This is a genomic window from Qipengyuania sp. S6317L1, from assembly GCF_023015615.1.
Lineage (GTDB): Bacteria > Pseudomonadota > Alphaproteobacteria > Sphingomonadales > Sphingomonadaceae > Erythrobacter.
Genome location: NZ_JALKAJ010000003.1, coordinates 57,672 through 112,691, shown reverse-complemented (window position 1 = coordinate 112,691; position 55,020 = coordinate 57,672). Strand labels below are relative to the sequence as shown.

Sequence of the window (55,020 nt, the reverse complement as noted above, 5' to 3'; positions counted from 1 at the left end):
CCCACGTCCCCCACGGCGCGGTGCGCGCCTATGTGCTGGGCGAGCGGGAGCAACCCGGCGCCGTTCCAACGGATGAAGATATCAAGGCGATGTCCGATATTGTCGAGGAAGGGGTTCGCGCCGGGGCACTCGGCTTTTCCACCTCGCGCACGGTTCTTCACAAGTCCATTGAAGGCGAGCTTGTCCCCGGCACCACCGCAACGCCGGAAGAACTGGTCGCCATCGGTCACGCCATGGGCCGCGGACAGGATGCTGGCGGTCATGCCGTGTTCGAAATGGCGAGCGATTTGAAGCGCGACTGGAACGAATTTGAATGGATGGGCAAATTGAGCCGCGAAGCCGGCGTTCCCGTCACCTTCGCCGCGCTCCAGTCCATCGCCAAGGAACTGCCGCTTGACGAGCAGATCGACAAGATGCGCGCGGAAAACGACAACGGCGCCAACATCGTTGCGCAAATTGCGCTGCGCGGAAACGGCGTCATCATGGGCTGGCAAGGGACGATCCACCCCTTCGTCTATCGCCCGAGCTGGATGGCCATCGCAGACCTTCCTTGGGAGGAGCAGAAGGCCAAGCTGTTCGATCCGGAATTCAAGGCGCAATTGCTATCAGAGACGAGCGATTATTCCGACGCGCCGCAAGACATCATCGAGGTTGTCATGGTCGTCACCATGGGCTGGGCGATGCAATACGAGATGGACGAGGATTTCGATTACGAGCCCGAAGCCTCTGCCTCAATCAATGAGCGCGGGCGTGCTGCCGGTGTCTCGCCGCAGGAATACGCCTATGACCTGATGTGCCGCGATGAGGGCAAAGGGTTCATTTACCTGCCGATCCTGAACTATGCCGATGGCAATCTCGATTTCCTCCACCCGCTGCAACATGCCGACGACACGGTGAACTCGCTTTCTGATGGCGGCGCGCACTGCGGCACGATCTGCGATGCGGCATCGCCTACGTTCATGCTCGAACACTGGGTGAAGAACCGCAAGCGCGGCGAGCGGATCACGCTGGAGAACGCAATTCGGCGCCAGTGCCGCGACACCGCGGTGCTCTATGGCCTTGAAGATCGCGGAGTGATTGCGCCGGGATATCTCGCCGATCTCAATGTGATCGATCTGGAACGGCTTAAGCTTGGTAAACCGTGGCTCGCCTTCGACCTGCCCGCTGGCGGCAAGCGCCTCCTGCAAAAGGCGCAAGGCTATGATTACACGATCAAAAACGGCGAAGTGACGTTTGAAGGGGGCAAGTGGACAGGCCAAACTCCCGGCGGGCTTATCCGCGGACCAAAGCGCGCCGAACTTGCCGAAGCGGCGGAGTAGAGGGAAGGATCAACCGCTTGCGGGAGGGGCGAAAGCTCCCCCGCTTGCCTGCGCAATCTTGCGCGCGGTCCCACCGCCAATGGTCATCCAATAATCGCCCTGCGGCCCCAGTTTCATCCTTGCGCCCGAAAGGCCAAAAACCCTCGCTTCTTCCACGACCAGCCTGTCCCAGCGAATGAAAATCGGGCGGCTCAATGGCGCAAATACTTTCCAGACACGCACCCGAAGGCCGTTCTGGCATACCTCAAAGGTGACACACCCCCGATAGGATGCGCCCAGCTTTTGCTTGCCGAGGTAGAACCCGTGAAAGCGAAAGGTTTGAATTGCGGCTTCATCGACGTCGGGGTGGTGTTTTTCAAGCTCCGCCCAGCCGGTCAGCTTGGGCAGTAAAGCGGTAGTGACAAACCACATGGCGACGAACAGGAACACCATGCCAAAAGCATAGATCCCGGCGTCGCCTGATGAAGCGGTTGTCACGGTTGGATTACTACCCCCCTCGCAGGATCAATATCACCATTCAGCATCGCAAGATAGGTTTCGCGCGCAGCTTCGAGCCCGCTGTGCGTTTCGATTTCGACCGTCCCTTCAACCGCGCTCAGGAATGCGTGCCAATTTGCCGCGATCATCTTGCCGCCTTCTTGCGGGCCATGCTCCTTGAAGAAGGAGACGAAATGGTCGGGCGCAAAGAACAGCGTGGGCTTTGGCCCGGGAAGATCGCCCGCGTCACCGCCTATCGAGCTCCTCGCCTCGACATGGGTTGCGCCCACAAGGCACGAATATTTGAGCGTGTCGCTGAAGTGGTGGTGGAGTTTGCCCAGCACTTCCGCATTGCCAGCAAAATCGACCGTGACCGTATCCGCGATTGGAAGGGTTCCGATCGTTTCATAGGTCGCAACCTCGTCATAAAGCCCTGTCTTCTCGACGAAATCCACATTGCCGGCAGAGGTGAGGCCGATGCGTTTCACATTCGGCGAATTCTGCTTGGCAACGCTGGCAAGACCCATCGCCGTCTTGGATGATGCGCTGGTGAGGATCACCTGGCTCGCGCCAAACCAGTCTTCTGACCGCAGAAAATAGTCGATTACAAAACCCGTCTTGAACAGCGGGCCGTAGATCATGCGCTCGTTCTCGCGCGAAGGATCATGTTCGGGATCGCCAGCAAGGCGGTTGTAGCTGTTGTAAACCGGGCTCATCGGCTGGCGATAATCGGTTGTGTCCATGAAGCTTGCAGCACTCACATTGCCGGGCACCACGTCAAGCTCGGTCCCCATCGGGAGATAGCCATACACACGCTCGCCAACGGCAAATTCGTCGTGCTTGCTTTGGGTGACCACCGCATGGCCCCACATCGGCACGATGCCCATACCGTCTTCCTCGGTCTTGGGCGGGAAGAAGTTCCAATAGCCAAAGCCATCGCCCACCACCGCATAGGTGATGTTGTTCGCGGTGACCGAGAAGCTCTCGACCTTCAAGCGGATCGCTCCTTCGGCAAGTTCGCCCGAAGGCACTTCTACGAGGGCGGTTTCGCTCAATTTGTCTTTACGAACGTGGACTTGGGCAACGGTCATGCAAAATCTCCTCTTTGAGGCGGTGGCGTAGCCTATCCCTGTTCGATTTCCCAGAGTGTTGCGGTGATCGAGGCGCGATTTTTCAGGGTCGCCAGCCACGCGCTCAGATGGTCGCATTGGCCAATCCCCACTTCGCCTTGCGGAGTGAGTTGGAGCGAGCGGACAATGGGATAAAGGAACACATCGGCAAGCGTCACACCCGCATCGCCCGCGACGACCGTCCAGGCGCCGTCTTTCTGCAATTCCATTTCCAGAAAGCCCAGTGCGCGGCTGATATTGGGAAGCGCGTTGTTGATCTTTTCCGGATCAGGTTCAATGCCAGCCATCCGCTGCATCAGCCACGGCATCACGAGCCCGTGCTCGAACAGCGGGAAGAGATAGGTGTTCGCGACCGACACCCATTTGTCCATGACCGCGCGTTTCGCGGGGTCGCTCGGTTGAAGCGCGCCGCCCCCGTGCCGGTTGTCGAGATATTGCGTGATCGCCACGCTCTCTATCAGCTCAAGGCCGTCGACCTCCACCACCGGCACCTTGCCAAAAGGGTGGCGGTTGTGCGGGCTTTGCGCAGAAGTCGCGATTGTTTCGTGGCTTAACCCTGCCTCTTCACACGTGATCTGAATAATGCGGGTGTAGGTCGATGTGACCGTGCCGAAAATGCGCACTGCTGCGCCATCTGTCTCACTCATCGTCCGGCTGTTCGCGCTGCGCCTCTGCAAGGACACGGCGTATGCTTTCCATACGCGAGGCAAATCCACGGGTGCGAAGCCCGCAAATCTGCTCCAGCGCCCTCGTATCGCGCTTCTGGAATTCGGGATAACGCTCTGCCAAGGCGACATTTATCGGCGTGCCGCGCTGCGCTTCGTATCGGCCGATGTAATAGGTCATGGACGCAAGATAGGCCGAGGCAACATCGGGCGTCATCACCCCTTCCGCTTCTCCGATGAGCGAACCGACATAAAGCGCGCAGTCGAGGTCATCCTCGGGTGAGAAACCCTGTGCGTTACCCGCGCCCGCATTGTCCTGTGCGCCAGCAGTGCTCGCGCCCGAAAGTGCCAATGAGCAGGCAACGCCAGCGATGATCCCCCCGAAACCGCGCATTACACGCGCATCGGCATCAGCACATAGAGCGCAGGCGAGGCATCATCTTCGCGGATCAACGTCGGAGCGCCCGCGTCAGCGAGGTGCAATTCGACCTCGTCGGAATCGAACTGGCCAAGGATGTCCTTGAGATAATTGGCGTTAAAGCCGATCTCGAAACTCTCGCTCGAATAGCTGGCGGCGAGTTCTTCCGATGCGTTGCCGTTGTCAGGCGAAGTCACGCTGAGCGTCACTTTGTCGGCTTCCAGACCCATCTTCACCGCGCGGGTTTTTTCGGTCGCGATGGTCGCAACGCGGTCAACGCCCTGGTGGAAGAGTTTGGGGTCCACTTTAAGAAGCTTGTCATTGCCGGTCGGAATGACGCGGCTGTAATCGGGGAAGGTCCCGTCGATCAGCTTGCTGGTCAGCACAACGCCGCCCTCACCCGACAGGGTAAAGCGGATTTTGGAGGCCGAAAGGTCAACCACAACCGCGCCGTCCAATGCCTCTTCGAGCAGCTTGCGCAGTTCGGCCACGGCTTTGCGCGGGACGATCACATCGGGCATTCCATTCGCGCCATCAGGCTGCGCAATGGTAAAGCGTGCAAGGCGGTGGCCGTCGGTGGCCGCTGCTTTCAGAACGGGCCCGTCATCATCCGACACGTGCAGGAAAATGCCGTTGAGATAATACCGCGTTTCCTCGGTCGAAATCGCAAATCGCGTTGCGTCGATCATCTGCGCCAGAGTGCGAGCCGGAACCTCGAACGAGGTCGGCAGATCGCCCTCGACAATGACAGGAAAGTCATCGCGCGGCAGCGTCGGCAGTTTGAAGCGCGAACGGCCCGCCTTGACTACCATCTGGTTGTCCGCCGCTTCAAGGCTGACCTGGCTGCCGTCGGGAAGCTTGCGGGCAATGTCGAACAGAAGGTGCGCGGACACGGTGATCGCGCCGGGCGTATCGACCGAAGCGGCGCTCATCGTCTCGACCACTTGCAGGTCGAGGTCGGTCGCCATGACCTTTACGCTGCCGTCTTCCGATGCCTCGATCAATACATTGGAGAGGATCGGAATGGTGTTGCGGCGTTCCACCACCGATTGAACATGGGACAGACAACGCAGGAGCGTCGCGCGTTCGATCGTAGCCTTCATCGGACTTACCCTATCGCTTTTGTGTTCACGGGGGCCCTTGCAGGCATGGAATCGCTGGCAAATGCCCCTTGTTTCGCAAAAAACCTTAGCGGCCTTACGAAGCGGGGCAAGATTGTTGGTTACCTAGCGGCGATTCCCTTGGGGATAAGGGCTCGAAGGACACCCGGAACGCGCCTTTGAGCCCCATCCAAGGGGTTACAGCATCGCCATCCCGCCGTTTACGTGGATTGTCTCGCCGGTGATATATCCTGCCTCGCGGCTTGCGAGGAATGCGACGGCGGCGCCAATGTCTTCGCCCTCGCCCATTTTGCCGGCCGGGATTTTGGCGTTGATCGCATCGGTCTGCTTTTCATCCAGTGCGCTGGTCATGTCGGTGCGGATGAAGCCGGGGGCAACGCAGTTTGCGGTGATGCCGCGGCTTGCGACTTCCTGCGCGAAGCTCTTGGTCATGCCGGTGAGCCCTGCCTTGGCCGCGCAATAATTCATCTGGCCCGGATTGCCGGTGTGGCCGACGACCGAGGTGATGTTGATGATGCGGCCAAACCGGCCCTTCATCATCGGGCGGGCGCTGGCGCGCATCAGGCGAAATGCAGCTTCGAGATTGACGCCGATGACGGCCTGCCAATCCTCATCCTTCATCCGCATCGCAAGGCCATCGCGGGTGATGCCGGCGTTGTTCACCAGAATGTCCACACCGCCAAGCGTATCGACGGCTGCTGGAATGAGATTATCGACTTCCGCGCTGTCCGAAAGGTTGCAGGTGATCGCGACATGATCGCCTGTTTCGGGCGATCCGACATCGCTGATAAGCTGCTCGCGAAAGACGCGCAGTTTCTCCGCATTCGATCCCGACAGCGCCAGACGCGCGCCCTGTTTTGCAAGCGCATAGGCAATCGCTGAACCGATCCCGCCGCTTGCGCCGGTTACCAGCGCGTTCATTCCTTGAAGCGAAAACATCAGCCATTCTCCTTTGCGAAGGTTTCCAGGTCTTCCATTGTGATCAGGCTGCTTGTCTCAGCCTCTCCGGCAATTTTGCGGATCATGGGGGCAAGCACCTTGCCGCCCAGTTCGACGAAGTGGGTGACGCCATCGGCGTGCATCGCGCCCACGCTTTCGCGCCAGCGCACGCGCCCTGTGACTTGCTGGACCAGCAGCTCTTGCTCCTCTGCCGGATCGGTCACTTTGGCAGCGGTTACATTGGCGAAGAGCGGCAAGCCAAGCGCGCCGGGAGGGGTTTCTTGGAGCGCCTCGGCCATGCGGTCGGCGGCGGGCTTCATCAAGGAACAGTGAAAGGGCGCCGATACCGGCAGAAGGACACCGCGTTTGATGCCGTGCTCTTTGACGAGGCCGACCGCGCGTTCGATCGCGGCCTTGTGGCCTGAAATCACGACTTGGCCGGGATCATTGTCATTGGCGACTTCGCACACGTCACCTTCGGCAGCCGCCTCGGCAAGCGCCTTGGCCTTGTCGATGTCCGCGCCCAGCAGAGCCGCCATCGCGCCCTCGCCCACCGGAACCGCCGATTGCATAGCAGAGCCGCGCAGCTTCAACAGGCGGGCCGTCGTCGCAAGGTCGAAAGCACCCACGGCGCACAGCGCGGTGTATTCGCCCAGCGAGTGCCCGGCGACACACGATGCGGTGTCTGCAAGCTTCACCCCGAACTCCCGCTCCAGAACGCGCAAGGTGGCGATGGCGTTCGCCATGATCGCAGGCTGCGCATTTTCGGTGAGGGTCAATTGATCCTCAGGCCCGTCGGCCATGATGGTGAAGAGCTTGAGGCCGAGCGCCTCGTCCACCTCTTCGAACACTTCGCGCGCGGCAGGGCTTGCAGCGGCAAGCTCGGTGCCCATGCCGACTTTCTGGCTGCCCTGGCCGGGAAAAACGAATGCTTTCATGTCTAAGATCCCTCTTGTTGAGGCGGCCCGTTAAGAGGCCCGCGCCGGTCCTGCAAGCCCGAAAGGCACAACCCTGTTGGCAGAGGTGTGCCCGATTTCAGCGCGGCCAAGGTAGGGAATGCCCGCCCGTGCGCACCAGAATTTGGCGATCTCTTCCTCGGTAGAACCGAAGGGAATGTCGTTTTCGGGAACATCGCTGACCGCGCCGAGCCTTAGCCCGGCGAGCCGCGGCAAGCTGCCGGCGAGCGCGAAGAAACAGCGGTCGATGGCGTAAAGCTGCTCGCTCACTTCCTCGACCATCACCACATGGCCGGTAAGGTCAGGCATCAGCGGCGTCTTTGCCAGCATGGCAAGCGTGATGAGGTTGAAGGCGGCGGTGGGTGCCCGCCCGTCAACGCTTGGCTCCATCCCCGAATTGTCCCCGCCAAACCAGCGCAGCACGCGGCGCGCGGATTCGGGACCGCTTGAAGAGCTCGCGCTGATCGGCATGGAGCCGTGCGCGCATTGCCCGATGCCCGCACGATACAGCGCGCCCAGCAGATATCCGCAATCGGAATAACCCACGTAAGTCTTTTCACGCGCAGCCGCATTCATGCGCGCAATCGCCGCCTCGGCAATCCGGTTGGAGCCATAACCACCGCGCGCAAACCACACCGCATCGAACGCCGGGTCATTGGCGCAGTCGAGCAATCCGGTAAGCCGCGTCAGGTCATCCCCTGCAAAGTGGCCCGACCGCTCAAAGCACTGATCGTGAAACGTGACCGAATGTTCGGGAAACTCGGCGGCAACCAATGCCTCCAATGCGGCGGCGTGGTCCTTTGTTATTGCCCTTGCAGGCGCGCAGATTGCGATATTTGTCATTAACTCTAGGGTGCGCGCTTGTATCTCGACTTGCAAGCCCATAACCATGCGCGCCATGACGGATACCAAGGGTGAGGACGAGAACCCACGTCCATTCTTTTTCTGCGGCATCGGCGGGTCGGGCATGCTCCCGCTTGCACAGCTTGCCCACGGCTTTGGCCATGAGGTTGGCGGTTCCGACCGCAGCTTTGACCAGGGCCGCACCCCTGAAAAATTCGCATGGCTGGAACGCAACGGCTTTGCCCTTTTTCCACAGGATGGAAGCGGCCTGACAAGCGCCGGGCAGACCCTGATCGCATCCGCCGCGGTCGAGGACACCGTGCCCGAAGTCGCCCGCGCAAAGGAACTGGACTGCGAGCGGTTGACGCGCGCCGAACTGCTTTCAGAGCTTTTCAACGAGGCGGGCTATTCCGTCGCCATCGGCGGCACATCAGGCAAAAGCACCGTCACCGGCATGATCGCATGGATCCTTGCTGACATCGGCCATGATCCGACCGTGATGAACGGCGCGGTGATGAAGAACTTCGTCGATGAGGCGAACCCTTTTGCCAGCGCGCGGGTCGGTAGCCCGCGTGTCTTCGTCAGCGAAGTCGACGAAAGCGACGGCTCCATCGCTCTGTTCAAACCCACCGTTGGCGTTCTCTTGAATGTCAGCCTCGACCACAAATCAATCGAGGAATTGCGCAAACTCTTTGGCGATTACATTGCGACCTCGGGCTGCGCTGTCATAAATCTGGATGACGAGGAAACACGCTTCCTCGCTGAACGCGCAAGGCAGACGGTAACCTTCGGCATTGAGCACCAGGACGCCGATTTCACGGTCGAGCCCGGCAGCATCGAACAACTGCCCTTGAGCATCCGAGCGATCCTGATCGACAATCGCAGCAAGGAGGTATTCCCGCTGGAACTCCCCATGCCCGGATTGCACAATCTGTCGAACGCGCTCGCCGCGATTGCGGCATTGAGCGCCACCGGGGTGGAAACCAGCCGCAGCGTTTATGCCCTCACAAGGTTCCAGGGCCTCGCACGCCGCTTCGATGTGGTGGGCACTTCGCCGTCTGGCATCAGCGTGATCGACGATTTCGGCCACAATCCGGAGAAATGCGCGGCCACCTTGCGCACATTGAAAGCCACCGAAGGCCGCGTAATCGCGTTCTTCCAACCGCATGGCTACGGGCCGCTTCGCCAGATGGGCGATGAGCTCGCCGAAACCTTCGCGCGCGAGCTTGGCGAGGACGACATCACCATCATGTGCGACCCTGTTTACTTCGGCGGAACGGTGGACCGAACCGAGGGGACCGAGCGGATTATCAGCCTGATCGAGAGCCATGGCGGCTCTGCCGAGCATATCGCTGCCCGCGAGGATTGCGGCGACCGCATTGTCGAAATCGCGCGGGCCGGCGACCGCGTGGTGATCATGGGAGCGCGCGACGACACTTTGAGCGCTTTTGCGAAAGATGTGCTAGACCGCCTCCAATGACGATCTACCGCCTTGCCGTTCGCCATGCCCAGCTGATGCTGTTCGCCACGCTGGCGGCGTTCATGTTCGTAATTACCGTCGACAAATGGATGGGGCACTCGACCTGGGCTTTTGCCGTGGCGGTGCTGCTCTTGATCCTCGTGAATGTGCGCATCCGCTATTTCAATTGCCCGCATTGCGGCAAGAACCTGTTCTTTCGCGGCGCGTTCATGGTGCCTTGGCCCAACAAGACCTGCGGCAATTGCGGAGCAGATTTGGATGCAGAGGCTCGATAGAGTGACGGTCTACAAAAGAGGCGTAAAACTTGTTTGGGTAGGATTGGTCTGGTTTGTCGCTTTCTTACCGGTCACGATGATCGCAGAGTCCTTTGGAATTGAAGTTGAGTGGGCCTTTGTGCCGTTCGCATTGGCAGCACTATTTTTGAGTGCCAAAAACCTCACGCTCGCTTGCCCCAATTGCGGAAAGAACCCTTTTCGGCGCGGAATTTTTTTCTGGTACTGGCCCGAGAAGACTTGCGGCAATTGCGGAGCAGATTTGGACGCGTCTTAAGGCGCGCCTGCTTTTTCCTTGGCAACGGCTGCTTGGTAAGCCTCGCGCGAAGTTAGGCGCTCGCGGTATGCTTTGAGCGGGTCAGGCACCCGCTCATCCAGGCCCACAGCCTTCGCCAATACCAGCGCATAGCCCACGCAGATATCCGCAACGGTAAAGCGATCCGCGCACAAATATTCGCGCCGCTCCAACCGCTGCTCGATCTTCACAAGTCGCTTTTCAAACCAGTCGGCATAGGCGTGGCCCGCATCCTCCCAGCCCTTGTGCTTTTCGAACAGGGCAAAGCGCATATAGACCGTTTGGGGGAAGGTGATCGTGGCATCGGCGTGATAGGTGTAGTCGAGATACTCGCCATAATCCGCCTCACCCGGCGCCACGAAGAGGTGGTGCGCCCCGCCCTTAACGCTGAGATAATGCGCAATCGCGCAGCTTTCGGTCATCTGCGTGTCGCCATCAATCAGCATCGGGATCGTGCCCAGCGGATTGGTTTCCAGATACTCCGGCGCTTTATGACGCGGCGGGAACGGAAGCATGCGAAGATCCAGCTCTACGCCCGCCTCTTGCGCTGCCCAGGTGCAGCGTTGTCCGCGCGAACCTGCGCAAGTGTAGAGGATAGGCCTTGTCTGGCTTTTCCCGGCCATCAATGCGCGCCCTCATAGCCGATGACCTTGTGCAGCACGAAAGCGATCACCACGCCAAGCGCCAGCCCGAGGACGGCAGAAATCGCCGCATAGGTAAACCAGCCAGCGACAGCCGACAGCGCACCTGTGGCAGCGGCGACTGCATATTCGGCCCCGTGGGCAATGTCATAGAAAAGGTCGAAGCCGATCTCGTGCGTCCCGTGGACGATGATGCCGCCGCCCACCCATAGCATCGCGATGGTTCCGACCACCGAAAGCGTCTTGAGAAGCTTGGGCACGAAAGCGACCAGTCCCTGGCCAAACCTGCGCGCACCTGTGCTTTCACGTTTGGTCATGGCGAGCCCGATATCGTCGAGCTTCACGATGATCGCGACCGTGCCGTAAACAACCAAAGTCACCGCCACAGCGACAATCGCGAGCGCTGCGCCTTTTTGCCACAGGCTTTCGCGGATCAGATCGTTCTGGGTGAGTTCGTTGAGGACGATGGCCATGATCTCTGCCGACAGGATGAAGTCGGTCCGGACCGCGCCGGAAATCCGCTGTTTCTCGAAAGCAACGGGGTCTTCGATCACATCGTCCACCGTCTTGCCGTGCTTTGCCCCGCCAAGCCATTCCATGACCTTTTCCGCGCCTTCATAGCACAGGAATGAGCCGCCGATCATGAGCAGATAGATCACCAGCCACGGAGCGAAATAGTCGAGCAGCATGGCAATCGGCAAAAGGATGACGAGTTTGTTGAACAGGCTTCCCTTGGTGATGGCCCAGATGATGGGAAGCTCGCGCGCCGGGCTTAGCCCTGTCACATAGCTTGGCGTGACGGCTGCATCGTCGATCACAACGCCCGCCGTCTTGGAGCCCGCCCTGCCCGCAGCGGCCGCCACATCATCAATCGATGCCGCCGCAGTGCGCGCGATCACTGCCACATCGTCGAGCAGCGCAACCAAACCTGATGGCATTGAGAAACTTTCCTGTTATTCGTCGTATGCGGGAAAGACCTGCCGCCCTGCGCGCCGTTGCGCAAGGTGGGGAATGAACGCTTACCCCGCTTTCTGGCGCTTGTTGATGGCCACACGGGCAGCAGCCGCTTATTTTATCGCTTTATATCAATAGCTTGCTGTCTAGCCAGGCCTAAGTTGACGGATTCAACCTTTCCCCCTTGCCGCATGTACTTGCTGAAGAAGCCTCCCGCTCCTTCGCATTGGCTCTTGCCTTTTGGGCTGCAACCGTTATGTGCGCGCATCCCTTTCTTACCGAGAGGGGCGACAAGAAAGCCGGAGGGGCCCTGCAATCCCGCAGACAAGCCAGCGATCGGCATTACAGTGTAAGGACAAGAAGCATGGCTCTTTATGAGCACATCTTCCTTGCGCGTCAGGACCTGAGCCAGTCTCAGGTGGACGCGCTGGCGGCCACGGCGACCGAAATCGTCGAAGCGAACGAAGGTAAAGTCACTAAGACCGAAACCTGGGGCCTTAAATCCCTCGCTTACAAAATCGAGCGCAACCGCAAAGCGCACTTCGTGATGCTCAACATTGATGGCCCCGGTGCGGTGGTCGCAGAACTCGAGCGTCAGACCCGTATCAATGAAGACGTCATCCGTTACATGACCATCCGTGTCGACGAGCACGAAGAAGGTCCTTCCGTGATGATGCGCAAGAACGAGCGCGACCGTAAGCGCCGTTCAGACCGTGAGGAGCGCGACTGATGGCCCGTCCTTTCTTCCGCCGCCGCAAGTCTTGCCCGTTCTCTGGCAAAGACGCCCCCACAATCGACTACAAAGATGTGCGTTTGCTCCAGGGCTTTATGTCCGAGCGTGGCAAGATCGTGCCTTCGCGCATCACCGCAGTCTCAGCCAAGAAGCAGCGTGAACTGGCCAAGGCCATCAAGCGCGCACGCCACATCGGCCTGCTTCCTTACATCGTGAAGTAGGAGGAGAAACCACATGGATATCATTCTTCTCGAACGTGTCGAAAAACTCGGCACGATCGGCGATGTCGTCACCGTAAAGGATGGCTACGCCCGCAACTTCCTTCTCCCGCAAAAGAAGGCCCTTCGCGCCAACGCAGCCAACAAGGCTGTTTTTGAAGCGAACCGTGAGCGTCTCGAAAAAGAGAACGCTGAAAAGCGGACCGAAGCTGAAAAATCTGGTGAGAAGGTTGCTGGCGCCGAGGTTGTCCTCATCCGTGCCGCTTCGAACACCGGTCAGCTTTACGGCTCGGTTAACGTTCGCGACATGGTTGCCGGCCTGACCGCTCAAGGTCATGAGATCGACAAGAAGCAGGTCATTATGGGCGCGCCGATCAAAACCATCGGCATGCACGATGTGACCGTCGCCCTGCACCCAGAGGTGCACGTAACCGTGAAGGCGAACGTTGCCCGCTCTGATGACGAAGCCGAGCTTCAGTCACAAGGCGTCGACGTTCTTGCGCAAATGTTCGAAGACGAGCAGCGCGAGATCGAAGAAGCAGCTGCTTCCAATACCCGTGACCCAAGCCTTGAGCCTGGCGAAATCCCCGAAGAGCTCTTCGAAGATGGCGCTGCGCCTGAAGCTGATGAAGCTACCGAGGATGCCGCAGAGGCAAATGAAGAGAACGAAGGCTAAGAGCTTCACTCTTCAATCAAGCCTTTCAAAAGGGCGCGGGAGTCACAAGACTTTCGCGCCCTTTTTGTAAAGGGAGCCTCGGGTTCCTAAATGGGTAACAACAACGAGAACGAGAAAACCTGTATGACACCAATCCCCACTATCCTTGAACAATTGCAACAGCACTATTTCGATGCCGTCCAGACCCTCCGCGACGATGTCATCGCCTTTGGCAAAGGCGGGGTCATTCCCCCCGAGCGCAAGCGCCACGATGGCTCTTACGCCTACCCTCAGCTGACTTTGCATTATTCAGGAGTGGGCGATCCCAAAGACCGCAGCCGCGCCTTTGGCCGATTGGAAATCCAGGGCACATATTCGACCACCATTACCCGGCCCGATCTGTTCAATGACTATCTGGCTGAGCAATTGGAGCTTATCGCACAAGAGTATGAGATCGACGTCTCGGTAAGCCGGTCGCGTCAGGAAATCCCCTTTCCTTACGTGCTCGACGGAGAAGCAGGCGCGGCCATGCAAGGCATTGCGCCGCAAGACATCGCCCAACACTTCCCTTCGACCGACCTCTCGCTGATCGGTGATGAGCTTGCCGACGGGATTGAATTTGATGACGATGCCAACATGCCATTGTCCCTTTTCGATGGTCTTCGCACCGACTATTCGCTCGCGCGGCTTGCTCATTATACCGGCACCAAGGTCGAGGACTTTCAGGACTTCATCCTGTTCACCAACTATCACCGCTATGTCGATGAGTTCGTAAACTGGGGCGCCCAGCAGATCGGGGACGGCGGATACACCTCTTTGAAGGGCGCTGCCGGCCTTAACATCGAGCAGTCGACCGACAACGCGCAAGCGCAGTTGAACGATACGGCGTGGCGCCGGCACCAGATGCCTGCCTACCACCTTATCCGCGAAGATGGACAGGGCATCACCCTCGTCAACATCGGCGTTGGTCCGTCGAACGCAAAGACCATTTGCGACCACCTCGCGGTCCTTCGCCCGCACGCATGGATGATGATCGGCCACTGCGGCGGGGTTCGTTCAAGCCAGAAGATTGGCGATTTCGTGCTTGCTCACGCCTATTTGCGCGATGACCATGTGCTTGACGGCGTGCTACCGCCGGAGGTTCCAATCCCCCCGATTGCCGAGGTTCAACTGGCGCTTGCCAGCGCCGCGGAAGCGGTCTCAGGCGTGCAAGGTGCGAACATCAAACAACGCATGCGCACCGGCACCGTCGTGACCACAGACGACCGCAATTGGGAGCTTCTCTACGCAACTTCGGCCAGGCGTTTCTCGCAAAGCCGCGCGATTGCGGTGGAGATGGAGAGCGCGACGATTGCCGCGCAAGGGTATCGCTTCCGCGTGCCTTACGGAACGCTCCTGTGTGTCTCGGACAAGCCGCTGCACGGTGAAATCAAGCTGCCGGGGCAGGCCAACAAGTTCTATGAAGAGGCCATTGCTGCCCACCTTCAGATTGGCCTTGAGGCGGTCAAACGCCTGCGCGATGAGGGCGACAGCCTGCACTCGCGCAAGCTGCGCGCATTTAACGAGCCTCCGTTCCGCTAAAAAGTCTTGCGAGGCGGATTATTCGCTGAAGAAACCGACAAGTGTATCTCCAAAAGCTGGCTCGGCAACGCTCGACATATGGGTTCCGGGAATCTCCCGATACTGTCCGTCGGGCAGTGCTGCCGCCAGCTCTTTGGCTGAACCGTTGTCCTGATCCTTGTCGCCGCAGATGAGTGCGGTCGGCATAGTGATTTTTGCAAGATCCTCGCTTGCAACATCATCCACCGCGCCAAGTAACAGTCTCGCTGCCTCGCGGTCTATGCCCATCGTTTTCATGAAAGACTTGGCCATAAAGGCGGGATCGCCGCGCTTGATCTCGTCAAAGCGGTCGATCGCATCGATGAAGAAAGCAGAACGGTTCTTCCAGCCAGAAAGCCCTTCCAGGCCCATCCCGCACAGGGCGAGACGCCGGGGTTGAAGCCCGTCAATAACACCCTTTGCCGACGTTCGGGCCCCCAGCGAGAACCCGGCAAGGTCATAATCGGTGAGGTCAAAATGGTCGACCAGCGCGGTCAGATCCTTGGTCAGGATACCGTGGGGATATTTGCGCGCATCGTGCGATTTGGCGCTCGCTCCATGTGCGCGAAGGTCAGGCATAATGCATTTGAAGCCTGCTTCGGCGAGCTTTGCTGCATGACCAAACTTGATCCAGTTCATCTCGGCGGTCGAGAAAAGCCCGTGAACCAACACCAGTGGCCGGCCCTCACCCATAACAGTGACCGCAAGCGACGCGCCGTCGAAACTTTCAAAGCTGTTCGTGTTCACCTTTTTGCGAGCCCCTTTTGCTCGAGCCGCCATTTGGCCATGTCGATGCGGTCTTGCCCGAAGAACGGCTCCCCATCCACCACCAGCGTTGGCACACCCCAATGGCCCGCTTGTTCAAGCGCTTTGGTATTACCTGCAATCTCCGCATCAAGCGCGTCTGCATCGGATGCAGCCTCTCCTTCGAGTTCGGCGAAATCGAGCCCGGCACGCCCGGCTGCGTGAGCGAGGTGGTCGCCCTCATGCCAGTTTTCGGTTGAACCATCCCAAATGATCGGCGCGACTTCTGTCGCAAACTCAAGTCCCTTGCCCCGACGTGTCGCTGCCTGTCCCAAGCGGGAGATACGATAGATATAGGGCTGCTCCTCAGCGATCTTGCGCGTCGCCAAGTCCTGCACAATCGGGTCAGGGCGCGGCCAGCTAAGAGGGATGCCGAGGAACTGCGCAGTCCGCATACAGTCCATCACGATGTAGCGCGGTACGGCGGGATTGCCGGTGAAAAGGATGTCAGGGTCACGCACCGCGATCGGCAAAACCGTGCGCAACGTAATGTCGAGATCATGGTCACGCGCCATGTCGCGATAGCGCCCCACCGCGAGATAGGAATAGGGCGAACGAAAGCTGAAATAGAGGTCTGCTGTCAGTGTCATTCCGGCAGCTTAGCGGCCTTCACCGAAAAATCACAGCTATCTGAAAAAGCACTGGGTTCCGGCATATAGCGCGGCGACTTTGCCGTCCTCAACAAAACCGCCCATCGTATTGCTGAGCGCGAATTCATTACCCAGGGTGCTGCCCTCAATCGGCGCGTACCCGTTGGCCTTTGTCAACTGATCAAGCGGTGTGCCGACACTGACGTCAGCGTCGATCTGAATCTTGTCGCCTTCACCTTCGGCCGATGCACCGACATTCCAACCCACGAGCGAGCCCGATTGAAAATTGACGCTAAGCTCGCCTGCGAAACTGGTGATTGTCATGGCACCTGCACCACATTCGGCGATTTCGCTGCGACCGGTCGGTTCGCCGAGGATTTTGGCGACGGCGCCTTCCACCTCGTTCTGTCCGGCAGCGAAGAAGAAGCTCTCCGGTCCGGCAACAAGCCCCTCACCGTGGAGCGCGACGAGCCCTGCGTCGGCGATATCGACCGGCACATCACCCGACATACGGTCGGCAGGGGACGGGACCTGACCGCTATCGCAGGCGGCAAGGAAGAGGACGGCCAATCCGATCGAGGCAAGGCGCATGATCGTTATCCCTTCTTGAGGTGGCGCCGCCCGAGAAGCTCTGCGATTTGCACCGCGTTCAAAGCAGCGCCTTTGCGCAGATTGTCCGAGACACACCACAGCGCAAGGCCGTTCTCAACCGTCGGGTCCTCGCGAACGCGGCTGATGTAGGTGGCGCTGTCCCCGGCGCTTTCAACCGGCGTTACGTAGCCTTCATCCTCGCGCTTATCGATCAGCATGATGCCGGGCGCCTCGCGCAGGATATCTTGCGCCTGTTCGGCAGAAATTTCCTTCTCGAACTCGATATTTACGGCTTCCGAGTGACCAACGAACACCGGCACGCGCACACAGGTTGCGGTGAGTTTGATTTTCGGATCGAGGATCTTCTTCGTCTCGACCGTCATCTTCCACTCTTCCTTGGTGAAACCATCGTCGAGGAAGACATCGATGTGAGGGATGACGTTGAAGGCAATCTGCTTGGTGAACTTCGCAGGTTCTACCGGATCGCCGACAAAGATGGCGCGGGATTGTTCGAACAGCTCATCCATGCCCGCTTTGCCTGCGCCAGAAACCGACTGATAGGTCGATACCACAACACGCTTGATCGTCGCTGCATCGTGCAATGGCTTAAGAGCGACCACCAGCTGCGCGGTCGAGCAATTGGGGTTCGCGATGATGTTCTTCTTGGTGTAGCCGTCGATGGCATCCGGGTTCACTTCCGGCACGATTAGCGGCACGTCCGGATCCATACGATAGAGCGACGAGTTGTCGATCACTACGCAGCCAGCGGCCGCCGCTTTGGGCGCGTATTCCTTCGCAGGGCCAGAGCCAGCTGCAAAAAGGGCAATATCCCATCCAGACCAATCAAAATGCTCGATATTCTTGCATTTGAGCATCTTGCCCGTGTCGCCATACTCGACCTCGGTTCCCTGACTGCGAGAAGACGCGACTGCCGCGATTTCGTCTGCTGGAAACTCGCGTTCGGCCATGATCTGCATCACTTCGCGGCCTACATTTCCGGTCGCTCCGACAACTGCTACACGGTAGCCCATTCTCGTATTCCTTCACATCAATTTGGGTTGCGCCGCCGCCACCGGCAGCTAGCATCGCTCCGCAAGGGAGTTTTCATGGCAGCCGATACACACATTTGGCGCGAAAAGGCACAATATTTCGACTTTCAAGGGGACCAGATTGCCTATTGGACGAGCGAGAATACGTCTGCACACCCATTGTTGCTTGTGCATGGCTACCCGACCTGCGCCTTCGATTTTGCAAAAGTATGGGAACAGCTTGGTGCAAGGCACCATCTCATCGCATGCGATATGCTGGGGTTCGGGCTCTCGGATAAGCCCAGATCGGGCTATTCGATCCACAAACAGGCCGACATTCAAGAAGCTTTGCTGGCGCACCTTGCCGTGGGCGCTTTCGCCGCGCTCGTGCACGATTACGGCGTATCGGTCGGGCAGGAACTGCTCGCCCGCCAGCAGGACTGCTCCGGTGCGTTTGGCCTAGGCAAAATGGTGTTCCTCAATGGCGGAATTTTTCCGGATCAGCATCGCCCTGTTCTCATGCAGAAGATCGGCGTATCGCCCTTCGGCTTTCTGCTCGGCCTGCTCATCAATCGGGAAAGTTTTGGCAAAAGCTTCTCGCAAGTGTTCGGCCCGAACACGCAGCCCTCACCGGAAGAACTGGACGACTTCTGGAGCTTCATCAGCCACAACTCCGGCAACCGCATAATGCACAAGCTGCTGCATTATATCGCGGACCGTCGCACTCATAAGACGCGTTGGGAGGCGGCTCTTCGCGGGGCACAAAGCAAGATTGGCCTGATTAACGGCGCGCTCGACCCGGTGTCAGGCCGGCACGCCTATGACAAGTGGCGCAAGGTTGTGCCGGATGCGCGGCATCATCTGCTGCCAACCATTGGCCACTACCCGCAGGTTGAGGCGCCCGACGAAGTGGCGGCCAAAGCCCTGGAATGGCTCGCCTAGAACACGCGGCCCCGTTTATTCGGGCGGCGTCACTCCGTGCGCCTCCAAGAAGCGGAAGATCGAGTTCCACATATGCGGTGAAATCTGCTCACCCGACACACGGTGCGTATAACCGGGATAGAGCATCATCTCGAAGGGCACATTGTTCTCTTGCAGAACACTGATGAGTTCAGACGAGTTTTCGAACACCACATTGTCATCGGCCATGCCGTGGATGAGGAGCAACGGGTCGCTGATCTTGGTCGCATCGGGAATGGCGCTGGCGGTCTCGTAAGCCTCGGGCACCTCGCGCGGATCGCCCATGAAGCGCTCGGTATAATGGGTGTCGTAAAGCTCCCACTTGGTCACTGGAGCGCCTGATACGCCCGCTGCGTACAGCCCCGGATCGGCCTGCAATTGTTTCAGCGTCATATAACCGCCATAAGACCAGCCATAGAGCGCGATCTTGTCTCCATCGACGTAGTCGAGGGTCTTCAGGAACTCAGCACCAGTCTTTTGGTCGAGGACTTCAACCCCGCCCATCGCGCGGTAGATCGGTTGTTCAAAGTCCACGCCGCGATTGGCTGTGCCGCGGTTGTCGAGCGCGAAGTAGATGTAGCCCTTGTCGACAATCGCTTGAGCAAGCGCCCCGCCCCAGCCTTTGTCGACGATCTGCGGCCCCGGCCCTGAATAATGGTAGTAGAACACCGGATATGTCTTGCCCGCTTCCATATCGGGCTTGAGCATCATGTAATGCAGCGGCGTTCCGTCTTCTGCCGGGATAGTGCCATATTCCGGCATCGTGTGGCCCATGAGGAAAGGCGTATAGGGATGCTCTTCGGAAAGCGCGTTTTCTTCGACCCAAGTAAGCTGCTGACCCAGGTCGCCCGCGATATAGCTTTGCGGCGGTTGATCGGGAGCCGAGCGCGTCACGTACAAGCGGTTGCCGGTAGGGTCCATGCTGGCGGTGTTGGTGTAGTCTGCGTCTGTCAGGCGCGTAAGCTCTGAGGGCTCGGATAGGCTTGCGGAGTAAACCTGCTCGGTTAGCACGCCTTCGACGGCGGTGAAAAACAGCTGATCTTTGTCTTCATTGATGCCGACGAGCTTGGTCACAGGCTCTTTGAGGCTCGTGAGCTGCGTCCATTCGCTGCCGTCGAACCGGTAGAAATTGCCAAAGCCATCTCGCTCGGACCACCACAATAGCGAGCCGTCTTTCAGGAAGCGGTAATTGTCCGAAAGGTTGATCCAGTAGTCTTCGCGCGCGGCCTCTTCGGTGAACCAGATTTCGCTCTCACCCGTTGCAGGATCGACCTTGAGCATATCGAGCACGGTCTGTTCGCGGTTCTGGCGCTGGACGTAGAGCATCCCGTCCGGCCCCCAATTGACACGGGCGATATAGATGTCGGTGTTCTCGCCAAGATCGACTTTCACCCGGTTCCCGCCATCGGGATCCATCACGAAAAGATCAACAAGCGCATTATCTGACCCCGCCACGGGATAGCGTTGGTCGAACACCTGCGTGCCGGTTGCGCCAATCGCGGCCCTTGTGACGATGCCGACCGGACTTTCATCCGTGCGCTGAACGGCGAGGCGCGTGTCATCGCCCTTCCACCAATATCCGGTGAGGCGGCTCATCTCTTCTTGCGCGACAAACTCCGCCTCGCCCCATCGGATGGTGTCATCCTCCTTGGGAGTGACCGGCGCCGCTTCCCCGCCCACTTCGCCGACCCACAACTGGCGATCACGGATGAAGGAGACGTAGCCTGCCTTTGGCGAGAGCTTGGGATTCAGTTCGCTTTCTTCGGTATCGGTCAAACGCTGCACTTCGCCGTCGAGTTTTGCGAAATACAGATCGCCATCAATCGGCACCAGCACGCCAGACGCATCGCTCGCCCACTGATAAGTGATGATGCCCTTGAGGCTTCCCACCCGCGCTCGCTCGCGCTGCATCTTTTCGTCTTCGGAAAGCTCGCGGCCAGAACCTACAGCCTCAGAATCGACCAACATCCGCCATTCGCTGGTTTCAAGGTCAAAGCCCCACAGATCATAACGCGCAGCGTCTTCCTCCCGATTTCTCAGCAGCGTCAAATAGCGCCCGTCGGGCGAAAACTGCACAGCGCGCGGGGACGGGCCATTCAATGAAGGCGAGGCAAAAACGCGTTCAATCGTAAGCTCGGGAGTTTGGGTCATATGATCATCCGCAAGGGCAGTGGTCGAAAGAAGGGCAGCACTGGCGGCAGCGAGAAGAAGGCGCATTCTGGTGTAAACCTCGTCATTGCGAGCGGCCGATAGGTCGCGTGGCAATCCAGGGTTGAGAGCTGGATTGCTTCGTTGTTTCACTCCTCGCAATGACGGGGTTCAAACGCAAGTGCCACAAACGAAAAAGGGCGGCCCGCAATGGACCGCCCTTTCAAAAACTCTTTGAGTTCGCGCTCAGCTCTTAGGAGCGTTCTCGCGGCGCTCAGCGATACGCGCACGCTTACCGGTGCGGCCACGCAGATAGTAGAGCTTCGCACGGCGCACGACGCCGCGGCGCACCACGGTGATGCTGTCAACGATTGGCGCATAGAGTGGGAACACACGCTCCACACCTTCGCCAAAGCTCATTTTGCGCACGGTGAAGTTGGAGCCCATGCCGCGATTTGAACGTGCGATTACGACGCCTTCAAAGTTCTGGATACGCTCGCGTTGGCCTTCGACCACCTTCACGCCGACACGAACAGTGTCGCCTGCGCGAAAGTTTGGAATCTCTTTTGTAACCTTGCTGATTTCTTCAGCTTCGATTTGCTGGATCAGGTTCACTGGTCCGTTTCCTTCTTTTTTCGCCGCGCGCCAGAGGCAGACTGGACCCGAGCGCCACTATAACGCTCCCACAAGTCCGGCCTGCGTAACCGAGTGATTTCTTGCGCTTTGGCTTCACGCCAAGCCGCAATCTTCGCATGATCCCCCGATCGCAGCACTTCAGGGATCGTGCGCCCTTCCCATTCCTGAGGTCGGGTATAGTGCGGATACTCAAGAAGGCCGTCCTCGAACGACTCTTCAGTCCCGCTAGAAGCCGCGCCCATTACGCCGGGAAGCAGCCGAATGCAAGCATCAAGTATGGTGATCGCGGCTGTTTCGCCGCCGGAGAGGACGATGTCGGCCAGGCAAACCTCTTCGATTTGCGGCCGAGCCTCGAAAAGGCGCTCGTCGAACCCCTCAAAGCGGCCGCAAAGGATGGTGACGCCGGGGCCTTCTGCGAGTTCGCGGATGCGGTCTTGCGTGATGGGTTTGCCGCGAGGCGTCATGGCGAGGACGGGAATATCCTCCCCAGCATGGGGAGGGGGACCAGACGCAGTCTGGTGGAGGGGCAGGCCGCGCCCATCCAAAGGTTCCCCTCCACCATCTTCGACGGTCCCCCTCCCCGATCCGGGGAGGATTGAGTCAAGCGCCCGCGCCATCACATCGGCCTTGAGCACCATCCCCGCCCCGCCCCCTGCGGGCGTGCCATCAACGGTGCGGTGTTTGTCCGTGGCAAAGTCGCGCGGATTGGCCGTCTCGAGTGACCAATCGCCACGCTCAAGCGCCTTGCCTGCAAGGCTAGCACCCAGTGGTCCAGGGAACATCTCCGGGTAGAGCGTGAGGATGGTGGCAGCGAAGGTCATGGGTCGATCCATTCGCCGCGTTCGAGCACATTTGCAACATGCGCCAAGGTCAAGCGCTCAAGTTCGGGTTTGCGAGGAATTGCGGTATCGCCCCAAGGAAGACGAAGAAAGTCCCATATGGCCGCCATTGGAGCCAGAATTAGCACGCCCTCGTCGAGACAGACGAATCTTTCCCAAGGCCAGTCGGCCACCCATTCCCCGTACCGTTCAGCTAAGACTTCGGCAAAATCATCAACATCATCGCCGATGATCTTCAAATCTTGATCCAGCGCACTGTCAAGCGTCGCATCGCGAATACCAAAATCCTCCCTCGCCACCCAAAGGACAAAATCTTCGGTCGACAACGGAGTGGGAGGCGACTTTCTACGAGTTGAAAAGAACCCCATCCTTCGCCCTCGTATCCACATTAAGCTCAAACACATCAGGCCGAGAGTAATGGCCATCGGTATCAAGGCTAGTGAGCCCCTGCCCGCGCTCTGACAGGTCGAGCTCAGCGTGCAAAATCTCCTCGCCCTCACCCGCCTTCGCCAACACCCGCGCATCGGGCGCGATAATCATCGAACCACCGCGATTAAGCGCCTCGCCCTCGATCGCCTCGAACAGTTCTTTCGCTTCCGCCGAACCACCAACCCGCTCCAACCCCTCAAACAGGTCATTGCGGTGTTGCACCAGCCCTGCGGCAAGGACAAAGCACCGCCCCTCCATCGCATAATGCCGCGAGGAAATCGCATATTCCGCGCGCACGGTCGGCCATGCGGCAACGTGCACCGCCTCGCCCAGATTGTGCATCGCCGCGCGCGCAAGCGGCATCCAGTGCTCCCAGCAGATGAGATTGCCCACATTGCCCCACTCCGCCTCATGCACACCCAAAGTCGAACCATCGCCGCGCATCCAGATCAAGCGCTCGCCATGGGTTGGCACAAGCTTGCGGTGATCCAATGGAGGCAGGCCCGGGCGAAACAGCAATTGATTGTTGTAAAGGCTCGAGCGAAGCCGCTCATGCGCGCCGATAGAGATGCAGGCCCCGCTCTCATCGCAAAGCTCCTGCAACGGCAGCAGCCGCTCATCACCCGGCACAATCGCCTGATCGAGCATGATCTGGTGGAGCGCCCGCGTCCCCGGATGGTCCCAAAGCGCCGCTCCCGGAGCCTCATCCAGCCACAGCGGATAGCCACCCAGAAACGTCTCGCCAAAGGCGATCATTTGCGCGCCTGCCTCAATCGCTTCGCGCGCAAGGCGGGTGGCTTTCTCAATCCCTCCGGTAAAATCCAGCGGGATGGGCGCCGCTTGGCAAATGGCAACGTTGAGTTTGGTCACAAGAGCCCCTTAAGCGAGCCGCTCACCCCCCGCAACCGCCGCATCCTCCGCCGCCGCAGCCGCCGCCGTCTGAACCATCACCGCCAAAGCCGCTTTCACCACCCGAACCCGCTTGCCGCGCGGCATGGACGGGTTCCCACGGCGTTCCAACAAGGACCCCCGTTCCAAACAGGGCAACAGCAAAACCCGCCTCGTCGGCCTGCGGCGCGCGCTTCAATCGGCTGCCCTCTTCTTCGAGTGACTTGACCACCTCTTGCCCCGCGATGGTGCGGTTTGTGCCAGTGAAGAAGCGAAAAATGCCAAACAGAAATGTCACCACCAACAAGGCGATCAGGAAGCCGGTCGGCTCCCCTTGCGTGGCGCCCGCTTGTTGGCGGTAAAGCCCGATCAGGAAAAGCAGTGCATAGGGGAGCGCGGATAGGAACCGTAGGCGGATGCGCTCTGAGCTATTCATCAAGAGCCCGCGCCGGATCAGACGCGCCTCGACCCGCTCGGCTTGCACTTTGAGCGACGTTCGAGCCTCTGCTGGCGAAAAGTCGCTCACCTTTGCGAGCACTGCCCGCTCAGCGTCGCCCTCGCCTGCATCGTGGCGCCTCACAATCAGCTTTTTCTTCTTGCCTTCCGCAATCGCTCCCTTGGCAAAGAGGGATGAAATGATGGCAACGCTCAGGCGATCAGCGCCGCCTGTCAGCACCGCGACCTCTTCCAGATCCTCTACTGCTCCGCGTCTGCCTGCAGGACGCAGGTTGGCCGGGATCCACAGCCCCGCCGCGACACAGGTCGCTAGCATCACAAAGTAAAAGACGAGAAAGTCGCCACCCGTATAAGAGCTGAAAAATTCCATCAGAAAATCACTCCAATCACAACGGCGATCAGGATACCGAGCACAACCCAGCCCACTGCGCCCATTATCGCAAGCCGCCGGTCAAGGATCATTACATCATTGGGGTTAACGCGAAGCCCCTTTGGATCAACGCCAAAACGCCGCCTTGCGCCCGGCCAGATGTCGGGCGGTGGAGGCTCTGCGAATGCTGCCTCATAGGAACGGAAAGTTTCGGCATATTGATCGTAATAGCGCGTGCGCTCGACCTGCCCCCCTGCGGTGGGACCGTGGTGGAGGTCCTTCCCCAGAACCTTTGGACAAAACTCGCCCCAGTAATCGCGGCTGTATGTCAGGTGCAGGTGCCACACCTGATCGACCGCATCGGACGGCGTGACTTCGTGGCCAGCGGTGCAGGCGAGGTAGCAGAAGCGCTTGTATTCAAGGATTACGCGCTCTGTAAATGAAGATGACCAACGATTTTCGCGCGCAAGTCGCGCGGCAAAGGGAAAAGCTGCGCCTTCAAAGCCTATCTCATAAGCTTCGAGGCGCGCCCAAAGCTCGCTCGTAGTCGCCGATACCAAATCGCCCATGGGCTATTGGTCGGCGAAATCCTCCGCGATGACAAGTTTTGTCGCGTCCCACTCGATCACGGCCTGCTTTGTCATGGGGACCATTATGGCCTTCATGCCCTTAGGCGGCGGGGGATCGAGGGTGATTTCGATGATGTCGGTCGCACCGTAATTCTGGACCGCTGCAACTGTGCCGATCACGCGGCCAGTGTCAGTGTGGGCGGCAAGGCCAATCAGGTCGGCGTGATAATATTCATCTTGCGCAAGATCGGGAAGCTCTTCGCGAGGAACGCTGAGCGTCGTGCCACGAAGCTTTTCTGCCGCGTTTCGCCCAGCAACTTGCGCAAATCGCGCAATCGCACCGCCTTTGTTGTCGGAGCGGATTTTCTGAAGGGTGAGCTCGCCCGAATTGAAGCTTTTGTGAGCCTTCAGGGCCTCAAGCCCTTCCCCCAGCAGTTTAAGGCGAACCTCGCCCGCAACACCGTGCGCACCGGTGATTGCGGCCAGGACGATGGGTTCGTCACTCATAACGCAAACTCCGTTCGCCCTGAACCTGTCAAAGTCAAAGTCGGCGCGTTGCGCCAAGGGCAAGCCGACGAGCCTGCCAAAGGTGCTTTGACACGCTCAGCACGAACGGTGTTTGTCATTGGTAGATTAGTCTTCCGACTTCTCTTCAGCTGCCGCTTCCTCAGCGGGCGCTTCTTCTGCCGCTGCTTCTTCAGCAGGTGCTTCGGCTGCCGCTTCTTCAGCTGCTTTCGCTGCTTCTTCGGCTTCCTTGGCCTTCTCGGCTTTCTCTTCTGCGCGCTCTACGGCTTTCTCGCCGGGCTTGCCCTTGTTCGGGTTGTTGCGTGCATCACGCTCGAGAATGCCAGCGGCATCAAAGAAACGGTGCACACGGTCAGATGGCTGCGCGCCAACCGAAAGCCAGTGACGTGCACGGTCTTCGTCAAGCTTCACGCGCTCAGGATTGTCCTTGGCGAGGAGCGGGTTGTAGGTGCCGATTTGCTCAAGATACTTACCATCGCGTGGGGCACGCGAGTCAGAAACGACGATGCGGTAGTAAGGACGCTTTTTAGCACCACCGCGCGAAAGACGGATTGCAACTGCCATTATAGATTACCTTTCAAGTGTAACTGTCTGTATTCGTGTATTTTTAAATCGTTGAACTATTTCTTCTTGGGACCGCCAAGGCCGGGAAAACCGGGAGGAAGTCCTCCGCCCGAGCCACCCATACCGGGCAGGCCACCGGGCATCTTGCTGCCCATCCCAGGCGGCATCCCGCCACCCCCAGGACCTCCGGCGCCAAACATGGCGGCAAGGCCCTTGAGGCCGCCCATTTTCTTCAACTGCTTCATCGCCTTGGACATTTCCTGATGCATTTTCAGAAGCTTGTTCACGGTCTGCACGTCGGTGCCTGACCCTGCGGCGACACGTTTCTTGCGCTTGGCATTCAGCAGGTTGGGATTGGCGCGCTCCTTGTGCGTCATCGAGCCGATGATCGCATCCATATGGACCAGCACCTTGTCGTCCATGTTGGACGCAGCGAGCGCTTGCTTGGCCTTCTTCATGCCCGGCATCATGCCCGCGAGCATGCCGAGGCCACCCATGTTCTGCATCTGCTTCAACTGCATGCGCAGATCGTTGAGGTCGAATTTGCCCTTCTCAAAGTTCTCGGCAAGCTGGGCTGCCTCTTCCTCTTTGATGGTCGCCGCCGCCTTTTCGACAAGGCTGACAACGTCGCCCATGCCAAGGATGCGGTCGGCAACGGAGGCCGGACGGAACGTCTCGATCGCGTCGAGTTTTTCGCCGGTCCCGGCAAACTTGATCGGCTTGCCCGTGACCGCCCGCATCGAAAGCGCTGCGCCACCGCGCGCATCGCCGTCCATCCGTGTGAGGACCACACCAGTAAGCGGGACTTCGCCGGAGAAGCTTTGCGCGACGTTGACCGCGTCCTGACCGGTAAGGCTGTCGACCACTAGAAGCACTTCGGTCGGTTCAGAAACCTGAGAGACGGCCTTCATCTCGGCCATGAGGGCTTCGTCAACGTGCAAGCGGCCTGCGGTGTCGAGCAGGAGGACGTCGAAGTTCTGGAGCTTGGCGGCTCCCATAGCGCGGCGGGCGATGTCGACCGGCTGCTGGCCCTCGACAATCGGCAGGGTGGCAACATCAACCTGCTCGCCCAGGACCTTGAGTTGTTCCTGTGCGGCCGGACGATTGACGTCTAGCGAGGCCATCATGGCCTTCTTGCCGTGGCGCTCGCGAATCAGCTTGCCGAGTTTTGCCGTCGTGGTGGTCTTACCAGAGCCCTGAAGGCCCACCATCATGATCACAACCGGAGGCGTTGCGTTGAAGTTCAACTCTTCGCCAGCACCTACTTCATCGCCCTCACCCGTGAGCATGGCAACGAGCTCATCGTGGACAATCTTGACGACCTGCTGCCCGGGCGTGACCGATTTGAGCACTTCCGAGCCCACGGCCTTCTCGGTGACCGCGTCGATGAAACGGCGCGCAACAGGAAGCGCAACGTCGGCCTCAAGCAGGGCCACGCGCACTTCGCGCATAGCATCGCGAACGTCTTGTTCCTTGAGACTTCCGCGGCCTTTGAGCTTGTCAAAGACGCCGCCTAAGCGATCGGACAGATTGTCAAACATCTTCAACCACTCCTCTCAGATGTCGATCACACCTGATAAACGCGAAAAACGCCGGCGGACGAAACCTCGTCGGCCAGCGTGCGGAAATCTTCGACAGATAACCGGCTTAATGTCTTTTCGATGCCATCGTGCCGATCTTCGGTTCTGCGCGGAAGCGAAAGTCGTGGGGTTTCGTAAGCCGGAGCGCAGCGATCTAACGGATCGTGGGCACCGGAAGTGCGAAAACCCGCGATTTGCAGCCCGCTCAGGGCCGAAAGGCGGTACGATGGTGGAGCCTAGCGGGATCGAACCGCTGACCTCAACACTGCCAGTGTTGCGCTCTCCCAGCTGAGCTAAGGCCCCATCTCATCGTCGTATCGGCCTTACCAGAGATAAGACCACCCCCTGCGTTCACAAGGGAGCGCTCCCTTAAGAGAGCCCCCTTCGAAACGCAAGAGTAAAATCAGCTATCGTCGCTGTCATCGTCGTCTTTGGCAGCTTTCACGCCAAGATCGTCGTCACCGCCAAGGTCAACGTCATTATCGGGCGAATCCTCTGCGTCATCGATGTTCTCGATGTCTTTGAGATCATCATCCTCATCGTCAGCCGCCAGATCGGTGTCAGCCTCGCCCTTCTTCGCCTTTTCAGGATCGTCGATTGGGATCGGCTGTTTGGATTTGAGCACTGGCTCCGGATACCATTGGTGACCATTAGGGCTGGTCACCGGGTTATCATTGCCAAGATCATAGAAACGCTCGCCCGTTTGTGGGCAGGTGCGCTTTGTTCCCCATTCGGGTTTGGGCATGGATTTTGTCCTTATCTGATCCTGCTTTACTCAGCAGGCAGCAATTCAATAGCAGTAATTTGGGCAGCGCGATGCCGGAATCAAGTCTGCGCGCTGCTTTGATCGGCGCGCGCCTTGCCATAGGGCTTGGCCGCTGTCAAAGACCGGCGCAATATGGCAGCTCATACTTTTTATTCCAGTGCCCCCCTGACCGGTCGCCTGCGCGTCCCGGGGGATAAATCCATCAGCCACCGCGCGCTCATGTTTGCAGGGTTGGCCATTGGCGAATCCCGCATTTCGGGCCTGCTCGAAGGCGAGGACGTCCTCGCGACCGCCGCGGCCATGCGCCAGTTGGGCGCGCAGATTGAGCGACTGGACGACGGAACCTGGCTTGTAAATGGCGCAGGGCTTGGCAGCTTGGTCGAGCCTCGCACGGCGCTCGACATGGGGAATTCGGGCACTTCCACACGTCTTATGATGGGACTGCTGGCCAGTCACGCCATTACTGCCACATTCGTGGGCGATGCGAGCCTTTCGGGCCGTCCGATGAACCGCGTGATCGAGCCGCTCAGCCAGATGGGCGCGTCGTTCGAGGCGTCGAGCGGCGGCACCCTCCCCTGTATGGTGCGCGGCGCGTTTCCTGCTGTGCCGATTACCTATCGCCTTCCGGTCGCGAGCGCTCAGGTCAAGAGCGCGGTGCTTCTGGCTGGCCTGAACACGCCGGGCATCACGACTGTGATTGAGCCGGTTGCGACGCGGGACCACACAGAGCGGATGTTGACCGGCTTTGGCGCGAAGCTGGAGATCGGCGAAGATAGTGGCGAGCGTGTCATCTCCATCCACGGTGAGGCCGACCTCACCGCCATGGACGTGACCGTGCCCGGAGATCCTTCATCTGCTGCATTCTTCCTTGTCGCGGCCAGCATCGTGCCGGGAAGCGATCTTGTGATCGAAAATGTGGGTTTGAACCCGACGCGCGCAGGAATTGTAACAGTGCTCAAGCAAATGGGCGCCGACATTGAGGAACTGAACGCGCGTGAAGTGGGCGGCGAGCCTGTCGCAGACCTTCGCGTGCGACACGCCCCCCTCACCGGCATCGAAGTCGACCCGGCAATCGTGCCGAGCATGGTCGATGAGTTTCCCGTGCTGTTCGTCGCCGCAGCGTTCGCTGAAGGCACGACCGTTTGCACCGGTTTGGAAGAACTGCGCGTGAAGGAAAGCGACCGTATATCGGTTATGGCCGCAGCCCTCACCGCAGCCGGAGCGCGAGTTGAGGAACAAGAAGACGGCCTCACCATCCACGGCACGGGCGGCGAGCCCCTTCGCGGCACTTCCAACGCGAGAGTGAAAACGCACCTCGACCACCGGATTGCAATGAGCATGGCGGTTGCGGGTCTTGCGAGCAAAGACGGTGTTGAGATTGACGATACAGCGCCGATAGCGACAAGCTTTCCGACATTTATGCCAATGCTCAAGGATGCCGCGAAGTGACCACTCCGCTCGATATCTACTCCCTCATCGGCTTCGTCGGCACGGCGTGCATCATCGGGGCCTATGCCTATTTGACCTATGTCGACAAACCCAACCCCTTTATCCTGCACGGGACCAATCTGACCGGAGCCGCGCTCCTCACGGTCAGCCTGCTTGTGCACACCAACTGGCCCAGCCTTGTGCTGGAAGGGTTTTGGGCGGCCATCGCGATATTCGGATTGGTGAAAGCCTTGCGAGCGCGCACACCAAGCGACAAAAGAATGCAATGATCCGCACGATCCTGAGCCTTGGCAAGACACCGGTGAGCCGCCGAATTGTGGCTGCCCTTGTGCTTCTTGCTGCGGCCATCGGGGCCTCGATTATTCGAAAAGAGGGTCAGGTTCTAACGATTGATATGGCATCAAATCTCGTCATAGCAGGCATTGCATTTGGCCTCTTGCACCTGCGCTGGCGAAAGCGGGAAGCCCGCGATCTGACGCCCACAAAGCTCAAGGACACATTTTCATGATCATCGCCGTCGATGGCCCCACCGCCTCTGGCAAAGGCACCATTGCCAAACGCCTCGCTGCGCATTTCGGCGTGCCGTGCCTCGACACCGGACTCCTTTACCGCGCGGTTGGCAGGCAGGTGGCGATCAATGGAGGCGACCCTGACAATGAAAAGGATGCGCTTGCAGCCTGCGATTTCCCCGATGCGCTGATGGAGGACGATATCCTTCGCACCGAAGACTCGGGAGGTCTTGCAAGCCGTGTCTCGGTCCATCCCGCCGTTCGCGAGGCTCTGTTCAAGCGCCAGCGCGCCTTTGCCGAACAACCGGGCGGCGCGGTTCTCGACGGGCGCGACATCGGCACTGTCATTGCGCCTGATGCGGACGTCAAACTCTTCATCACCGCCAGCGTCCAATCGCGCGCGCGCCGGCGCTGGCTGGAGATGGTCGACAAGAAACTCGACCACGAAGAGGAAATTCCCCTTTCAGAAATCGAGAAGGATGTCGTCGCCCGCGATGCTCGCGATATCAACCGCCGCGATGCGCCGCTCAAAGCTGCATCAGATGCCATGGTGATCGACACCACAAGTTTCGACCGCGAGCAGGCGTTCGAACTGGTGCTGGAGGCGGTTCAAGAGGCTCTTGGCAAGACGTGAATTCGCTTGCATTCGCACCCCTTTCGGGCTAGGCGCGCGCCCGTTCAAGACATCGGTAACGATGAACAGAACCTTCGCTCGTGCATTCGGCCTTGCGGAGATGTCGGCCTCTTGCCCTGCTAGCCCTCGCAATGGTGCGTGGGAGGCAGTTTAAGACCCGGAGAAAAACTCCGTGGCCGGTAACAAACAAAACCAAGGATTAGCCACGCTTTATGGCAACCTCACCTAACCCAACGCGCGACGATTTCGAAGCGCTTCTTAACGAACAACTCGGCGGCGCCGGCGACGAAGGCTTTGAAGGCCGTGTTGTCATGGGCACGATCACTGCAATCGAAGCAGGTCACGCCGTAATCGACGTAGGTCTCAAGAGCGAAGGCCGCGTCAACCTCAAAGAATTCTCGCGTGGCGAAGACGAGCACGGCCTTTCGGTCGGTGATGAAGTCGAAGTTTACGTCGACCGCGTTGAAAACGCTGACGGCGAAGCCATGCTGTCGCGTGACCGCGCCCGCCGCGAAGCGGCTTGGGACAAGCTCGAGAACGAGTTTGGCGAAGGCAAGCGCGTCGAAGGCCGCATCTTTGGCCGCGTCAAAGGCGGCTTCACCGTCGACCTCGACGGCGCTGTTGCGTTCCTTCCCGGCTCACAAGTCGACATCCGCCCAGTGCGCGACGTCACGCCGCTTATGGAAGTGCCACAGCCCTTCCAGATCCTCAAAATGGACCGTCGCCGCGGCAACATCGTTGTTTCGCGCCGTGCCGTTCTTGAAGAAACCCGCGCCGAACAGCGCAGCGAGCTCATCAGCGATCTGGCTGAAGGTCAGGTCATCGACGGCGTGGTCAAGAACATCACCGATTACGGTGCCTTTGTCGACCTTGGCGGCATCGACGGCCTCCTCCACGTTACCGACATGAGCTACAAGCGCGTCAACCACCCGAGCGAAGTGATCGCTATCGGCGACACCGTGACGGTTCAGATCGTGCGTATCAACGCCGATACCCAGCGCATCAGCCTTGGCATGAAGCAGCTTGAAAGCGATCCATGGGATGGCGTTGCTGCGAAATACCCGGTTGGCATGAAGCTCACCGGCCAGGTGACCAACATCACCGAATACGGTGCATTTGTTGAGCTTGAAGCGGGCATCGAAGGTCTTGTCCACGTCTCTGAAATGAGCTGGACCAAAAAGAACGTTCACCCGGGCAAGATCGTCAGCACCTCGCAAGAGGTCGATGTGGTTATCCTCGAAGTCGACAGCGAGAAGCGTCGTATTTCGCTTGGCCTCAAGCAGGCTCAAGGCAACCCATGGGAAGAATTCGCAGAGAAATTCCCAGTGGGCGCGGAAGTCACCGGCGAAGTCAAGAACGCAACCGAATTCGGCCTGTTCATCGGTCTCGATGGCGACGTCGACGGCATGGTTCACATGTCCGACATCGCATGGGGCATCTCTGGCGAGGACGCACTGGCGCTTCACCGCAAGGGCGAAGAAGTCAAAGCGGTTGTTCTCGACGTTGACGTTGAGAAAGAACGCATCAGCCTCGGCATGAAGCAGCTTGAAAAAGGCGCTCCAACCGAAGCAGGTGCCGCAGCAGCCGGCTCGCTCCGCAAGGGCGAAACCGTCACTGTCACCGTTCTCGAAGTTCGCGATGGCGGCCTCGAAGTTCAGGTTGGCGACGATGGCGCAACCGGCTTCATCAAGCGCTCTGACCTTGGTCGTGACCGCGACGAGCAGCGTCCAGACCGCTTCCAGGTTGGCAGCAAGGTCGACGCAATGGTCACCGGTTTCGACCGTTCGAAGAAGCCAAACTTCTCGATCAAGGCGCGTCAGATCGCCGAAGAGAAAGAAGCAGTGCAACAGTTCGGTTCGTCCGATTCTGGCGCATCGCTCGGCGACATCCTTGGCGAAGCGCTCAAGGGCAAAGAAGACTAAGTCTTCCGCCCCACTAACAAACAGGAAAGGCCCGCTTGCGAGTTCGCAGGCGGGCCTTTCTTATTGCAGGCAGGACGCTTAGAATAGGGATCGAAAGAGGATCCCCGACCATGCTTGAAGTCCACCAATTCCCCTGCCTGTCCGACAATTACGGCTTTCTGCTGCACAATTCGGTCACGGGCGAAACCGCTGCGATCGACACGCCTGACGGGGGCGAATATCTTGCTCAGGCGAAAGCAAAGGGCTGGACTATCACCCATATCTGGAACACCCATTGGCACCCCGATCACGCGGGCGGCAATGTGGAGATTGTCGAGGCGACAGGTGCACGGGTGCTTGCGCCCAAAGAGGTGGAGAAGCTCTCCCCCATCGACCGCGTGATCGAGCACGGCGATACCGTGAACCTTGGCGAACACCGCGCCGATGTGATCGACGTATCGGGCCACACCAACGGCCATATCGCTTTCCATGTTGTCGAGGAGGGTATCGCGTTCGTGGGTGACAGCGTGTTTGCGCTTGGCTGCGGACGAATGTTCGAAGGCGAGCCTGAGCAATTCTGGCGCAGTCTTGAGCGGATCAAGCGCCTCTCTACCGGCACCGTCCTTTATTGCGCGCATGAATACACGCAGGCGAATGCGAAGTTTGCGCTTCACGCCGATCCCGACAACACCGAGCTTCAGGAATACGCGGCCGAGATCGACGAAAAACGCACTCGCGGTGAATGGACTGTGCCGACGGTTCTGAAACGCGAGCTTGCGACCAATCCGTTCCTGCGCGCCGATGATCCGGCGATGCAGGCGCGCTGGGGCGGCAATGCGCCGCATGAAACCTTTGCCGCGCTTCGCACCGCCAAGGACAATTTCTAGGCCATCATGCAAGCCCTACGAGTAGAGGAACTGTCGCAGGACCTTTCCGGGGTCCAGTTGGTCGATATGCCAGAGCCAACCCGCGCACCGGGCGAAGTGCTGGTGCGTGTAATGGCGGCCTCGCTCAACTTTCCCGACCTCCTGATGACAAGGGGCGAATATCAGTTCAAACCCGATGTCCCCTTCACCAGCGGGCTCGAGATGGCTGGCGAGGTGCTTGAAGCAGATCCGGGCAGCGGCTTTACCCCGGGCGACACAGTGATCGGCGGCAAGAAAACGGATGCCTTTGCAGAAATCATCTGCGTGCCCGAACGAAGTCTCTCTCCCCTCCCCGCTGACCTGAGCTTCGCACAGGGCGCAGCGATGGGTGCAGCCTATCAGACCGCCTACACCGGCCTCGTCGAGCTGGGAGGGTTGAAACGGGACCAATGGGTTCTCGTTCACGGAGCAAGCGGCGGTGTCGGGCTTGCGGCCTGTGATCTGGCCAAAGCGTTCGGCGCGCGAGTGATCGCTGCCACCGGTGTAGACGCCAAACATGGGGCAATCGCTGCTGCAGTCGCGCCGGACGCAGTGATCACCGCGGAAGGCCGCTTCCGCGAGCAGGTTGCAGAGCTCACCGATGGCGGGCTTTGCGACATCGTGTTCGACCCTGTGGGCGGCGATGTGTTCGACGAATCCACCCGCTGCGTTAGTTTCGCAGGCAAGCTCATGGTTGTCGGCTTTACCAGTGGAAGGATCGCAGAGATTGCGACCAACATTCCGCTCATCAAAGGGTTTAGCGTAGTGGGACTTCGCGCTGGAGAATATGCCCGCCGCTTCCCCGAGCGCGGCAAAGCCATCAACGAAGCGATCGCCAAACTTGCAAGCGATGGCAAGATCACGCCAACCATCGACCGCACCTTACCGCTCTCTCGCTGGCGTGAAGGCTTTGACGCGATGGCGCGGCGCGAACTGGTGGGCAAAGTGGTTTTTGAACCCGGCAAATAACCACGCGCACACAAACAAAAAGGCGACCCAGAAGGGCCGCCTCATTGTGTCTTCGCGATAGAGTGCGGGGCGCTTAGAGCGAGGAGATGACCTCGTCAGCAAGAGCTTTGTCAGCGTCCTTGTCATGCTTGTCAGCGATGATCTTGCGCGATGCCGTCGCAGCCGCATCCGCAGCTGTTGCCCGCACGCCGGCAACCGCTTCACGCTCGGCAGCAGCGATCTTGTCTTCAGCCATACGCTTGCGACGCTCTACCATTGCCTTGCTGTCTTCCTCGGCCTTGGCAAGGATAGCGTCCGCTTCGCGCTGGGCGCCTTCCACCATGACTTCGGCGTCTTTTTCAGCGCCAGCGATCTTGGCCGCATACTCGTCACGCAGGGTTTCGGCTTCGGCACGAAGGGTCTTGGCTTCGTCGAGCTGCGATTTGATCTCGGCAATCTTCTTGTCGAGCCCGCCAGCAATAGCGGAAGGAACTTTCTTCCACAAAACGACCGCGATCAGCACCGCCATCGACAGGCTCACCCACTGGTAATCCTGAAGGCCAAAGGCCGATGGCCCTTCGCCCGCTGCGATGGTGAGAGAAATGAGATTAGGCATCTGCAAGCGCCTTCTTCACAGCAGAGCGAGCGCTCCGCTTGTCAACTTTCGTACCAGCGAGCCGGGCCACGATGTCCTGCACCGCTTCGGTCGCCACATCTTCGACCTCGGCCATCGCGCTTTCACGCGCTGCATCGATCTCGGCCGCTGCTTTTTCAAGCTTGGCATCGAGCCGCTTTTGCGCCGCTGCCAGTTTCTTTTCGGACGAAGCCGCCGCCTTGGCTTTCGCCTCGGAGATCACGGCCTGCGCTTCGGCACGGTTTGCATTCTCACGCTCACGCCATGCTTCTTCCTGCGTGTCAGCGGCATCACGGGCTGCCTGAGCCGCTGCCAGGTCGTCCGCGATCTGCTTGTCGCGAAGCTCGACAGTGCTCATCACCTTGGGCACCATTCCGCGCCCGATGAGGAAAAAGGTTATGCCAAAGAACACCAGCATCCAGAAAATCTGGCTGGAATAGGTGTCTGCTAATTGGGCTATCTGAGGCATTGGTCAGGCCTTGCGCGTGCGCTGCGAGAGCTGCGTTAATTGATAAAACACCTTCAGGAGGCGGATTCAACGAAACCGCCCCCTGTAGGAATTTGTAGGATTTAGGCGACGAAGATCAGGATCATCGCGACGACGAACGCCAGCAGGCCGAGAAGCTCAGCTGCGGCGAAGCCGATGAACAGGCGACCTTGCTGGCCGTCTGCTGCGCCTGGGTTGCGAAGTGCGCTCTCGAGGAACGAACCGAAGACGTTACCCACACCGATCGCGGCCATACCGGCACCGATTGCTGCAAGGCCTGCGCCGACGAGCTTGGCTGCTTCTGCTTCCATTGTAAAAACTCCTTAGAAAATCAGTCTGTTAATTGGAAAAATAAGGTAACTTAGTGAAGGTGCTCTGCATCGTTGATGTAAAGCGAGGTGAGCAGGGCAAAGACATAAGCCTGGATGCCTGCCACCAGAATTTCGAGGGCCGAGATGCCGATCATCAGGATGAAGCTTGGCGCGCTGACCAGAAGGCCAAAGCCAAGACCTGCATTGATGCCGTCCATCACGAAGCTTGAGAGCACTTTCAAAAGGACGTGCCCTGCCATCATCGCCACGAACAGACGCAGCGCGAGGCTGAACGGACGCACGAGGAACGAGATCAGCTCGATCGGGAAAATGATCGGGATCATCGGCAGCGGCGTACCGTGCGGCACGAACAGGGAGAAAAACTTGATGCCGTGCTTCCAGAAGCCCACGAGCAGAACGATCGAGAAGCTGATCACGGCAAGAACGCCGGTCACGGTGAAGTGGCTGGTGAAAGTGAACGGGTGAAGCCCGACAAGACCAATCGGCAGAAGACCCAGAAGGTTGCCGAACAGGATGAACATGAACAGGCTGAAGACATAAGGAAGGTATTTCTTACCGCCCTCGCCGATGTTCGCCTCGAGCATGTCGTCGATGAAGCCGGTGAAGGTTTCCACCGCCATTTGCCAGCGACCGGGCACGAGCTCGCGCTTCATGCCGATGAAGATGAAGGCCCAAAGCAGAACAGTGGTCACGGCCATCCACAAAGCGGAATTGGTGAACGCGATGTTGTATCCGGCAATTTCCCAGACGTCAGAGCCGAAAAGTGGCTCGATCTGGAATTGCTTCATCGGATCGACTTTGGCTTCCGCTACCGGAGTTGGTGCGCCTGTCACGATCGTGTGTATCCCTTGGTACCTGTTTAAACGCGCCCGCCCTGACTTTGGCCCCTATTGAGGGTCGTCATCAGGTGTTTTGGACTGCGTATTAGCCGCAGTAATGATATTCCTGAAAGCAACGCCAATTCCGAGGAACAGCCCTACCAACAGACCCCAGGGCGATGTCCCGACCAGAGCGTCGAACGCCCAGCCAATGACAAAGCCCCCCAAGATCCCGCCGATGAGGTCCGCTAGCACCCGGTTGCCGCTGCGATAGTTCGCATCAGCCCCCTTTTGCTTTGACCGGTTGCGTTCATCTTCGCGCTCTCTCGCAGCTTTCAGCCGCGCTTCGAGCGCATCAATTCGCGCATCCTCAAGGATGGGTTCTTCGGCGGGTTTTTCCTCGCTCATGCTGGCCTCCTTATAAAGATGGAAAAGCGCGAGCGCGAAAGGTGCCCGCCAAGGGCGAGTGCCCCCTAGAAGAGGGCGATTCTGGAGTCAATGGTGGTGTGCTGTGTTTTCCGCGCGCGCGAATGATTGAGCATCCTTCAAAGACAGGCAGGCAAGCTTCCCGCGCTGCGTGCAGCCAACCGGCTTTGCCGCGCCTTGCACAAGCGTGTGACCTCGTGATTACGGGCAGATGGGCAAACGCTCAGGCGGCGCGGACGAGCGGGTTTGCCACGAACCGTCGGGCGCCTGATACTTTTCCCCCGGAACGGTGCGCGCAATCGCCTGACACCCTGCGGTGGTCGCATATTGTTCGACGGTTGCGTTGTTCTGCTGTGCCTTGCGGGTGTAAACCGCGCGGCGCTGGATGTTGATGTCATTGACGAGGGTTTGCAGCGCAGGCGTTGCCTGGCCGACAATCCCCAGATAGCCGTCAATCTGTTCGCCAACGCTGCCATTGGCGCGCGCTGCGGCATAGGCCGGATCGCGCTGCGCCATGGCAGGCGAGGCAACACCGGTAAGCACCGTGGCGCCAGCAACCAGAGCCATTATGGATTTGCGAAAGCTGTTCATCTCGTTTCCTTTTCAACCTTCCCGTCGGCGTTCTCGCGCCGCGTCAGAAGATGTCTGCATTCTCATCAATCGTATTGCTGGCATCTTCTGCCAGCCGGTAAAGCACTTCGGCGCGAATATTGACGTTCAGCTCGATCACAATCGGTTCTTCGGGTGCGGAGACATTGATACATCCGCCAAGTCCCGTAATCCCGCCTGCGATCGCGGCAATCTGCCACACCTTACGGTTCATATTCGCTCCCCTGAAATTGACGAAGCCGAGTGTGGCACCGCCGCTTTCGGGGGTCAATTTATCGTCTGTCATAGCTTTTCATCGCTTTCTGGAGGTTGAACGGAGGAGTCTTCCCTGCATTCAGCTTCGACCGAAGGTGTTTGTGGTGTGGGATTGGGTGTCGGTGCGGGAGAAGGCACGCTTTCGCGCGGTACGATCCGGTTTCCGTCGATCTGCAACAATCCTTGATCTATCGGATCGCCAAAGACGGTCGGATCAAACAGCCCGCGCACGATTGTTGCGAGCAGATAGAAATTTTCCGAGCGCACGTTGATCTTGAACCGGATCGGCAGCTTGGCCAGCTGGCGGGTCACGAAATTCTTGCTCGCCCCTGCGCCCTGCCTGACGCCATCAATGTTGAAATTGGTGATGATTTCCCCGGCCAGATTGCCGTTCAATTCAATGCTCATCTGGTTGTAATCGAGCGAACGCAGCGTCTGGAACGCGTAATTGCCCATGGCGCCCAGATCTTCATAGGTGAGCTCGCCCACGTAAGAGACATTGCCGCCCGGAGGCCGCGAAATGAGCAGGCCGCCAGCAATCGTGCCATTGCCCTGCGCATCGAAGATGATCGGAATGGTGCCGTCAAACTGTCCCGTTGCGCTAAGGTTCGACAGCTCCATCTGCGTTACGAAAGTGGCTGCATCGAGGGCGATAATCTCGAAAATATAGCTTTGCCCCTGTCCGCCGCCATAGTCGAGCGTCACAGGGCGAAGCATGAGTTCGCCGCCCATGAACGGCCAGCGCCCTTCATTCACATCGATCACGGTGCCGTTCGTGATCGAATAGACGATCCGGCCATCAAGCGCCTCGATCCCCGGATTGACCGAGGCGATAGTGGCAACCTGATTTGGCGCGGTGGTCATGGCGAGAAGGTCGGTAAACTCTATCGTGCCCGAAAGACCGCGCACAGGACCAAATGCAGCAGCAAAGTCGAACCCTTGGGTCGAGAAGGTGCCTGTGCTGTCGATGTCGCTTCCGTTCCAGTCGAGGCGCCCCTCCCCTTCGATCACGCCGTCGGCAAAGGCGATCAGACCCTTGGTGAGCGATGTCAGATCATCGGGCTGGAACGCTTCGTCAAAACCGAGCCCGGGCACGGTAAAGTCTGCGCCGCCAATGCCGGATGAAAGATCGTGGCGAAGCGCGATATTTGCCACGCCGCGCGATGTAGCGGGATGGAACAGTTCCGCATTTGCGAGCACCATGCCATCGGCAAACGCAAGGCTCGCGCCCTCGCTTGCCAGCGGTTCAATGCGCCGGACGGCTCCGGGCTCGACCCTTTCGGTGACGGTAAACGCACCTTCGCGAAGGGCGAGCACATTGTCGGCAAAGCTCCATTCGCCCGACAGTCCGGATATATCGAGCGGCACGAAGTCGAGAGAGGCATTGGCCCCTTCGATATTGCCGCCGATCACATCGCCAAGCTCGCCGTCGATGCGGGCCGCATCGAAGCGCACTGCCTCGCCGCTCGCGCCGATCCTTGCGGTGAGGTCGGTAAGCGCAAAACCGCCGGGATACCGCAGGCTGGCGCTCGATGCGGTGATGGCGGCGGGGTTTTCTCCCAAACTGCCTGAAAGCGCGATCTCGTCCACCCGCGCGGCAATCTGAAGATCATCGCGGTAACGCACAACCGCACCGCCTGCATCGGGGCACACGGTCAAAGTCTGTTGGCGCACATCGAAGTCATAGGCCCGCACCCCGGCGATTTGCGCCCGGCCGCACTGTGTGCCAAGGGCAAGGCCGGAAGCAGGCGACCAGCGCCCCTCAACGGGAAGGACCAACCCCTGAAGCCTTCCGCCCGGCACTGCTCCTTGCGCAAGCATTGTGCCATCGAACTGCACAGCGCCCGCCGCATTGCGCCTTGCCTCGAGCCGCGGGATGCTGATCGCATCGGCCCCTTCGCGGTATTCGGCCATGCTCATGCGCAGCGCCAGATTGCCGCTGCCACGCTGCGAAAGGCGCGCATTGATCCGTGGCAAGTCCGCGCCGCCGGTGAGAATATTGCCCGAAAGGTTCTCTGGTTGCCCCTCGCCTGCGCTTGCATAGCTGACACGCGACATTGCCAATAGCGTCTCGCCAGCGGCGCTGCTCAGGCGCGCTTCGGGAACAACGACACGCACGGTGTCGCTGGTGGTGCGCGCTGATACATCGGCGGCAAACGCGCCATCCAAAAGCCCCCGGCCAAGACCGCGTTCAAGCTTACCCAGAAGCGATCCGACAAGCGTGCCCTTCCCCGCCGCGCGCGCCTCGGCCAGACCAGCGCCGTTGAGAAAAGCGCCCGCGTCAATCGCATCGCCGGTTATCCGGCCTGTCCATTCGTTGCGGGCAAAGCCCTGCTGGCTGCGCAAGGTCCCTTCGGATGCAATGCGCGCCGCATTGGCGTAGCCGGTCCTTAGCCCCTTGCCCGAAATGTCATGGCGCAGGCTCAATTCGATCTGCTCGCCAAACGCGAGGGCAAAGTCCGCCGAACCGCCAAGCGCGTCCAAAGCCATGTCGGAAAAGCTGAGTCCCGAGCCATCAAGCGCCAGATCACCTTCTACCGAGGCCAGATCCCCGGCCAGCGTCAGCACTGCGCCCGCGTCGGCTGTTGCTATACGCGCGCCCTCGCAGGAAAGCTCGCGCAGACGCAGCGGACCATCGAAGCTGAGCCTTCCTGCATCGCTGGTGAGATTGCCAAAGGCGGTCGCACCGGTCGCCGAGCACCCTTCCACGCCCAACCCCGGAGCGGTGGCCGCGAGCGTTCCCGCAAACCCGTCATCAATCGCGCCTTCGCCATCCAGTTTGGCACCGATGACGCCAAAATCGCTCGCAATCCGCGCGCGCCCGTCGATGATGCGCACATTATATGTGGGTAGCCCCGCCGGCTCTTCGCTTTCGGCAAAAAGCAGGGCATCAAGGCTCCCGAAGCTCAGCGCGCCATCGGTAAACTCGCCGAACAATCGCGGCCGCGTCAGCTCGATCTGGCCAAGGTCAGGCGGACCGTAGGTATAGGACAGGGCAAGCGTCACCCGCTCGGCGGTAAAATCGGGACGCTCCGGATCGCCCACCACGAGGTTGCGAATGACCTGCCGCCGCGCACCGATGCTCTCGATCTCGTAACTTGCGTCGAGCCCGTAATTGGCGAGCGTGTCTTCGATCAGATTGGCCGCAATCCGCTCTCGCCCGAGCCATGCGAGCGATCCCGCCAGCACGACAAACGCCAGAACCATAAGGCTTATCCGCCAGCGCCAACGCGCAGGCCAAAAGCGCCGTCTGCGCTTCAGATCGGGTAAATCCGCTTCGGGCTGAACCTCTGCCATGGGCCTCATCACTTGCGCGTAAGCCTCGACAAAGGCAATGATAGTCGCGTGTAAAATCAGTGCACGAGGCGAGATTGCCACAATCTGAAGACGCATTTGACTTTGGCGAGGAGCCCGCGGGCAGCCCTGCACCCAAATCGGATGCGGGAAAGCACGCAGGGCTTGGTCACCGCGAACGCCTGCGCGAACGGCTCCTCAAAGGCGGGGCAGAGGCGCTCGCCGATTACGAGGTGCTCGAATATCTCCTGTTTGCCGCGATCAAACAGGGCGACACCAAGCCGGTTGCCAAGGCGCTTCTTGCCCAGTTCGGCTCGCTTTCTGCGGTGCTCAATGCCGATGCAGCCGCGCTCCAACGCACAAAGGGCGTGGGCAAAACCAGCGCGGCGGCCCTTAAAAGCGTCGCGATTGCCGCTAGACGTATGGCGAGAAGCGAGATTGCCGCAAAGCCGGTGCTTTCCAGCTGGCAATCGCTCATCGATTATCTCGCCATCGACATGGCGCATTTGACGGTTGAGCGGGTGCGCGTGCTTTATCTCGACAGCAAGAACAGGCTCATTGACGATCACCATGTCGGCGATGGTTCGATTGACGAGGCCGCCATTCACCCGCGCGAAGTGATCCGGCGCGCGATGGATGTGGGCGCGGCTGCGCTTATCCTTGTGCACAATCATCCGTCCGGTTCGCCAGAGCCGAGCAAGGCCGATATTCAAATCACAAGGAAGATCGCGGAAGCTGGACGGTTGTTGGGCGTGACGGTCCATGACCATGTAATTGTGGGGCGCGAAGGCCATGTGAGCTTGCGCGCCAAGGGGTTGATCTAAAGCCGCCCCTTCGACAACGGCGTGAAAGCGCGAAAGGAAAGTGGCAGGTAACTGTCCGCTTGCCTCTTGTTGCCCCTTGCAATCATTCCTCCGCCCGCTTAGCCGCGCTTCGCATAACCACCACCGTTTATGAAGGACATTGCCCGATGGTCCCCCGTTACGCTCGCCCCCAGATGACCGCTCTTTGGGAACCGGAAGCCAAATACCGCATCTGGTTCGAAATCGAAGCGCACGCGACGCAAAAGCTGGGCGAGATGGGCGTGGTTCCAGCCTCCGCTGGCAAGGCGCTGTGGGATTGGTGGGCGACGGACCCCACAATCGACGTTGAGGCGATCGACGCGATTGAAGCGGTGACAAAGCACGATGTGATCGCGTTTCTTACATGGGTCGCCGAACAGGTTGATGCCGCAGGCTACACCGGCGAAGCGCGATTCATGCACCAGGGAATGACCAGTTCCGACGTGCTCGACACGACGCTGGCCGTGCAACTGGCGCGCGCGACCGATATCCTGCTCGAAGATATGGACGCGCTTCTGGCCGCGATCAAAATGCGCGCCGAAGAGCACAAATTCACCCCCACAATCGGGCGCAGCCACGGCATCCACGCAGAGCCTGTGACCTTCGGCCTCAAACTCGCGCAGGCCTATGCCGAGTTTGACCGCTGCAAAACGCGTTTGATCGCCGCTCGCGCAGAAATCGCGACCTGCGCGGTGTCAGGCGCGGTGGGCACTTTTGCCAATATTGACCCCGAGGTTGAGGCCTATGTCGCTGAAAAACTTGGCCTGACCGTTGAGCCCGTCAGCACGCAAGTTATCCCGCGCGACCGTCACGCCGCCTATTTCGCGACGCTGGCAGTGGTTGCCGGTTCGATCGAGCGCCTCGCGGTTGAAGTGCGCCATCTGCAACGCACCGAAGTTCTGGAAGCGGAAGAATTCTTCTCCAAGGGGCAGAAGGGTTCAAGCGCCATGCCGCACAAGCGCAACCCGATCCTGACCGAAAACCTCACCGGCCAGGCGCGCATGATCCGCGCCTATGCCCTGCCCGCGCTTGAGAACGTGGCGCTGTGGCACGAACGCGATATTTCGCACTCTTCGGTTGAGCGGTTTATCGGCCCCGATGCGACGATCACGCTGGACTTTGCCCTCGCCCGTCTGACCGGCGTGGTCGAGAAGCTGCTGGTCTATCCTGAGCGGATGCAGTCCAACATGGATGCGATGGGTGGCCTGATCCACTCGCAGCGGGTTCTGCTTGCTTTGACGCAGGCGGGCGTAAGTCGCGAGGACGCCTACCGCCTGGTCCAGCGCAATGCGATGAAGGTGTGGGAATCGGGCGGCAATCTCATGCTCCTCGATCTGCTCAAGGCCGATGAAGAAGTGACGGCGGCATTGTCGCACACGGAGCTCGAAGAGAAGTTCGACCTCGAATATCACTTCAAGCATGTGGACACGATTTTCGCGCGCGTCTTTGGATAGAGCGCGTGCACGCTGGACTTGGGAGCCAAAACGCCTAGGTTCGGACGTGGATTTTGAACGGATAGGGGATAGGCGCCTTGCAAATTGTGCGCACAATATTGTGGGTTATGGTCGCGATTGCGATCATGCTTTTCTCAATTCTCAACTGGAACCCGGTCGAGATCACCTTGTGGGACGGCATTCTGGTCGAAACCAAGGTGCCGGCGCTCGTGATCCTTGCTTTCCTGCTCGGCCTGTTTCCGATGTGGCTCTATCACCGCTCGGTCAAATGGGGCCTTGATCGTCGCATTCGCAGCCTTGAAAACTCGATCAAATCCGCAGCCCTTGCGCATTCGCGCGAGACGCCTGTTGATGGAGCCGTGGATAACGCTGTGGATAGCCCCGCTTCCGCCCCCGTCGTGAGCCCTGTTGACAGTCCTGTTGAAAAGCCTGCGGATAGCCTGTCGCCAGTGGATGACGCACAAGGTGATACGCAGGGCACGAACAAGCCATGAGCAATCCGGTTTACCTCGCGCTTGACGTGCCGCAGATCGAGCCTGCCAAAGCTCTCATCAACAAGGTGAAAGCGCATATTGGCGGGGTAAAGTTGGGCCTTGAGTTTTTCTGCGCGCATGGCGGGCACGGCGTGCACGAAATCGCGCATCTGGGCCTGCCGATCTTCCTAGATCTGAAGTTTCACGACATCCCCAACACCGTCGCATCTGCGATGATGGCGATCCATGTGTACGAACCCAAGATCGTGACCATCCACGCAAGCGGCGGGCGCGCGATGATGGAAGATGCCAAGGCAGCAGCCGCCGAAGGGTGCAAGGTCGTCGCCGTCACCACACTAACGAGCATGGATGAGGCCGATCTTGCCGCAACCGGCGTCGGGGGCTCTGCCGAAGATCAGGTCATGCGCCTTGCGGAACTGGCCCACGCATCGGGTCTTGACGGGATTGTGTGTTCGGGGCGCGAAGTGGGCAAGGTCCACAAGCAATGGAAAGACGGCTATTTCGTCGTCCCGGGCCTTCGCCCCGCAGGCTCTGGTGCAGGCGACCAGAAGCGCGTTGTCACCCCGCGCAAGGCGCGCGATGATGGCGCAAGCGTCCTCGTCATAGGCCGCCCCATCAGCCGCGCCGACGACCCCGAAGCCGCCGCCCGCGCGATTGAGGCGACGCTTTAGGCATTCCCCATGATACGGGTCCGATTATGACAGTGCAGATCAAAATTTGCGGCATTCGCGAAGAAAGCGCACTCGAAACCGTTATCGCGGCCAAAGCCGATTTTGGCGGCTTTATCTTTCACGCAAAAAGCCCTCGAAATCTTACGATCGACGAAGCATCACGCCTGAGTGCGCAGGCCAGTGGCCGCATTCAAAGGGTTGGCCTCATCGTCAACCCACAGGACGCTTTTCTCGATGACCTGTTTGCCCGGGTTGAACTGGACGCGCTTCAGCTCCAGGGAGGCGAAAGCCCCGAGCGTGTGCGCAGTATCCGAGAGCGATATGGCGTAAAGGTGTGGAAAGCGATTTCGGTTGCCACCCGCGACGACGTAGAACGCGGCTCACAATACGAACAGGCCGCCGACCTCATTCTGTTTGATGCAAAGACGCCGCCCGGCGCTCTTCCCGGCGGGATGGGATTGCGATTCGATTGGACGCTGCTGCAAGGTCTGAAGACCGCGCTGCCATGGGGGTTGGCCGGAGGCCTCGACCCGTCGAACGTCGCCGAAGCGATTGCCAGAACCCATGCACCATTGGTGGATGTATGCTCGGGAACTGAAGCGTCTCCGGGGGTCAAAGACCCAGATATGATTGCTGCGTTTTGCACCGCCGCGCGCGCGGTTGCAGAATAATCGCAACGAAAAAGGGCGACCCGTCGCCGGATCGCCCTTTCGGTTGCAGTCTTTTCGCTAATTCAAGCGATTAGAACTTGATGCCGCCGCCGACAGCAAAGGTGTCGATGTCGGAGAAATCGGAGAAGAAGTGGCGGTATTCGCCCTTCACGTAGAAGTTGCCGCCAAGCTTTTGCTCAACGCCAAGACCTGCGTGCCATACGTCTTCACCCGAGGTGAAGCTGCGGCCGCCGGCTGCGAAAATGCGGGTGCTTTCGCCAGCTTTCGTGCCGATGCGTCCGGTGAGGCCGTAGATTTCGTCAGAACCGTCAACGAGCACTTTGTCGACAGACACTTCACCGCCGACGAATACGGTTTCGCCAAGGTCGAAGTCATAGCCGGCTGCTGCGCCGATGAAACCTTCGTCAAAGCCGCCGCCAGTGGCGAGGCCACCGCGAACTTCGACGCGGCCTTCGCCGGCTGCGTCTTGTGCCATTGCAGGGGTTGCAAAAGCGGTTGCAGCTGCTGCTGCGGTGATAAGAGCAATTTTCTTCATAGAACCCTCTTTTGTTAGTGGGGTATTTCGGGGAAGGCGTAGGTAGGTTTGCGTGGATGAACGTTCAATTACAGATCATGCAATTATTCCAGCCCTCGGTAATTTTGTGACTCATTTGCCACACATTGTAAATCTGCCAGAAAGGTTCCGACGCATCGTCAAGGCATTGCGCGTCCCCGCCGGTAACCAGACACACCTTTCCTCACACGGCTGGACAGGCGCGGCTCTACCTGCCAACGGAAAATTGCTATGAATCAGACCACCCCCAACTCCTTCCGCAATGGGCCCGATGAGCGCGGCCATTTTGGCGATTTTGGCGGGCGCTATGTCGCCGAAACGCTGATGCCGCTGATCCTTGATCTGGAGCGCGAATATCGTGCCGCGCAGCAAGATCCTGAATTTCAGCGCGAGTTTGACGATCTGCTCGAGCATTACGTCGGTCGCCCCTCGCCGATGTATTATGCAGAGCGTTTGACCGAGGAATTGCGTAAAGGTGCGGAACCCGGCATGGGCGCGCAAGTGTGGTTCAAGCGCGATGAACTCAACCACACCGGCGCGCACAAGATCAACAACTGCATCGGGCAGATTTTGCTTGCCAAGCGCATGGGCAAAACCCGCATTATCGCGGAAACCGGCGCGGGGCAGCACGGTGTGGCGACCGCGACAGTATGCGCGCGCTTTGGTCTGCCATGCGTGATCTATATGGGCGCAGAGGACGTGGCGCGCCAATCGCCCAATGTCTTTCGCATGAAGCTGCTCGGCGCAGAAGTTGTCCCCGTCACCAGCGGCGGCGCGACTTTGAAGGACGCGATGAACGAAGGGCTTCGCGATTGGGTCGCCAATGTGCACGACACTTTCTACATCATCGGGACCGCCGCAGGGCCGCACCCCTACCCCGAATTAGTGCGCAATTTCCAAAGCGTGATCGGCACCGAAGCCCGCGCGCAACTGCTCGCCCGCACGGGCAAGCTGCCCGACCTGCTGATCGCTTGCATTGGCGGAGGTTCCAATGCGCTTGGCCTGTTCCACCCGTTCCTCGACGATCCGGACGTGAAGATGCTCGGCGTGGAAGCCGCAGGCCATGGCCTTGATGGCGACGAACACGCGGCAAGCTTGCTCGGAGGCGCTCCTGGAGTGCTCCACGGCAACAAGACCTACCTTTTGCAAGACGAAGACGGCCAGATCACCGAAGGCCACTCAATCTCTGCAGGGCTGGACTACCCCGGCATTGGCCCCGAACACGCATGGCTCAAGGACACAGGGCGCGTGGAATACACCGCCGTCACCGATGATGAGGCGCTGGAAGGCTTCCAACTGCTCTGCCGCACCGAGGGGATTATCCCTGCGCTTGAGCCGAGCCACGCCCTCGCCGCCGTCGCCAAACGCGCACCGCAAATGCGCGAGGATGAGATCATCTGCATGAACCTGTGCGGGCGCGGCGATAAGGACATTTTCACTGTGGCGGAAAAGCTTGGGGTGGAGATTTGATTGAGCCCTCTCACCTTCAGGGGAGAGGGTTGGGAGAGGGGTAATGCGCGACCCTCGCCTCACTAGCCGGGCCAGAGACATGCGCAAGGAAATGCCCGAACCTGAGAGGCGGATGTGGCATGAATTGCGGGCGGAACGGTTCGAGGGGATCAAATTTCGAAGGCAAAAGGTGATTGGGATATACATTACTGACTTTGCCTCAAACGTCCCAAAGCTAGTCGTCGAGATCGATGGCGACACACACGCTGGCCGCGAAGAATACGACGCGACAAGAACGCAATATTTGGAAGATCAGGGATACACAGTGATCAGATTTTCAAACTTGGAAGTTATGGAAAGTATGGATGGGGTTTTGACCCGCTTGGGTGAGGTTGTGGCTGATTTGCTGGCCTCGCCCCCTCCCCCAACCCCCTCCCCTAAAGGTGAGGGGGCTTTGTCGTGACCCGCCTCCAAAACGCCTTTTCCAAACCCCAGGCCGCTTTTGTCGCTTTCATCACCGCTGGTGATGGCGACACGGCGGCCAACCTCGATGCGCTTGTCGAAGGCGGCGCTGATGTTATCGAGCTGGGGATGCCGTTTACCGATCCGATGGCCGATGGCCCTGCGATCCAGAGCGCAAACCTGCGCTCGCTTGGTAAGGGCACCACCACCGCCGATGTGCTGCAAATGGCGACCGACTTCCGCGAGCGTCACCCTGACGTTCCGCTGGTGCTGATGGGCTATGCCAACCCCATGATCCGCCGGGGGCCTGAGTGGTTTGCCAAAGCCGCCGCCGGAGCGGGCGTCGACGGCGTGATCTGCGTCGATATTCCGCCCGAAGAGGACGATGCGCTGGGTCCTGCTTTGCGCGAACAAGGCATTTCGCCGATCCGCCTCGCCACGCCGACCACCGATGCAAAGCGCTTGCCCAAAGTGCTCGAGGGGTCGAGCGGCTTTCTCTACTACGTCTCCGTCGCCGGGGTCACCGGGCTGCAACAGGCCGCAGCAGGCTCCATCGAAGAGGCTGTGGCGGCGCTCAAAGCGGCCACCGATATTCCGGTCGCGGTCGGCTTTGGCGTGCGTGAACCCGCCCAAGCCGCTGCCATCGCCAAGCACGCCGACGGCGTTGTCGTCGGGTCCGCTTTTGTTGACTTGGTGGGCGAACATGGCGCAAACGCGGCGCCCAAGCTAAAAGAGCTGACCGCGAGCATGGTTGCCGCGATCAAGTCGGCCTAAAGGAACACGAGACATGAGCTGGTTAAACCGCGTCCGCAATTCGCTGGGCTTTGGCGATCAAAAGACAAGCACCGAGAAAGACCTTTGGATCAAGTGTCCCAATTGTCAGGAGATGCTGTTCGTCTCCGACTATGAGGAAAACCTCCATGTCTGCCCCAAATGCGGGCACCATGGACGGATCAATGCCGATACGCGTCTGAAGCTGCTTCTGGATGAAGGGTTTGAACTGCTTCCCGTGCCGGAGGTGACCGAGGACCCGCTCAAGTTCAAGGATTCGAAGAAATACACCGACCGCCTGAAAGCGGCGCGGGCGAAAAGCCCCTATGCCGATGCTTTCATCACGGGTTCGGGCGCGATTGACGGACAGCCTGCGGTTGTCGGCGTTCAGGATTTCAGCTTCATGGGCGGCTCGATGGGCATGGCCGTGGGCGAGGCGTTTTGTCAGGCCGCGCAAAAGGCGCTGGACCGCAATTGCGCCTATGTCGTGGTGACAGCGGCGGGCGGTGCGCGGATGCAGGAGGGGATCTTGTCCCTGATGCAAATGCCGCGCGCGACCGTCATGACCCGGCGATTGAAGGCGGCAGGCCTGCCCTACATTGTTGTTCTGACCGACCCGACCACGGGCGGCGTGACCGCGAGTTATGCCATGCTCGGCGATATCCATATCGCAGAGCCCGGCGCGCTTATCGGCTTTGCAGGCCAGCGCGTCATTCAGGACACCATCCGCGAGCAATTGCCCGAAGGCTTCCAGCGCGCTGAATATCTCCACAAGCACGGCATGGTCGATATGGTTGTGCCGCGTAGCGAGCTTAAAGAGCGCCTTTCGCAGGTGCTGGAATTTTTGCAGCCCAAAGCTGCTGCCTGACGCCCCATGGACTTTGGCCGCTCGGATGATGCCCGCGTTCAGGCGCAGCTCGACCGGCTCGCCCGCCTAAGCGTTCCTCAAGGGCGCCTGGGGCTGGAGACCATCACCGCTTTGATGGAGCGGCTTGGCAATCCACATCGCAAGCTGCCTCCCGCGTTCCATGTCGGTGGCACCAATGGCAAAGGCTCGGTGTGCGCTTTCCTTCGAGCTATGCTCGAGGCCGATGGCAAGCGCGTCCACGTCACCACATCGCCCCATCTGGTGCGCTATAATGAGCGGATCAGGATTGCGGGCAAGCTGATCGAAGATGGCCCGCTAGCGGAGCTTCTCGAAGAGGTGCTGGATGCGGGCGAGGACCTCGCGCCCAGTTTCTTCGAAGTCACTATCGCCGCGGCATTCTTGGCCTTCAGCCGAACGCCTGCGGATGCATGCGTGGTCGAAGTGGGCCTTGGCGGACGCTTTGATGCAACCAATGTGCTGGAGCCCGAGGCGGTCGCTGCTTGCGGGATCGCGGCGCTGGGGCTCGATCACGAACGGTTTCTGCTCGCGCCCGAGGACGGTGTGCCGACAGAGCCAATGGCGCGGATTGCCTTCGAGAAGGCCGGGATTGCGAAGAGGGGTGTGCCGTTGGTGACTATGGGCGGTGACTATCCTGACGCCGCAAGGGAGGCGATTTCAGAGGTTGCGGAAACGACCGGAGCAATTTTGCGGGAAGTCACCTCCACTATCAATGAAGACATCGATTTCTTCGATCCGTGGGAGAATGGGATTGCCGACACTCACGGCGAGGAAGACTGTGAATTCCCACTCATGGGCTGGCATCAGGTCGATAATGCCGCTCTCGCCAGAGACATGCTTCAGTCCCAGCAATTGATTGATGTGAAACTGGAATCAATCCTTGTCGGGGTTTCTCATGTTGTTTGGCCAGCTCGAATGCAGCATCTCGCTGATGGCCCTCTCAAAGCTCTCGTTCACGACCGCGATTTGTGGTTGGACGGAGGTCACAACCCCAGCGCTGGCGAGGCGATTGCTCAGGTTTTCATAGACCCGCTTCATCTTATCATTGGGATGTTAGAAAATAAGAACCCACGCGCACTTCTGGATGCCTTTGGCGACAGGGTGCGCAGTGTCTCGGTGGTTTCAATTCCAGGCCATGACAGCCATCCCGCAAGCGCTTTTGGCGAAGATGCAGTGGCGCGCGAGGACCTAGAGGATGCGCTGCTGAATGTGCCTTCGGATGGCATTCCCATCCTGATCGCAGGCTCGCTCTACCTCGCAGGCGAGGCGCTGCGATTGAATGACGAGCTCCCGGATTAGCTCTCCTCCCGCCCCGCGCTCCCCATCGCCTCATCGACCAATCCGGTGCGCATCATCCACCAGAACAGCGCTATCCCCGGCAGAGCCAACAGGCACGTGAGCAGGTAGAAGTTCACATAGCCTATGCCATCGATCAGCCCGCCTGCCGTGGTACCCGTTAGAAGCCGCCCCACAACGCTAGCGCCTGCCGAGATCAGCGCATATTGCGCCGCCGTGAAGCGCAGGTCGCAAAGCGCTGAGAAATAGGCGACCACCACCACGCCGCCATAGCCGCTGGCAAAATTCTCAAACCCGATTGCCGCTGCCATCGCCCAGTTCGAGTGCCCCACCACGGCGAGCCCTGCAAAGCTCACATTGGAGACCGCCATCAGGATCAGCGCGAGCATCACCGAGCGTTTCAGGCCGAGCCTCGTGTAAAGCACTCCGCCAACGAAAATCCCGACCATAAAGGCCCAGAAGCCCACGCCCACATCGTAGATCGCGATCTCGTCATTGGTGTAGCCAAGGTCATCGAACAGCAGGCGGAAGGTGAGGTTTGCGAGCGTGTCGCCGATCTTGTGCACGAGGATAAAGGCGAGCACGAGCCACGCGCCATGCCGCCCCAGAAACTCTCGGAAAGGCCCCGCGATGGACTGCCATACATCACCGACACCCTTCTTGGCGATGGTCACGGTGCGCCTTGCGGGCTCTCCCATGATGAGCGCGGTGAGCATCGCAGGAAGCGCGAAGGCCGCGCAGGCGAGATAAGCCGCTTCCCACCCTACCCTTGCTGCGACAACCAATGCGAGCGCCCCTGCCCCGGCAGCTCCAATGCGCCAGCCATACTGGCTCATCCCGGACCCCGTGCCGAGTTGGTCAGGGCGCAGCGTCTCGATGCGGTAGGCGTCGATCACGATGTCGAAAGTGGCCCCTGTAACGCCTACCAAGACCGCTGCAATGATGGTCGCGCTAAGGCTGCTCTGCGGGTCAACCAGTGCGAGATTCACAACGCTGGCGATCACCAACGCTCCGGAAAGGAGCATCCATGAAACGCGCTGACCCATGCGGCCAATGACCGGCAGGCGCACCCCGTCGACCACCCATGCCCAGAACACCTTGAGATTATAGACGAGAAAGGCGAGTGTGAACGCGGTCACGGTCGCCTTGTCGATCCCGTCTTGCGCGAGCCTTGTGGTGAGCGTTGCCCCGATCATCGCATAAGGGAAGCCAGAGGAGACGCCGACAAAGAAAGCCGCCAGCGCCTCTTTCTCAAGGTAGGGAGCGAGCGCTCGCCAAACCCCTTGCGTCCTGGTGGTCACTTGGCCGCTTGCGGCTTTGGTTCGGGGCCGACATCGTCAGTGCCCATCTTCGATTGGCGGTACCATTCGGCCAGGCACAGAACCACGGCGACAAGGCCGATAAGTGTCGTCAGCACAAAGACGTCGAAATAGCCCTGTTCCTCGATCATCTCGCCCAGGGCTCCGCGCCCGAGCGTCCCGACAAGGAGAGTGAGCGAAGACAGCAATGCATATTGAACGGCGGCGTATTTCTTCGACACGATGGACGATAGCCACGCGATATAGGCAGCGCCCGCGATTCCGATCGCAAGGTTTTCAAACATGATTGTGAAAGTGAGGCGCGGCAAGGCGTCAGAGCCAAACGGCGCAAAAGTGCTGATCAGCCAAGTGAAACCGACCATGTCGCTCGCGGCCTGCATATTGGCCCCGCCCGCCGCCATATCGGCGTAGAGGAGGTTGGTAAGCGCTGCGAGAAGCGCGCCCAGCGTCAGCGTAAGCATCCGCCCCAGAACGGTGAGCATATAGCCGCCCAGCGCAAGGCCAGCGATAATCGCGCCCACGCCAAAGAACTTGGACGCAAAAGCGACCTCGTCATTGGTGTAATTCAGTTCGCCCAAATAGAACGGATAGGCAAAAGTCCCCCAGATCGCATCGCAAATCCGGTAGGTCAGAACGAGCGCAAGGATCAGAACCAGCGACCAGCCGATACGCCCGACAAACTCCACCAGTGGTGCGAGCAAGGCGCGATACAGGTGATCGACCGCACCCGAGGCGCGCGGTACGATCTCGCCGGGGGCTATCAGGTCCCTGCTGTTTGCCTTGCGGCTATGAAGGATGCCCGCAATCGCCGCTGGCAGGACAATGGTTGCAGCGATAATCAGCGGGCCCATCTTGGCGGTAAATTCGGTAGGGTCGGGCCGCCCGCTCTCGTTCAGCGCGAACATTCCGAGCAGGTAATTGGGATCAAGCACGAACAGCCCCAGATCCAGTACTCCCATCATCGGCACAAACCCGCCAAGCGCGCGGACCATGAAGATGCCAAGGATCAAAAGCGCCCAGCCCCACAGGCCAACCACCAGCCAGAGGTAATGACGGCGCACGCCGGGACGCACTTCGCCCGCTTGGTAAAGCTCCTCGATTTCCTCTTCGCTGGTGCTCGCGGTTCTTGCCCGGTCGCGGTCTGAATCGGGGGCAAACAACCCTGCAATACCGATCACAAGCACGCTTGCACCAAACAGCATATAGGTTTCCGGCCAGCCGATGCGCGCAGCTATAATGAGGCCCAATGCGCCGCCAAACAGAGAGGCTAAACGAAAGCCCATCTGATAGATGGTCGAGAGCATATCGAGCGTTGCCTCTTCGTCCGCCACGTCAATCCGCCATGCGTTGATCGCAATGTCCTGTGTCGCGCTCGCAAGCGCGCCGATACCTGCCAGCAGCGAGAACCAGCCAAGCTGCGTCTTGGGTTCAAGCAGCGAAAGTGTGACCAGAATGATCCCGAGGCTCAGTTGCATCGGCGCAATCCATTGCTTGCGCTTGCCCAGCTTGCGAAGGCCCGGAATGTTGACCTTGTCGACCAGCGGCGACCAGATGAACTGGAAGGCGTATGCCAAGCCGATCAGCGAGAAAACGCCCATCGTCTCAAGGTCGACTTCCGCCTCGGAAAGCCACGCGTAGAGCGTTCCCAGAAACAGCGCGAAGGGCAGCCCGCTGGTGAAGCCGAACAGCGCCATATAGGCCGACTTCCTGTTCCTGAGCGCGCGGATGACTTCGCCGATGCCCGGCTTTTCGGACTTTCCGGATTCTTCAGATGCGGCTGCTTGCGTCACGTGATCGCTAATCCCTTTTGCTTTGAGGGCGAGTGTGGGGCATATCGTGCCCGAGGGAAATAGGGAGAGGGCGATGAACGCCACAACAACGCAAGATTTGCCCAGAGAATTTTCGCGCTTGGAGCCAACAGCTGGCCAACGCGCGCTGGCGGAGAACATTCGCACCGGCGCATCGCGCGAAGTGGACGCAATCGGCACGGTGCCAGCGAGCCGTTACACTTGCGCCGATCACTTTGCGCGCGAGAAAGCGGCGCTTTTCGATAAGCTGCCGCAAGTGCTCGCCCCGTCCGCGCTTTTGCCGGAGCCGGGCATGGTGGTCCCGCACGATGATACGGGTCGCCCACTGCTTATCACCCGAGATACCGACGGAAAGGCGCACGTGTTCCTCAACGTATGCCAGCACCGCGGAACCCGACTTGTCGAGGGGAGCGAGGTGCAATGTGCAAAGCGGATGGTGTGTCCCTACCACGCCTGGACTTACAAGCTTGATGGCAAGCTCCTCGCCCTTCCCCGCCCTGAGACGTTCCCCGGCCTCGATAAATCGGAGCACAGTCTTGTTGAGCTTCCTAGCCTAGAGACCGGCGGCCTTATCTGGTTCGCCCCGAAAGAAAATGCTGATTTCACGCAGGCCAAAGCGATCAGCGCCGATTTCGATGCCTTTGGAATGGGGACCTTGCATCTTTTCCGACGCAGAACCCATCAG

Annotated in this window: 62 protein-coding genes and 1 tRNA gene (2 of these 63 running past the window's edge); 26 read left to right on the top strand and 37 right to left on the bottom strand. The window is 59.5% G+C overall.

The window, feature by feature from the left end; translation table 11 throughout:
• Nucleotides 1–1,319 carry the 3' portion of a D-aminoacylase gene (locus MWU38_RS08230; RefSeq protein ID WP_247271370.1) on the top strand. Its footprint begins 448 nt before the window's first position, so the window shows 1,319 of its 1,767 coding nt (coding positions 449–1,767); its start codon lies off the left edge, out of view; it ends in the stop codon at nt 1,317–1,319.
• Between the two features lie 9 nt (nt 1,320–1,328).
• On the opposite strand, the gene MWU38_RS08225 is transcribed toward MWU38_RS08230, so the two are convergent.
• The 8 genes from MWU38_RS08225 to MWU38_RS08190 all read right to left on the bottom strand — a co-directional run bounded on the left by MWU38_RS08225 (nt 1,329) and on the right by MWU38_RS08190 (nt 7,868).
• A complete protein-coding gene (locus tag MWU38_RS08225; protein WP_247271369.1) occupies nt 1,329–1,796 on the bottom strand; it encodes a hypothetical protein in 468 nt (155 codons plus the stop codon).
• Nucleotides 1,793–2,887, bottom strand: coding sequence for a DUF2855 family protein (locus MWU38_RS08220; RefSeq protein WP_247271368.1), 1,095 nt, complete (start codon nt 2,885–2,887; stop codon nt 1,793–1,795). Before MWU38_RS08220 ends, MWU38_RS08225 begins: the two co-directional genes overlap by 4 nt.
• A 32-nt stretch (nt 2,888–2,919) precedes the next feature.
• A complete protein-coding gene (locus MWU38_RS08215) occupies nt 2,920–3,573 on the bottom strand; it encodes a glutathione S-transferase family protein (protein WP_247271367.1) in 654 nt (217 codons plus the stop codon).
• Nucleotides 3,566–3,985, bottom strand: coding sequence for a hypothetical protein (locus MWU38_RS08210; RefSeq protein WP_247271366.1), 420 nt, complete (start codon nt 3,983–3,985; stop codon nt 3,566–3,568). The genes MWU38_RS08215 and MWU38_RS08210 overlap by 8 nt, the downstream gene beginning before the upstream one ends.
• Entirely contained in the window at nt 3,985–5,112 is a 1,128-nt protein-coding gene (dnaN, locus tag MWU38_RS08205) for a DNA polymerase III subunit beta (RefSeq protein ID WP_247271365.1), read from the bottom strand. Before dnaN ends, MWU38_RS08210 begins: the two co-directional genes overlap by 1 nt.
• 195 nt (nt 5,113–5,307) lie before the next feature.
• Nucleotides 5,308–6,069 carry a 3-oxoacyl-[acyl-carrier-protein] reductase gene (gene fabG, locus MWU38_RS08200; protein ID WP_247271364.1) on the bottom strand — a complete coding sequence of 254 codons (762 nt, stop codon included), beginning with the start codon at nt 6,067–6,069 and terminating at the stop codon, nt 5,308–5,310.
• On the bottom strand, nt 6,069–7,007 hold the full coding sequence (gene fabD, locus MWU38_RS08195; RefSeq protein WP_247271363.1) for an ACP S-malonyltransferase: 939 nt from the start codon (nt 7,005–7,007) through the stop codon (nt 6,069–6,071). Before fabD ends, fabG begins: the two co-directional genes overlap by 1 nt.
• A 30-nt stretch (nt 7,008–7,037) precedes the next feature.
• Entirely contained in the window at nt 7,038–7,868 is an 831-nt protein-coding gene (locus MWU38_RS08190; protein ID WP_247271362.1) for an LD-carboxypeptidase, read from the bottom strand.
• Between the two features lie 55 nt (nt 7,869–7,923).
• On the opposite strand from MWU38_RS08190, the gene MWU38_RS08185 reads away from it, so the two are divergent.
• Together MWU38_RS08185 and MWU38_RS08180 are read left to right on the top strand one after the other, a co-directional pair.
• Complete coding sequence (locus tag MWU38_RS08185; RefSeq protein WP_247271361.1) at nt 7,924–9,348, top strand: Mur ligase family protein; 1,425 nt, start codon at nt 7,924–7,926, stop codon at nt 9,346–9,348.
• Nucleotides 9,345–9,623: a hypothetical protein gene (locus MWU38_RS08180; protein ID WP_247271360.1), complete on the top strand. Its 279-nt coding sequence runs from the start codon at nt 9,345–9,347 to the stop codon at nt 9,621–9,623. Before MWU38_RS08185 ends, MWU38_RS08180 begins: the two co-directional genes overlap by 4 nt.
• 270 nt (nt 9,624–9,893) lie before the next feature.
• Here MWU38_RS08180 and MWU38_RS08175 read toward each other — a convergent pair whose 3' ends face one another.
• Complete coding sequence (locus MWU38_RS08175; protein WP_247271359.1) at nt 9,894–10,538, bottom strand: glutathione S-transferase family protein; 645 nt, start codon at nt 10,536–10,538, stop codon at nt 9,894–9,896.
• Nucleotides 10,538–11,494 (bottom strand): DUF808 domain-containing protein, encoded by a 957-nt coding sequence (locus tag MWU38_RS08170; RefSeq protein ID WP_247271358.1) that lies wholly within the window; start codon nt 11,492–11,494, stop codon nt 10,538–10,540. The genes MWU38_RS08175 and MWU38_RS08170 overlap by 1 nt, the downstream gene beginning before the upstream one ends.
• Nucleotides 11,495–11,874: 380 nt before the next feature.
• Between MWU38_RS08170 and rpsF the strand changes: the two genes are divergently transcribed.
• The 4 genes from rpsF (at nt 11,875) to MWU38_RS08150 (ending at nt 14,697) form a co-directional block, all read left to right on the top strand.
• On the top strand, nt 11,875–12,240 hold the full coding sequence (rpsF, locus tag MWU38_RS08165; protein WP_247271357.1) for a 30S ribosomal protein S6: 366 nt from the start codon (nt 11,875–11,877) through the stop codon (nt 12,238–12,240).
• Nucleotides 12,240–12,464, top strand: coding sequence for a 30S ribosomal protein S18 (rpsR, locus tag MWU38_RS08160; protein ID WP_247271356.1), 225 nt, complete (start codon nt 12,240–12,242; stop codon nt 12,462–12,464). Before rpsF ends, rpsR begins: the two co-directional genes overlap by 1 nt.
• A 13-nt stretch (nt 12,465–12,477) precedes the next feature.
• Nucleotides 12,478–13,137, top strand: a complete 660-nt coding sequence (gene rplI, locus MWU38_RS08155) for a 50S ribosomal protein L9 (RefSeq protein WP_247271355.1) — start codon at nt 12,478–12,480, stop codon at nt 13,135–13,137.
• 90 nt (nt 13,138–13,227) lie between these two features.
• A complete protein-coding gene (locus MWU38_RS08150) occupies nt 13,228–14,697 on the top strand; it encodes an AMP nucleosidase (protein ID WP_281494629.1) in 1,470 nt (489 codons plus the stop codon).
• A gap of 18 nt (nt 14,698–14,715) precedes the next feature.
• On the opposite strand, the gene MWU38_RS08145 is transcribed toward MWU38_RS08150, so the two are convergent.
• From MWU38_RS08145 to MWU38_RS08130, 4 genes are read right to left on the bottom strand one after another with little or no spacing between them, the layout of a single operon-like run.
• Nucleotides 14,716–15,408, bottom strand: coding sequence for an alpha/beta fold hydrolase (locus MWU38_RS08145; RefSeq protein WP_247271561.1), 693 nt, complete (start codon nt 15,406–15,408; stop codon nt 14,716–14,718).
• A gap of 50 nt (nt 15,409–15,458) precedes the next feature.
• Nucleotides 15,459–16,109, bottom strand: coding sequence for a DsbA family protein (locus tag MWU38_RS08140; protein ID WP_247271354.1), 651 nt, complete (start codon nt 16,107–16,109; stop codon nt 15,459–15,461).
• 36 nt (nt 16,110–16,145) lie between these two features.
• Nucleotides 16,146–16,700 (bottom strand): aspartate-semialdehyde dehydrogenase, encoded by a 555-nt coding sequence (locus tag MWU38_RS08135; RefSeq protein WP_247271353.1) that lies wholly within the window; start codon nt 16,698–16,700, stop codon nt 16,146–16,148.
• A gap of 5 nt (nt 16,701–16,705) precedes the next feature.
• Nucleotides 16,706–17,731 (bottom strand): aspartate-semialdehyde dehydrogenase, encoded by a 1,026-nt coding sequence (locus MWU38_RS08130; RefSeq protein WP_247271352.1) that lies wholly within the window; start codon nt 17,729–17,731, stop codon nt 16,706–16,708.
• Between the two features lie 75 nt (nt 17,732–17,806).
• Here MWU38_RS08130 and MWU38_RS08125 point away from each other — a divergent pair, with 75 nt between their 5' ends.
• Nucleotides 17,807–18,670, top strand: a complete 864-nt coding sequence (locus MWU38_RS08125) for an alpha/beta hydrolase (protein ID WP_247271351.1) — start codon at nt 17,807–17,809, stop codon at nt 18,668–18,670.
• A 15-nt stretch (nt 18,671–18,685) separates the two neighbouring features.
• Here MWU38_RS08125 and MWU38_RS08120 read toward each other — a convergent pair whose 3' ends face one another.
• From MWU38_RS08120 to MWU38_RS08065, 12 genes are all read right to left on the bottom strand, one after another.
• Nucleotides 18,686–20,905, bottom strand: a complete 2,220-nt coding sequence (locus tag MWU38_RS08120) for a DPP IV N-terminal domain-containing protein (RefSeq protein ID WP_247271560.1) — start codon at nt 20,903–20,905, stop codon at nt 18,686–18,688.
• A 177-nt stretch (nt 20,906–21,082) separates the two neighbouring features.
• A complete protein-coding gene (rplS, locus tag MWU38_RS08115) occupies nt 21,083–21,451 on the bottom strand; it encodes a 50S ribosomal protein L19 (protein ID WP_305040806.1) in 369 nt (122 codons plus the stop codon).
• A complete protein-coding gene (gene trmD / locus MWU38_RS08110; RefSeq protein WP_247271350.1) occupies nt 21,448–22,293 on the bottom strand; it encodes a tRNA (guanosine(37)-N1)-methyltransferase TrmD in 846 nt (281 codons plus the stop codon). The genes rplS and trmD overlap by 4 nt, the downstream gene beginning before the upstream one ends.
• The gene (locus tag MWU38_RS08105; protein WP_247271349.1) at nt 22,290–22,679 is read right to left on the bottom strand and encodes a hypothetical protein; all 390 of its coding nucleotides are present in this window, start codon (nt 22,677–22,679) and stop codon (nt 22,290–22,292) included. Before MWU38_RS08105 ends, trmD begins: the two co-directional genes overlap by 4 nt.
• Nucleotides 22,657–23,610 carry a carbon-nitrogen hydrolase family protein gene (locus MWU38_RS08100; RefSeq protein WP_247271348.1) on the bottom strand — a complete coding sequence of 318 codons (954 nt, stop codon included), beginning with the start codon at nt 23,608–23,610 and terminating at the stop codon, nt 22,657–22,659. The genes MWU38_RS08105 and MWU38_RS08100 overlap by 23 nt, the downstream gene beginning before the upstream one ends.
• Before the next feature lie 22 nt (nt 23,611–23,632).
• The gene (locus MWU38_RS08095; protein ID WP_247271347.1) at nt 23,633–24,454 is read right to left on the bottom strand and encodes a TIGR04222 domain-containing membrane protein; all 822 of its coding nucleotides are present in this window, start codon (nt 24,452–24,454) and stop codon (nt 23,633–23,635) included.
• On the bottom strand, nt 24,454–25,023 hold the full coding sequence (locus tag MWU38_RS08090) for a hypothetical protein (RefSeq protein ID WP_247271346.1): 570 nt from the start codon (nt 25,021–25,023) through the stop codon (nt 24,454–24,456). Before MWU38_RS08090 ends, MWU38_RS08095 begins: the two co-directional genes overlap by 1 nt.
• A gap of 3 nt (nt 25,024–25,026) precedes the next feature.
• Nucleotides 25,027–25,530 (bottom strand): ribosome maturation factor RimM, encoded by a 504-nt coding sequence (gene rimM, locus MWU38_RS08085; protein ID WP_247271345.1) that lies wholly within the window; start codon nt 25,528–25,530, stop codon nt 25,027–25,029.
• A gap of 126 nt (nt 25,531–25,656) precedes the next feature.
• The gene (gene rpsP, locus MWU38_RS08080; protein WP_247271344.1) at nt 25,657–26,112 is read right to left on the bottom strand and encodes a 30S ribosomal protein S16; all 456 of its coding nucleotides are present in this window, start codon (nt 26,110–26,112) and stop codon (nt 25,657–25,659) included.
• A 56-nt stretch (nt 26,113–26,168) separates the two neighbouring features.
• A complete protein-coding gene (gene ffh, locus MWU38_RS08075) occupies nt 26,169–27,653 on the bottom strand; it encodes a signal recognition particle protein (protein ID WP_247271343.1) in 1,485 nt (494 codons plus the stop codon).
• Between the two features lie 266 nt (nt 27,654–27,919).
• A tRNA-Ala gene (locus MWU38_RS08070) sits at nt 27,920–27,995 on the bottom strand.
• A 100-nt stretch (nt 27,996–28,095) separates the two neighbouring features.
• The gene (locus MWU38_RS08065) at nt 28,096–28,437 is read right to left on the bottom strand and encodes a TIGR02300 family protein (protein ID WP_247271342.1); all 342 of its coding nucleotides are present in this window, start codon (nt 28,435–28,437) and stop codon (nt 28,096–28,098) included.
• 153 nt (nt 28,438–28,590) lie between these two features.
• Between MWU38_RS08065 and aroA the strand changes: the two genes are divergently transcribed.
• The 7 genes from aroA (at nt 28,591) to MWU38_RS08030 (ending at nt 34,825) form a co-directional block, all read left to right on the top strand.
• Nucleotides 28,591–29,907 carry a 3-phosphoshikimate 1-carboxyvinyltransferase gene (gene aroA / locus MWU38_RS08060; protein ID WP_247271341.1) on the top strand — a complete coding sequence of 439 codons (1,317 nt, stop codon included), beginning with the start codon at nt 28,591–28,593 and terminating at the stop codon, nt 29,905–29,907.
• The gene (locus MWU38_RS08055) at nt 29,904–30,176 is read left to right on the top strand and encodes a permease (RefSeq protein WP_247271340.1); all 273 of its coding nucleotides are present in this window, start codon (nt 29,904–29,906) and stop codon (nt 30,174–30,176) included. Before aroA ends, MWU38_RS08055 begins: the two co-directional genes overlap by 4 nt.
• Entirely contained in the window at nt 30,173–30,415 is a 243-nt protein-coding gene (locus MWU38_RS08050) for a hypothetical protein (RefSeq protein ID WP_247271339.1), read from the top strand. Before MWU38_RS08055 ends, MWU38_RS08050 begins: the two co-directional genes overlap by 4 nt.
• Entirely contained in the window at nt 30,412–31,050 is a 639-nt protein-coding gene (cmk, locus tag MWU38_RS08045; RefSeq protein ID WP_247271338.1) for a (d)CMP kinase, read from the top strand. Before MWU38_RS08050 ends, cmk begins: the two co-directional genes overlap by 4 nt.
• A 212-nt stretch (nt 31,051–31,262) precedes the next feature.
• Nucleotides 31,263–32,972, top strand: coding sequence for a 30S ribosomal protein S1 (gene rpsA / locus MWU38_RS08040; RefSeq protein WP_247271337.1), 1,710 nt, complete (start codon nt 31,263–31,265; stop codon nt 32,970–32,972).
• A gap of 110 nt (nt 32,973–33,082) precedes the next feature.
• A complete protein-coding gene (gene gloB / locus MWU38_RS08035; protein ID WP_247271336.1) occupies nt 33,083–33,838 on the top strand; it encodes a hydroxyacylglutathione hydrolase in 756 nt (251 codons plus the stop codon).
• 6 nt (nt 33,839–33,844) lie between these two features.
• A complete protein-coding gene (locus tag MWU38_RS08030) occupies nt 33,845–34,825 on the top strand; it encodes an NADPH:quinone oxidoreductase family protein (RefSeq protein ID WP_247271335.1) in 981 nt (326 codons plus the stop codon).
• A gap of 73 nt (nt 34,826–34,898) precedes the next feature.
• On the opposite strand, the gene MWU38_RS08025 is transcribed toward MWU38_RS08030, so the two are convergent.
• The 8 genes from MWU38_RS08025 to MWU38_RS07990 all read right to left on the bottom strand — a co-directional run bounded on the left by MWU38_RS08025 (nt 34,899) and on the right by MWU38_RS07990 (nt 41,662).
• Nucleotides 34,899–35,420, bottom strand: coding sequence for a hypothetical protein (locus MWU38_RS08025; protein ID WP_247271334.1), 522 nt, complete (start codon nt 35,418–35,420; stop codon nt 34,899–34,901).
• Complete coding sequence (locus MWU38_RS08020; protein WP_247271333.1) at nt 35,413–35,907, bottom strand: ATPase; 495 nt, start codon at nt 35,905–35,907, stop codon at nt 35,413–35,415. The genes MWU38_RS08025 and MWU38_RS08020 overlap by 8 nt, the downstream gene beginning before the upstream one ends.
• Before the next feature lie 101 nt (nt 35,908–36,008).
• Nucleotides 36,009–36,236: a F0F1 ATP synthase subunit C gene (locus MWU38_RS08015; protein WP_027442220.1), complete on the bottom strand. Its 228-nt coding sequence runs from the start codon at nt 36,234–36,236 to the stop codon at nt 36,009–36,011.
• Nucleotides 36,237–36,286: 50 nt separating this feature from the next.
• Nucleotides 36,287–37,090, bottom strand: a complete 804-nt coding sequence (locus tag MWU38_RS08010; protein ID WP_348646871.1) for a F0F1 ATP synthase subunit A — start codon at nt 37,088–37,090, stop codon at nt 36,287–36,289.
• Nucleotides 37,091–37,144: 54 nt separating this feature from the next.
• Nucleotides 37,145–37,483 (bottom strand): AtpZ/AtpI family protein, encoded by a 339-nt coding sequence (locus MWU38_RS08005; protein ID WP_247271332.1) that lies wholly within the window; start codon nt 37,481–37,483, stop codon nt 37,145–37,147.
• A 219-nt stretch (nt 37,484–37,702) separates the two neighbouring features.
• The gene (locus tag MWU38_RS08000; RefSeq protein WP_247271331.1) at nt 37,703–38,092 is read right to left on the bottom strand and encodes a YdbL family protein; all 390 of its coding nucleotides are present in this window, start codon (nt 38,090–38,092) and stop codon (nt 37,703–37,705) included.
• A gap of 43 nt (nt 38,093–38,135) precedes the next feature.
• A complete protein-coding gene (locus MWU38_RS07995; protein ID WP_247271330.1) occupies nt 38,136–38,396 on the bottom strand; it encodes a YnbE family lipoprotein in 261 nt (86 codons plus the stop codon).
• Entirely contained in the window at nt 38,393–41,662 is a 3,270-nt protein-coding gene (locus MWU38_RS07990) for a YdbH domain-containing protein (protein ID WP_247271329.1), read from the bottom strand. Before MWU38_RS07990 ends, MWU38_RS07995 begins: the two co-directional genes overlap by 4 nt.
• Nucleotides 41,663–41,736: 74 nt before the next feature.
• On the opposite strand from MWU38_RS07990, the gene radC reads away from it, so the two are divergent.
• The 5 genes from radC (at nt 41,737) to MWU38_RS07965 (ending at nt 45,791) form a co-directional block, all read left to right on the top strand.
• Nucleotides 41,737–42,483, top strand: a complete 747-nt coding sequence (radC, locus tag MWU38_RS07985; RefSeq protein ID WP_247271328.1) for a DNA repair protein RadC — start codon at nt 41,737–41,739, stop codon at nt 42,481–42,483.
• Nucleotides 42,484–42,629: 146 nt separating this feature from the next.
• Nucleotides 42,630–43,955 carry an adenylosuccinate lyase gene (gene purB, locus MWU38_RS07980; RefSeq protein ID WP_247271327.1) on the top strand — a complete coding sequence of 442 codons (1,326 nt, stop codon included), beginning with the start codon at nt 42,630–42,632 and terminating at the stop codon, nt 43,953–43,955.
• A 107-nt stretch (nt 43,956–44,062) separates the two neighbouring features.
• Nucleotides 44,063–44,449 carry a LapA family protein gene (locus tag MWU38_RS07975; protein ID WP_247271326.1) on the top strand — a complete coding sequence of 129 codons (387 nt, stop codon included), beginning with the start codon at nt 44,063–44,065 and terminating at the stop codon, nt 44,447–44,449.
• Complete coding sequence (gene pyrF / locus MWU38_RS07970; protein ID WP_247271325.1) at nt 44,446–45,120, top strand: orotidine-5'-phosphate decarboxylase; 675 nt, start codon at nt 44,446–44,448, stop codon at nt 45,118–45,120. Before MWU38_RS07975 ends, pyrF begins: the two co-directional genes overlap by 4 nt.
• Nucleotides 45,121–45,146: 26 nt before the next feature.
• Nucleotides 45,147–45,791, top strand: a complete 645-nt coding sequence (locus tag MWU38_RS07965; RefSeq protein ID WP_247271324.1) for a phosphoribosylanthranilate isomerase — start codon at nt 45,147–45,149, stop codon at nt 45,789–45,791.
• 70 nt (nt 45,792–45,861) lie between these two features.
• On the opposite strand, the gene MWU38_RS07960 is transcribed toward MWU38_RS07965, so the two are convergent.
• Nucleotides 45,862–46,326 (bottom strand): hypothetical protein, encoded by a 465-nt coding sequence (locus MWU38_RS07960; protein WP_247271323.1) that lies wholly within the window; start codon nt 46,324–46,326, stop codon nt 45,862–45,864.
• 249 nt (nt 46,327–46,575) lie between these two features.
• Here MWU38_RS07960 and trpB point away from each other — a divergent pair, with 249 nt between their 5' ends.
• From trpB to MWU38_RS07935, 5 genes are read left to right on the top strand one after another with little or no spacing between them, the layout of a single operon-like run.
• Nucleotides 46,576–47,814: a tryptophan synthase subunit beta gene (gene trpB / locus MWU38_RS07955; protein WP_247271322.1), complete on the top strand. Its 1,239-nt coding sequence runs from the start codon at nt 46,576–46,578 to the stop codon at nt 47,812–47,814.
• A gap of 43 nt (nt 47,815–47,857) precedes the next feature.
• On the top strand, nt 47,858–48,256 hold the full coding sequence (locus MWU38_RS07950; protein ID WP_281494628.1) for a DUF559 domain-containing protein: 399 nt from the start codon (nt 47,858–47,860) through the stop codon (nt 48,254–48,256).
• Nucleotides 48,253–49,029, top strand: a complete 777-nt coding sequence (gene trpA, locus MWU38_RS07945) for a tryptophan synthase subunit alpha (protein ID WP_247271320.1) — start codon at nt 48,253–48,255, stop codon at nt 49,027–49,029. The genes MWU38_RS07950 and trpA overlap by 4 nt, the downstream gene beginning before the upstream one ends.
• A 13-nt stretch (nt 49,030–49,042) precedes the next feature.
• On the top strand, nt 49,043–49,894 hold the full coding sequence (gene accD, locus MWU38_RS07940; RefSeq protein WP_247271319.1) for an acetyl-CoA carboxylase, carboxyltransferase subunit beta: 852 nt from the start codon (nt 49,043–49,045) through the stop codon (nt 49,892–49,894).
• Between the two features lie 6 nt (nt 49,895–49,900).
• The gene (locus MWU38_RS07935; protein WP_247271318.1) at nt 49,901–51,211 is read left to right on the top strand and encodes a bifunctional folylpolyglutamate synthase/dihydrofolate synthase; all 1,311 of its coding nucleotides are present in this window, start codon (nt 49,901–49,903) and stop codon (nt 51,209–51,211) included.
• On the opposite strand, the gene MWU38_RS07930 is transcribed toward MWU38_RS07935, so the two are convergent.
• Both MWU38_RS07930 and MWU38_RS07925 read right to left on the bottom strand, forming a co-directional pair.
• Complete coding sequence (locus MWU38_RS07930) at nt 51,208–52,509, bottom strand: MFS transporter (RefSeq protein WP_247271317.1); 1,302 nt, start codon at nt 52,507–52,509, stop codon at nt 51,208–51,210. The genes MWU38_RS07935 and MWU38_RS07930 overlap by 4 nt on opposite strands.
• Complete coding sequence (locus MWU38_RS07925; protein WP_247271316.1) at nt 52,506–54,317, bottom strand: MFS transporter; 1,812 nt, start codon at nt 54,315–54,317, stop codon at nt 52,506–52,508. The genes MWU38_RS07930 and MWU38_RS07925 overlap by 4 nt, the downstream gene beginning before the upstream one ends.
• 73 nt (nt 54,318–54,390) lie before the next feature.
• Here MWU38_RS07925 and MWU38_RS07920 point away from each other — a divergent pair, with 73 nt between their 5' ends.
• Nucleotides 54,391–55,020, top strand: partial view of an aromatic ring-hydroxylating dioxygenase subunit alpha gene (locus MWU38_RS07920; protein WP_247271315.1) — the 5' portion only. It continues 540 nt past the right edge of the window; the window shows 630 of its 1,170 coding nt (coding positions 1–630); its start codon is at nt 54,391–54,393; the stop codon falls past the right edge of the window.

Bases quoted from the DNA above. Each gene is read 5' to 3' on its own strand.
- trpB (WP_247271322.1), top strand. From the start codon at position 46,576: ATGAATCAGACCACCCCCAACTCCTTCCGCAATGGGCCCGATGAGCGC.
- purB (WP_247271327.1), top strand. From the start codon at position 42,630: ATGGTCCCCCGTTACGCTCGCCCCCAGATGACCGCTCTTTGGGAACCG.
- MWU38_RS08000 (WP_247271331.1), bottom strand. From the start codon at position 38,092: ATGAACAGCTTTCGCAAATCCATAATGGCTCTGGTTGCTGGCGCCACG.
- MWU38_RS08120 (WP_247271560.1), bottom strand. From the start codon at position 20,905: ATGCGCCTTCTTCTCGCTGCCGCCAGTGCTGCCCTTCTTTCGACCACT.
- rpsA (WP_247271337.1), top strand. From the start codon at position 31,263: ATGGCAACCTCACCTAACCCAACGCGCGACGATTTCGAAGCGCTTCTT.
- MWU38_RS08175 (WP_247271359.1), bottom strand. From the start codon at position 10,538: ATGGCCGGGAAAAGCCAGACAAGGCCTATCCTCTACACTTGCGCAGGT.
- gloB (WP_247271336.1), top strand. From the start codon at position 33,083: ATGCTTGAAGTCCACCAATTCCCCTGCCTGTCCGACAATTACGGCTTT.
- MWU38_RS07975 (WP_247271326.1), top strand. From the start codon at position 44,063: ATGGTCGCGATTGCGATCATGCTTTTCTCAATTCTCAACTGGAACCCG.
- MWU38_RS08180 (WP_247271360.1), top strand. From the start codon at position 9,345: ATGACGATCTACCGCCTTGCCGTTCGCCATGCCCAGCTGATGCTGTTC.
- MWU38_RS07965 (WP_247271324.1), top strand. From the start codon at position 45,147: ATGACAGTGCAGATCAAAATTTGCGGCATTCGCGAAGAAAGCGCACTC.
- aroA (WP_247271341.1), top strand. From the start codon at position 28,591: ATGGCAGCTCATACTTTTTATTCCAGTGCCCCCCTGACCGGTCGCCTG.
- MWU38_RS08020 (WP_247271333.1), bottom strand. From the start codon at position 35,907: ATGCCTCAGATAGCCCAATTAGCAGACACCTATTCCAGCCAGATTTTC.
- ffh (WP_247271343.1), bottom strand. From the start codon at position 27,653: ATGTTTGACAATCTGTCCGATCGCTTAGGCGGCGTCTTTGACAAGCTC.
- MWU38_RS08170 (WP_247271358.1), bottom strand. From the start codon at position 11,494: ATGCCATCAGGTTTGGTTGCGCTGCTCGACGATGTGGCAGTGATCGCG.
- MWU38_RS08090 (WP_247271346.1), bottom strand. From the start codon at position 25,023: ATGGGCGATTTGGTATCGGCGACTACGAGCGAGCTTTGGGCGCGCCTC.
- accD (WP_247271319.1), top strand. From the start codon at position 49,043: ATGAGCTGGTTAAACCGCGTCCGCAATTCGCTGGGCTTTGGCGATCAA.
- MWU38_RS08145 (WP_247271561.1), bottom strand. From the start codon at position 15,408: ATGGGTGAGGGCCGGCCACTGGTGTTGGTTCACGGGCTTTTCTCGACC.
- trmD (WP_247271350.1), bottom strand. From the start codon at position 22,293: ATGACCTTCGCTGCCACCATCCTCACGCTCTACCCGGAGATGTTCCCT.
- MWU38_RS08050 (WP_247271339.1), top strand. From the start codon at position 30,173: ATGATCCGCACGATCCTGAGCCTTGGCAAGACACCGGTGAGCCGCCGA.
- rpsR (WP_247271356.1), top strand. From the start codon at position 12,240: ATGGCCCGTCCTTTCTTCCGCCGCCGCAAGTCTTGCCCGTTCTCTGGC.
- MWU38_RS08135 (WP_247271353.1), bottom strand. From the start codon at position 16,700: ATGCGCCTTGCCTCGATCGGATTGGCCGTCCTCTTCCTTGCCGCCTGC.
- rpsF (WP_247271357.1), top strand. From the start codon at position 11,875: ATGGCTCTTTATGAGCACATCTTCCTTGCGCGTCAGGACCTGAGCCAG.
- MWU38_RS08125 (WP_247271351.1), top strand. From the start codon at position 17,807: ATGGCAGCCGATACACACATTTGGCGCGAAAAGGCACAATATTTCGAC.
- pyrF (WP_247271325.1), top strand. From the start codon at position 44,446: ATGAGCAATCCGGTTTACCTCGCGCTTGACGTGCCGCAGATCGAGCCT.
- MWU38_RS08150 (WP_281494629.1), top strand. From the start codon at position 13,228: ATGGGTAACAACAACGAGAACGAGAAAACCTGTATGACACCAATCCCC.
- MWU38_RS08015 (WP_027442220.1), bottom strand. From the start codon at position 36,236: ATGGAAGCAGAAGCAGCCAAGCTCGTCGGCGCAGGCCTTGCAGCAATC.
- MWU38_RS08215 (WP_247271367.1), bottom strand. From the start codon at position 3,573: ATGAGTGAGACAGATGGCGCAGCAGTGCGCATTTTCGGCACGGTCACA.
- MWU38_RS08105 (WP_247271349.1), bottom strand. From the start codon at position 22,679: ATGGGGTTCTTTTCAACTCGTAGAAAGTCGCCTCCCACTCCGTTGTCG.
- MWU38_RS08185 (WP_247271361.1), top strand. From the start codon at position 7,924: ATGACGGATACCAAGGGTGAGGACGAGAACCCACGTCCATTCTTTTTC.
- MWU38_RS07995 (WP_247271330.1), bottom strand. From the start codon at position 38,396: ATGACAGACGATAAATTGACCCCCGAAAGCGGCGGTGCCACACTCGGC.
- MWU38_RS08140 (WP_247271354.1), bottom strand. From the start codon at position 16,109: ATGACACTGACAGCAGACCTCTATTTCAGCTTTCGTTCGCCCTATTCC.
- MWU38_RS07950 (WP_281494628.1), top strand. From the start codon at position 47,858: ATGCGCGACCCTCGCCTCACTAGCCGGGCCAGAGACATGCGCAAGGAA.
- rimM (WP_247271345.1), bottom strand. From the start codon at position 25,530: ATGAGTGACGAACCCATCGTCCTGGCCGCAATCACCGGTGCGCACGGT.
- MWU38_RS08005 (WP_247271332.1), bottom strand. From the start codon at position 37,483: ATGAGCGAGGAAAAACCCGCCGAAGAACCCATCCTTGAGGATGCGCGA.
- MWU38_RS08065 (WP_247271342.1), bottom strand. From the start codon at position 28,437: ATGCCCAAACCCGAATGGGGAACAAAGCGCACCTGCCCACAAACGGGC.
- cmk (WP_247271338.1), top strand. From the start codon at position 30,412: ATGATCATCGCCGTCGATGGCCCCACCGCCTCTGGCAAAGGCACCATT.
- MWU38_RS07960 (WP_247271323.1), bottom strand. From the start codon at position 46,326: ATGAAGAAAATTGCTCTTATCACCGCAGCAGCAGCTGCAACCGCTTTT.
- rplI (WP_247271355.1), top strand. From the start codon at position 12,478: ATGGATATCATTCTTCTCGAACGTGTCGAAAAACTCGGCACGATCGGC.
- MWU38_RS07990 (WP_247271329.1), bottom strand. From the start codon at position 41,662: ATGGCAGAGGTTCAGCCCGAAGCGGATTTACCCGATCTGAAGCGCAGA.
- dnaN (WP_247271365.1), bottom strand. From the start codon at position 5,112: ATGAAGGCTACGATCGAACGCGCGACGCTCCTGCGTTGTCTGTCCCAT.
- MWU38_RS08030 (WP_247271335.1), top strand. From the start codon at position 33,845: ATGCAAGCCCTACGAGTAGAGGAACTGTCGCAGGACCTTTCCGGGGTC.
- fabD (WP_247271363.1), bottom strand. From the start codon at position 7,007: ATGAAAGCATTCGTTTTTCCCGGCCAGGGCAGCCAGAAAGTCGGCATG.
- rpsP (WP_247271344.1), bottom strand. From the start codon at position 26,112: ATGGCAGTTGCAATCCGTCTTTCGCGCGGTGGTGCTAAAAAGCGTCCT.
- MWU38_RS08210 (WP_247271366.1), bottom strand. From the start codon at position 3,985: ATGCGCGGTTTCGGGGGGATCATCGCTGGCGTTGCCTGCTCATTGGCA.
- MWU38_RS08095 (WP_247271347.1), bottom strand. From the start codon at position 24,454: ATGGAATTTTTCAGCTCTTATACGGGTGGCGACTTTCTCGTCTTTTAC.
- MWU38_RS08190 (WP_247271362.1), bottom strand. From the start codon at position 7,868: ATGACAAATATCGCAATCTGCGCGCCTGCAAGGGCAATAACAAAGGAC.
- MWU38_RS08220 (WP_247271368.1), bottom strand. From the start codon at position 2,887: ATGACCGTTGCCCAAGTCCACGTTCGTAAAGACAAATTGAGCGAAACC.
- MWU38_RS08130 (WP_247271352.1), bottom strand. From the start codon at position 17,731: ATGGGCTACCGTGTAGCAGTTGTCGGAGCGACCGGAAATGTAGGCCGC.
- MWU38_RS07935 (WP_247271318.1), top strand. From the start codon at position 49,901: ATGGACTTTGGCCGCTCGGATGATGCCCGCGTTCAGGCGCAGCTCGAC.
- MWU38_RS08025 (WP_247271334.1), bottom strand. From the start codon at position 35,420: ATGCCTAATCTCATTTCTCTCACCATCGCAGCGGGCGAAGGGCCATCG.
- fabG (WP_247271364.1), bottom strand. From the start codon at position 6,069: ATGTTTTCGCTTCAAGGAATGAACGCGCTGGTAACCGGCGCAAGCGGC.